Origin of the sequence: Streptomyces sp. URMC 126, from assembly GCF_051386555.1 — a bacterium.
Taxonomy (GTDB): Bacteria; Actinomycetota; Actinomycetes; order Streptomycetales; family Streptomycetaceae; genus Streptomyces.
In genome coordinates, this window is record NZ_JBPQTX010000020.1 from 1 (window position 1) to 42173 (window position 42173).

Below are 42173 nucleotides of genomic sequence, written 5' to 3' on the forward strand. Positions count from 1 at the left end.
GCACCGGGCGCCACCCCGCCCGGCCCCGCGCCGGGCACCCCGCTCCCCGTCCGTCCGCTCCCTGGAGCCGTCCATGGTCACCTCGCGCTACCACACCCGGATCACCCACCCTGGGCTCACCGCGCTCAGGGGGGAGATCGAACCCGCCCGCAAGAGCGTCCTCGCCCACCCGCTGTACCAGAGCGTCACCGGCCCGGACGCGCTGCGGGTCTTCATGGAGCACCACGTCTTCGCCGTCTGGGACTTCATGTCCCTGCTCACCTCGCTCCAGCGGCGGCTCACCTGTGTGGAGGTGCCGTGGGTGCCGACCGGCCCGGTGGCCAGCCGGCGGCTGATCAACGAGATCACGCTGGTGGAGGAGAGCGACGCGTACGGGGACGGCTTCATCAGCCACTTCGAGCTCTACCGGGCCGCGATGGACGACATGGGGGCGGACACCGGGCCCGTCGACGCGTTCGTCCGGGAGCTGCGGGCCGGGACGCCGGTGTCCGCGGCGCTGCGCACGGCCCGGGTGCCGGAGCCGGCGGCGCGGTTCGTCGACGCCACCTGGACCGTGCTGGAGACGGCGCCGACGCACTGCCAGGCGGCGGTGTTCGCGTTCGGCCGCGAGGACCTGATCCCGGAGATGTTCGAGCAGGTGGTGCGGACCGAGGACGCGGACGGCCGGACGGCCCGGTTCCGGGACTACCTGGAGCGGCACATCGAGGTCGACGCGGACGAGCACACGCCGATGGCGATGCACATGCTGGTCGATCTGTGCGGGGACGACACGGAGAAGTGGAAGCGGTGCGCGGACGCGGTCCGGACGGCGCTGCACGCGCGGGCCGATCTGTGGACGGCGATCACGGACGCCATCGCGGCGGGCTGACCCCGCCCCCGACGGAGAGGAGACCGGTGTGCTCACCGACCCCCGCACCGGCCGGGCCCGTCCGCACCCCGCCGCGTCCGGCGGCGGGCGGGGCGTGGCGGAGTCCGCCGGCGCCGCCGTGGCGGCCGCCCGGCGGGCGCTCCCCGGCTGGTCCGGGCTGACCGCGCGGGAGCGGGCCCGGCGGCTGCTGCGGTTCGCGGCGGTGCTGGAGGACGCGGCCGGGGAGTACGCGGCGGCCGAACGGGCGGGCACCGGCAAGCCGTTCGCCGAGGCCGCCGCCGAGGTGGCGCAGTGCGTCGACGTCATCCGGTTCTCCGCCGGCGCGGCCCGCGCGGACCTCGCGCCCGCCGCGGGCCGGCGGCTGCCGGGCCGGGAGAGCTGGGTCCGCTGGGAGCCGCTGGGGGTGGTCGCGGCCGTCGTGCCGTGGAACTACCCGCTGCTGATCGCGGTGTGGCGGTTCGCCCCGGCGCTGGCGGCCGGCAACACCGTCGTCCTCAAGCCGGCGGAGACGACGCCGGACAGCGCGCTGCTGGCCGCCCGGCACGCGCACGAGGAGCTGGGGCCGGGCGTGCTGACCACGCTGCCGGGCGGCCGGGAGACCGGGCGGCGGCTGGTCGGGCACGAGGGGGTGGACGCGATCGCGTTCACCGGCGGCCGGGCCGGCGGACTGGACGTGGCGGCCCGGGCCGGGGTACGCCGGGTGAGCCTCGAACTGGGCGGCAACTGCCCGGCGTTGGTGCTGCCGGACGCCCCGGCGTACACCTGGGAGCGGCTGGCCGCCGCCTGTGTGTACAACGCGGGCCAGAGCTGCGCGGCCCCGGCCCGGGTGCTCACCCCGCGCTCCTGCTACGAGCGGACGGTGGCCGGGCTGGCCGGGGCGCTGGCCGGCCGGCGGGCCGGCGCCGACTTCGGCCCCCTGAACAGCCCCGAGCAGCTGAAGCGGTTCGACGGGCTGCTGGCGGCGAGCCGGGCCGGCGTCCGGCACGTGGCGCCCGTCGCGCCCGCCGAGGACGAGCGGGACGGCTACTGGCGGCCCGCCACGGTCCTCGCCGACCTGCCGGACGACGACCCGGCCGTGTGCGAGGAGGTGTTCGGACCGGTGCTCACCGTCCAGGCGGTGCCGGACACCGACGCGCTGGTCCGGGCCGCCAACGGCGTGCCGCACGCGCTGGCGGCGAGCGTGTGGGGCGAGACGGTGCCCGAGGTCCTGCGGCTGGCGGGCGCGCTGGACGCGGGCGAGGTGTGGGTCAACTGCCACCTGGAGCAGACGGCGGAACTCCCGCACGGCGGACGGCGGCAGTCCGGCCAGGGCACGGACCTGAGCGTGCTGGCCCTCGCCGAGTACCAGCGGCCCAAGACCGTCACCGTCGCCCTGGACTGACACCGCGGCGTCCCGGTGTGCCGGCCCGGTGTGCCACTCCGGCGGCCCGGAGTGGCACCCGAGCGCACGGAAGGGGCAGCGAAGCGCCCGCAGGCGGCATCGGAGCGCCCGGAAACGGCACCGGAGCTCCCTCTTCCAACCATGCGTTTCACACGGCCCGTTGGTGACACGTGTGACTGGCCCGGCTCCCCCCGGCGTGGAAATCTCGACGCATCACAGCCGAGGGGGAGCACATGGACAAGCGGTACGAGGTCTACTGCCTGGCCGACCGGCACTTCTACGAGACCCCGGACCGTCTGCCCGCCCTCGCCGGGACCGCCACCGAGGACGGTCTGTTCGAGACCGCGCGGCGGCCGGTGCCGGACGGCTGGGCCACCGCCCGCAACGGCGACTGGCTGAACCTCTTCCCCGCCGGTCCGGACGGCGGACCGCTGCCGGGGCAGCCGCTCCAGGGCTGGAAGATCCACGTCTCCGCGACCGCCGGCACGGCGGACAAGACGGCGGCCGACGTGTGGGACTACTGCGTCCCCCGGGGCATCCCGTTCAAGTTCGTGCCCGGGCCGCACCTGCTGCACCTGCGCAACACCAAGTACGCGGGCCGCGACCACAGCGGAAAGTTCGTCACCGTCTACCCTGCGGACGAGGAGCAGCTGCGCACGGTGCTGGAGGAGCTGGACGCGATCCTCGGCGGCCGGCCCGGTCCGTACATCCTCACCGACCTCCGCTGGAACGCGGGCCCGCTCTACGTCCGGTACGGCGCCTTCGCCCGCCGCTTCTGCGTAGACGAGCGCGGCTCGCTCGTCCCGGCGATCGAGGACGGCACGGGCCGGCTCGTCCCCGACCCCCGCGACCCGGCCTTCCGGGTGCCGTCCTGGGTGACCCTCCCGGCGTTCCTCGCCCCCCACCTCGCGGCACGCAACGCGACCACGGTCGCCGACCTGCCGTACCGCATCGAGAAGGCGCTGCACTTCTCCAACGGCGGCGGCGTCTACCGGGGCACCGACACCCGCGACGGGCGGAAGGTCGTCCTCAAGGAGGGCCGGCCGCACGCCGGGCTCGCGGCCGACGGCGCCGACGCCGTCGCCCGGCTGGAGCGGGAGCGCGACGCGCTGGACCGGCTCTCCGGCCTCGACGCGGCGCCCGAGTTGCGCGACTGGTTCACGCTCGGCGAGCACAGCTTCCTGGTGATGGACTTCGTCGAGGGCAGACCGCTCAACTCCTTCTTCGCCGAACGGCACCCGCTGCTCGCCGCCGAGCCCGACCCGGCCGCCACCGCCGCGTACACCGCGTGGGCGCTGCGGATCCACCGGGCGGTGGCGGAGGCCGTCGACGCCGTCCACTCCCGCGGGCTGGTCTTCAACGACCTGCACATGTTCAACATCATGGTGGCGCCCGACGAACGGTCGGTCACGCTCATCGACTTCGAGGCCGCCGCGCCGGCGAGCGAGCACGGCCGGCAGGTCGTCGCCCACCCCGGCTTCTTCGCCCCGCCGGACCGCCGGGGCCGGGACGTGGACCGGTACGCGCTGGCGTGCCTGCGGCTGGCCCTGTTCCTGCCGGTCACCACGCTCTTCGTGATCGACCGGGGGCATGCCGCGCACCTGGCCCGGGTGATCGCCGAACAGTTCCCCGTACCGCCGGAGTTCCTGGACGAGGCGGTCGCGGAGATCACCCGCGACACGACGGCCGGGACCGGGGCACGCACCCCGGCGGCCCGGCCGCCCCGGCCCGGCGACTGGCCGGCGAGCCGGGACTCCATGGTCCGCGCCCTCCTCGCCTCGGCCACGCCCGAGCGGGACGACCGCCTCTTCCCGGGCGACGTCGCCCAGTTCGGCGACGGCGGCGGGCTCGGCCTCGCGCACGGCGCCGCCGGGGTGCTGTACGCCCTCGCCGAAGCGGGCGCGCCCCGCTACGAGGCGGGCGAACGGTGGCTGCTCGACCACACCGACCCCCTGCCGCCCGGCACCCCGCTCGGCCTCTACGACGGCATCGCCGGCACCGCCCTCGTCCTCGACCGCCTCGGCCACACCGCACGTGCCCTCGACCTCACCGAGGCGGTGCTGCGCGAGAACTGGCGACGGCTCTCCTCCGACCTGCGCGGCGGCCTGGCCGGCCTCGGCCTCCTCTTCGACCACCTCGCCACTACCACCGGCGAGGACGCGCTCCGCGACCACGCCGTACGCGCCGCCCAGACGCTCGCCGACCGCCTCGCGGCCGACGACCCCGGCGAACCGGCGGGCGGACGCCGCGCGGGCCTGCTCCGCGGGGCGACGGGACCGGCCCTGCTCTTCCTCCGGCTGTACGAACGGACGGGCGCGCCCGACCTGCTGGACCTGGCCGGCCGGGCGCTCCACGCGGACCTGGCGCGCTGCGTCACCACCGGCAACGGGACGCTGGAGGTCGACGAGGGGTGGCGGACCATGCCGTACCTCGGCGACGGGAGCGCGGGCGTCGGCATGGTCCTCGACGACTTCCTGGCGGCGGCGGGCGGCGACGCCGCCGCGGACCCGGCGCTCGCCGCGGCCCGTGACGGCATCACCGCCGCGGCCCGAGCCCGGTTCTACGCGCAGCCCGGCCTGTTCCAGGGCCGTGCCGGCATGATCCTGCACCTCGCCCGCACCACCGCGCCGGGCGTCACGCCCGGGCAGGTGGCCGCGCAGGTCGACGCGCTGGACTGGTACGCCATGGGCTACCGGGGCGAACTCGCCTTCCCCGGCCACCAGATGATGCGGCTCTCCATGGACCTCGCCACCGGAACGGCCGGCTGCCTGCTGGCCCTGGCCGCGGCCGTCGGCGACCGCCCGGCCCACCTGCCGTTCCTGCCGCCGCTCCCCGGCCCGCGCCCGTCGTAGGGCCCCCTTTGGACCCGGCGCCGCCGCTCGGCGGAGCCGTAGCACCGACAGTCCCCGAGAAAGGACATGATCATGGCACTTCTCGACCTGCAGAGCATGGAGTCCGACGAGCTGCACGGCGGTGGCGGCGGGCAGAGCACCGTGAGCCTGCTCTCCTGCGTCAGCGCGGCGAGCGTCCTCCTGTGTCTGTGACCCGACGGGTCTGAGACCCCGGCCGGTCCCCGCCCGCGGGGGCCGGCCGGGTCCGGCCGTACACGGTGGGTCGCCCCGGTCCCTCCCTTTCACCGTTTCCCGGGGCCGCGCCCCAGACCCCGCTCGTCCTCAATCGCCGGACGGGCCGATCCAGCCCGTCCGGCGATTGAGGACAGCGCCCGAAGGGCGCTTCGGGGGTCTGGGGGCTTGCCCCCAGGAATCGGCGAATGGGGGTGCCCCCTCTGGGGGAGGGACCGGGGCAACCCTCCCCCCGACCGCGAAGGCGGTGACCGCATGGCCCGAACGAACACCGCCGCAGGCGACCGGCTCCTCCTGGCCACCACCCGCCACAGCGCGACCCGAGCCACCACCCTCACCCTCATCTCCCTCATCTCCGCCGGAGCCGCCCTCCTCCTCCCCGCCGCCCTCGGCCACGCCGTGGACAAGCTCCTGGCCCACGACGCGGGCGCCACCCGCTGGGTGGCACTGTGCGCCGCGCTCCTCGCGGCCCCCGCCGTCCTCGACGCCCTCGCCGACCTCCTGGCCGGCACCACCGCCGCCCGCTCCACCGCCTGGCTCCGCCACCGCCTGCTCCGGCACGTCCTCGCCGCCGGCCCGCGCGCCACCGCCGGCCACCCGCCCGGTGACCTCGTCACCCGCCTCGTCGGCAACACCGCCGACGCGGGCGCCGCGCCGGGCGCCCTCGCCGCCGCCGTCGCGTCGGTGGCCGCGCCGCTGGGCGGCGTCGTGGCCCTGGCCGTCATCGACCCGTGGCTGGCCGCCGCGTTCCTGGCGGGCGCGCCGCTGCTCGTCCTCCTCCTGCGGGCGTTCACCCGCGCCTCCACCGACTGCGCCGCCCGCTACCAGCGGCTGCAGGGCGATATCGCCGGGCGGCTGGCCGAGGCCCTGACCGGGGCCAGGACCATCGCCGCCGCGGGTACGGCCGACCGCGAACGCGACCGGATCCTGCGCCCGTTGGGCGGCCTGTCCCGGCAGGGGCACCGGGTCTGGCGGGTCCAGGGGCGGGCCGCCGCCCGGGCCGTCACGCTGGTGCCGCTGCTCCAGATCACCGTGCTCGCCGTCGCCGGACTGCGGCTGTCCCAGGGCCGGATCAGCGTGGGCGACGTCCTGGCGGCCTCCCGGTACGCGGTGCTCGCCACCGGCGTCGGCATGCTGGTCGGCCAGTTGAGCGGACTGGTGCGGGCCCGGGCCGCCGCCCGCCGATTGACGGAGGTGCTCGCCGTCCCCGCCCCCGGCTACGGGTCCCGGCCGGCGCCGCCCGGCGACGGCACCCTGGAACTGCGCGGGGTCGGCGCCGTACGCGGCGGCCGGACCGTCCTGCGCGACGTCGACCTCACCGTCCCGGGCGGCACCTCGGTGGCCGTCGTGGGCCGGTCCGGCACGGGCAAGTCGGTGCTCGCCGCGCTCGCCGGCCGGCTCGCCGACCCGGACGCCGGGACGGTCGCGCTCGACGGCGTCCCGCTGCCGGAGCTGAGCCACGACGCGCTGCGGCACTCCGTCGGCTACGCCTTCGAGCGGCCGGCCCTGCTGGGCGGCACGATCGGCGGCACCATCGCCTTCGGCGCGGCCGACCCGGGGCACGACGCGGTGACCGCCGCGGCCCGGGCTGCCTGCGCGGACGGCTTCGTGCGCCGCCTGCCGGAGGGGTACGCGACGCCGTGCGCGGCGGCGCCTCTCTCCGGCGGCGAGGCCCAACGCCTGGGCCTGGCACGGGCGTTCGCCCACGCGGAGCGCGTCCTCATCCTGGACGACGCCACGTCCAGCCTGGACTCCCCCACCGAGCGCGAGGTCGGCCGGGCGCTGCTGCACGACGTCGCCGCCCGCACCCGGCTGATCGTCGCCCACCGCGCGTCGACGGCCGCCCGCGCGGACCGGGTCGTCTGGCTCGACGAGGGACGGGTACGGGCGGCCGGGCCGCACGCGGAGCTGTGGCGGCTGCCGGAGTACCGGGCGGTGTTCGGTGCCTGAGCCGGTCCGCACGCCGTCCGTCACCCGGCAGGGGCTGCGGTTCCTCGCCGCCCGGCGCGCCACCCTGGCCCGGCTCGCCGGCTGGTCGGTACTGGAGGCCGGGCACACTTTCGCGCTGGGTTACGCACTGGCCCGCGCTCTGGATGAGGGGTTCCTCGCCGGCCGGGCGGCCACCGGTCTCGGCTGGCTCGGCCTGGCGGCCCTCGCCGTCCTCGCCGGGGCGTACGGCACCGGGCGCACCTACCGCGCCACGGCCGACCTCGTGGAGCCGCTGCGTGACGGCCTCGTCCGGCGGGTGGTCGGCCGGGCGCTCGTGGACGGCGACGCCGCGGCGGTCTCCCGCCTCACCCACCAGGTGGAGATCGCCCGCGATACGTTCGCGGGGCTGGTGATGGTCTCCCGCTCCTTCGTCTTCACGGCCGCCGGCGCGCTGGCGGGGCTGTGCGCCCTGGCGCCCGCTCTCCTGCTGGCGGTGGTACCGCCGTTGCTGCTGGGCCTGCTGCTGTTCCTGGCGACACTGCGGATCCTGGCGCGCCGCCAGGAGGCCGTGCTCGTGGCCGACGAGGCGCTGGCCCGCTCCCTGGACGAGGTGGCGCGCGGGCTGCGCGACATCACGGCGGGCGGCGCCGAACGGCGCGTCGCCGCCGCGACCGGCGCCCTCGTCGACGCCGAACGGGACGCCGCCCGCGCCCTGGCCCGCTGGTCGCTCGTCCGTGTCGCCGCCCTGACCCTGGCGGGCCGCCTGCCGATCGTGCTGCTGCTCACCCTGGCCCCCTGGCTCCTGGACCGCGGCGTCACGCCGGGCGCCTTCGTCGGGGCGCTGGCGTACGTGACCCAGTCCCTCCTGCCGGCAATCCAGGAGCTGGTCCACGGGCTGGGGGCGAGCGGCGCCCGGCTCGCGGTGGTGGTACGCCGGTTGACGGGGGGCCCGACGGACGCCGCCGGGCGGCCCGGCGGCCCGGGTACGGGCCCGGGCACGGGCGGAACCGTGCCGCCGGCCACCCCGGACCGGGCCGCAGCCGGCCGGACGGCGTGGACGACCCGCGACGTCCTCGCCCGTCCCTCGGCGGACGGTCCGCCGAGCGCATCCGCCATGGGCACGACGGACGCGACGGTTCCCGTCGGCCCGGCGGAACCGACCGCCGCGCACCGTCCGTCACCCGCGCCCCGGCCGACCGGCCCCGCGCCGACGGCAACCGCCGCGCCGCACGGCGCCGACGACCGGCCGGCGGCCACTCCCCAGGGACCGTCCGGGCGGGACCGAGGACACCCTCCGCACGCCGACGGAACGACAACCGCCACACCACCACCGGCACCGGCAGCCGACGCCACGCCGCACCACGCCGGAAACCGGCCCCCGACGGACATCACGCGCGGGCCGGCGGCGCCGCAGAACCCGGGGCATCCGCCGCAGGGCGCGCAGGCGGCGCAGACGACCCGGCAGGACCGAGGACACTCCCCGCACGCCGACGGAACGACAACCGCCACACCACCACCGAAGCCGACAGCCGACGCCCCACCGCACCGTGCCGGAAACCGGCCCTGGATGGCCATCCCGCCCGGGCCGGCGGCACCGCACGACCCGGGGCATTCGCCGCAGGGCGCGCAGGCGGCGCAGACGACCCGGCAGGACCGAGGAAACCCCCCGCACGCCGACGGACCGACAACCGCCACACCACCACCGGAGCCGACAGCCGGAGCCACACCGCACCACGCGGGAAACCGGCCCCCGACGGGCATCCCGCGCGGGCCGGGGGCGCCGCACGACCCGGGGCGTCCGCCCCAGGTCGGGCAGGCGAAGCCGGACGCCGTACCGGGGCACACCGAGGGCCGACCGCCGACGCACCCCGCGCGCGAACCGGCCGAACCGGCGGCGCGAGCGAGGCGGCACCGGCCTGAACACCCCGTACCGGCGGCCGTCGGGCCGGCGGCACCCGCGTCGCGTGGACGTGTGCCGGGGAACGGCGCGGACGCATCCCGCTCGCCGTCCCGCGCCGCCTCCGCCGCCGGGGTGCTGGAGTTCCGCGACGTCACCTTCGCCTACGGACCCCACGCCGCCCCCGTCGTCCGCGATCTGAACCTCCGGATCGCTCCGGGGACCCGGCTCGCCGTCGTAGGGCCCAGCGGGATCGGGAAGTCGACGCTGACCGGGCTGGCGGCCGGACTGCTGGTGCCCGGCCGGGGGGAGGTAGCCGTCGGGGGAATGCCCGCGCGGGACGCGGCGGCGCGGGCGGCGCGGGTGCTGATCCCGCAGGAGGCGTACGTGTTCTCGGGGACGCTGGCCGAGAACCTCGGCTACCTGCGGCCGCACCCGGTGCCGGAGGACGAGCTGTGGGCGGCGGCGGAGGCCGTCGGCATGGCGGGGCTCGCCGAGCGGATCGGCGGGTTCCGGGCGCCCGTGGCGCCCGCCGGGCTCTCCGCGGGCGAGCGCCAGTGGATCGCGCTGGCCCGGGCCTATCTGTCCCCCGCCCCCCTGGCCCTGCTGGACGAGGCGACCTGCCACCTCGACCAGGCCGCCGAGGCCCGCGCCGAGGACGCGTTCGCCCGGCGGCCGGGCGGCACTCTGGTCGTGGTCGCGCACCGCGCCGCGTCGGCGCTCCGCGCGGACCGGATCCTGGTCATGGACGGGCCGCACACGGTGTGCGGGGACCACGCGGAACTGCTCCGCGTGTCCCCGCTGTATCGCGACCTCATGGCGGAGGCCGGGCCGGAGTCCTCTGACGGGGCGTCAGGCGCGGGCCGGTCGGGCCCAGCCCCGTCAGGTGCGGGCCCGTCAGACCCAGCCGGCTCCCTGGGCGACTCTTATGGCGTCCACCCGGTTCCGCGCGCCGGTCTTCCGGGTGATCGCGGACATGTAGTTGCGCACGGTCCCGTTCGACAGGTGCAGACTGCGGGCGATCTCCCCGACGCCGGCGCCCTCGGCGGCGAGTGACAGCACGGTGAGTTCACGACGGGTGAGAGGGATCTCGGAGGCCTCCAGAAAGCCGAAGCCGAGGGATTCGTCGATGTAGCGCTCGCCCTTGGCGACGTATCTGATGCCCTCGACCAGCCGGTCGGGTGAAGCGTTTTTGCTCAGGTACCCCAAGGCCCGCTCCTCGTACGCCCGGCGCAGGGGCCCCGGCCGTTCCGCGCTCGCCAGCGCGAGCAGGGCCGGTCGCGTGCCCCCCTTGCCCCACCCGCCGGAGAGCTCCCGCAGGCCCGCGCCGGTCGCGTGGGGGCTGTCCATGTCGACGACACAGACTCTCGGCCGCACCGTGCGCGCGGTGACCACCGCCCGCCGCCACGGCGCCGCGTGCACCTCGAACTCCGGTTCTCTGCCGATCAGTTCCATGAGGGCGGTGCGCAGCAGCGAAGTGTCGTGCACCAGGAGAACTCGAATCACGGATTCCGTCCCACCCTTCCCGTTTCCCCCCGTTGTGCGTCTTGCTCGGGGCACGTCAACAATTCATACCGGCGTGTGCCACGGTCACGGGCGGGGATCACTGACCCGCAGGGGGCGCAAGGGCGCACAACTTTCGTCACGCGCGCCCCAAATTCACTCGAACGCGCCTGCCGGAACTCTTGAAACCGCAGTATTCCCCGTGTCCGTCAAGGCCGTGTGGTGCGCGACAGCGGTTGCCCCGAACCGGCCGCGGCAGTCGGGGCGGGCGGCACTCCCGTGGGGGCGGGCGGGGAGCCGCCGGCCGGACGGCACCGTTCCGCCGTCCACGGCGGGGCACCGGTATCAGGCGATTGTCGGTGATCCCGGCGGGTTGTCGGTGATCTGTCGGTGGTCTGTCGACGGGCGACGGGACATTGGTTGTGGCCGGCAAGCGGGAACCCCACCGCCGGCCACCGGCCGTACGTCATCCGGACCCACCGGACGGCGACGCCACGTGACCTGTCGGGCGTCCACCCGACGGTCCGCGCTCAGAGAAGGAGTCTCCCCATGACCACCGACGTCACGATCATCGGCGCCGGGCTCGGCGGCCTCACGCTCGCCCGCGTTCTGCACCTGCACGGCATACCGGCCGCGGTCTACGAGGCGGAGACCTCCCCGGAGGCGCGCTCGCAGGGCGGGATGCTCGACATCCACGACTACAACGGACAGCTCGCCCTCCAGGCTGCCGGCCTGATGGACGAGTTCCGCGAGATCGTCCTGGAGGGCCGGGAGGCGTTGCGGTTCCTCGACCCGCGGGGCAACGTCCTGTTCGACAAGGCCGACGACGGCACGGGCGGGCGTCCCGAGGTGCAGCGCGGCGAGCTGCGGCGGATGCTGCTCGACTCGCTGCCGGCCGGCACCGTCCGGTGGGGGCACAAGGTCACCGGCGCCCGCGCCCTGGGCGACGGCCGGCACGAGGTGACGTTCGCCGGCGGCGGGCGCGTCACGACCGGGCTGCTGGTCGGCGCGGACGGCGCCTGGTCGCGGGTCCGGCCGCTGGTCAGCGGCGCCGTGCCCGAGTACGTCGGCCGGTCGGTCGTCGAGACCTACCTGTTCGACGCCGACACCCGGCACCCGGTCGCCGCGAAGACGGTCGGCGGCGGGTCGCTGATCGTCCCCTCGAAGGACCGGGAGCTCTTCGCACACCGCGAGAAGGGCGACACCCTGCACGTCTACGCAGGGCTGCACAGGCCGCGGGACTGGTTCGACGCCATCGACTTCACCGACGCCGCCGCGGCAACCGCGCGGATCGCCCGGGAGTTCGAGGGCTGGGCGCCGGAGCTGGTCGCGCTGATCACCGACACCGACGTCGCGCCGGTCCTGCGTCCCCTCTACGCGCTGCCGGCCGCGCACCGGTGGGAGCGGGTGCCGGGGGTGACCCTGCTCGGCGACGCCGCCCACCTCGCCGCCCCGAACGGCGAGGGCGCCAACCTGGCCATGCTCGACGCGGCCGAGCTCGGCGAGGCCCTCGCCGCGCACCCCGGTGACGTCGAGGCCGCGCTCGCCGTGTACGAGCGGGCCCTGTTCCCCCGCAGCGCCGAGGTCGCCGCCGCGGAGGAGACCGCGGCGGACGGGGACGACCGCGACCCCATCCGCGCCCTGCTCGCCGCGTTCGGCGAACAGGAGTAGCCCCGGCGGGCCGGACGTCAGGCGCCCCTGAAACGGGCGAGGACGAACAGGGCGGGCCCGGACAGGTCGCCATCGGAGGCGTCGGTGTCGTCGTACATGCCGAGCACCCGGAAGCCGTGCTCCGTCAGGTGGTGCTCCAGCTCCATCGGGTACAGCAGCCGGAACCGGACGTGGTCCGTCACCGGCTCCCGCCCGGCCACCCGCCACAGCCGCCTGCGGGTGAGCAGCTGGCGACGCCGGTCGAGGGTGTACGTGGCCTCGGCGGTGGCGGTGAAGGCGGGGGCGGCGAGGGTGAAGTGGCGCCGGAACGCCGCGTCGTCGGGGTCGGCGAGCGGGTTGGGCACGTGGACGAAGAGCAGGGTGCCCGGCCGGGAGTGGGCGGCGAAGGTCTCCACCGCGCGGGACACGTCGTCGTTGGCGTGCAGGTTGGACAGCGCCCAGCCGAAGCAGGTGACGGCGTCGAAGGTCCGGCCCAGCCGCAGGGTCCGCATGTCGCCGAGGCGGTAGTCCGGGCCGGGACGCCGGGCGCGGGCGAAGGCGAGCATGCCCTCCTGGCAGTCGAACCCGACGCAGTCCACTCCGGCCCCGGTGAAGTGCTCGACGTGCCGGCCGGTGCCGCAGCCGGCATCGAGCAGCGTCCGGATCCCGTCCGGGGCGTGCTCGTCGAACAGCCTCGCGCACATCCGGGGGATGTCCTTCTCCGTCCCCGGATACACCTCCTCGTAGAGCTCGGGGCGGTCGTAGAGCAGGTTGCTGAGCAGAGGGTCCATCGCTGCCTCTCACAGGGCTGTCTGCGGGCCGCCGGTCCATCGGTCCGCCAGTCCGTCGGATCCGTCGGGTCCGTCGGTTCGTCACACGGCGGTGGTGCCCGGTTCGGTGTCGAAGGCGATCCGTGCCGTCAGTCCGGCCACCAGGGCGTCGACGGCGTCCGCGTCCGGGGCGCCGGCGACGAGGACCGCCGGCCGGGAGTACGAGTCGCGGGCGGGTCCGATGACGTCGCCGGGCGCGACCCGAAGGTGGGCCGCGAGCACGGCCGGGTGCCGGCGGACCTCGTCCCAGCCGTGGACGGCGCGCAGCCGGCCGGGCGGGGCGAGGGGGAACTCGGCGCGGGCCGCGCCCGACGCGGCGGGTACGGGGGCCGGGGCGCGGCCGAGCAGGTCGTCGAGGAGGGTTCCGTACAACTCCAGCCCCGGCCGGGTGTGTTCGACGAGCGCGTGGATGTAGTCGCCGCCGCCGCGGTCGTGCAGTTCGCCGAGGACGACGCCGTCGGGGGTCACCCAGAACTCGACGTGGAAGACGCCGCGGGTGACGCCGACGGCCGTGAGGGCGCGGGCGACCGCGCCGGCCGCCTCCCCGGCCGTCGCCTCGTCCAGCCCCGACGGCACCCGCTGGCTGGTCTCCACGAACCCCTCGCCGGTGCCCTTGCGGGTGAGGGCGAGGACGTGGGGGACGCCGCCGACGAGGACGCCCTCGGCGGAGTACTCGGCGCCCGCCACGAAGGTCTCCACGAGGAACCCGGGGGAGGCGGGCAGCGCCCCCATCGCGGCCGGAGGCGAACCGAACTTCCCTAGCGCTTCCGGCAGTTGTTCCGCCCGGTCGACACGGGAGACGCCGATGCCGGCCAGCCCGTCGCGCGGCTTGACGACCCACGGGCCCGGCCCGTTCTCGCGCAGGAACCGCTCGGCGTCGGCGAGGTCCGCGCAGAGCGCGGTGCGGGGCTGCGGAAAGCCGGCGTCGCGCAGCCGCTCCCGGCACAGGTCCTTGTTCCGCACCCGGCGCACCACCTCCGGATCGTTGCCCGCGATGCCCAGCTCGCGGGCGATCACCGCGGCGGGGAGGACGGACAGTTCGCGGATGGTGGCCACGGCGGCAGGGTGGAGGGCGCGTCGGCCGGCGGCCCAGGCGCGGCAGGCGTCGGCGTCGTGGACGTCGAGCGGCAGCACGGTGTCGTAGCGGGCGAGCTCGTCCGGCGTCGCCGTCCGCAGGTTGTCCGCAGTGTCGGCGCCGGCGAGGGCGAGCCCGCGGCGCCGGGCCTGCTCGCACAACCGCCGTAGCTGGTCACGGCCCCAGGGCGTCAGGGCGGTACAGCCCAGGACGAGGAGCGTCTCCTCCGTCACGCCAACCGACTCCCTCCCCAGCGAAGGTGCCGACGGACGGGCCGCCGTACGGGTCACCGGACGCGCCGTCGGACAGGGCTCTACGAGTATGCGCACCCGCCGGGGGCCTGCCAACCACAGGCGGTCGCCGGGCGCGTCGGAGCGGCGGGAAGCGGCCAGGGGGTGGCGTGGCTCGGAAGGGTACGACGCGGTCGCGGCTCTTCCGCGGCGCGGCCGGGTGTCGCCGGCCTTTCCCCGGCGCGGCCGGGTCGCCGCCGGCCCTTCCCCGGCGTGGCCGGGTCATGGCTCGCTCTTTCGCGACGTGGCCGGGTCGTGGCCCGCTCTGTCACGACGTGGCCGGGTCACCGCCGACCGGGCCCGCGCCTCGGCCGGGCGGTGGGTTAGGGACGGACCGAGAGCGGGGGAGGGTGCCGACGACGACCGCCCGTGCGGGCGTCCGCGCCTCCTCCGCCTGGCCCCGCCCCTGCCTCTCCCCACCGCCGTATCACGGCCGTTCGGCGGCGGGAAGCCGCGGGCACCCTTGCCGTGCGCCGCCCCGCCCGCCTGCCCTCCCCGTGCCCGCGCCCGTGCCGCGCCCGAGCGACCCTCAGGACGCCGGGCCGCGCGCCGGCTCCGCCTGCGGATCCGGTTCGGCCGCCGCCTCCGCGTCCCGCCTCGCCCGGCCCGGCAGGACGGCCGTCAGCAGCGCGGCCGACACCAGCAGTCCGGCGCCCGTCAGCAGGGCCAGACCGTAGCCGTCGTTCAGTGCGACCAGCGGCGCGTCGCCGCGGCCGGTCAGCGTCGTCGTCCGGCTCGTCGCCACGCTCACCGTGATCGCCAGGCCCAGGGAACCTCCCACCTGCTGGGCGCTGTTGAGGATGCCGGAGGCCATTCCGGCGTCGGCCGGCGGCACGCCGGCGGTCGCGGCGGAGGCCAGCGGCACCACGCACGCGCCGATGCCCAGGCTGGTGACCAGCGACGGGCCGAGGACGTCCGTGAAGAAGCCGCCGTCGGCGCTGACGCGGCTGAACCAGAACAGTCCCAGCGCGCCGACCAGCGCGCCGGCCGCCGCGGGCAGCCGCAGGCCGGTCCCGGCGGAGAGTCTCCCGACGAGCAGGGCGCTGGTGACGAAGCCGAGGCAGAAGGGGATGAACGCCAGACCCGCGACGGCCGGGCTGTAGTCCAGGACGCGCTGGAGGTAGAGCGAGACGAAGTAGAAGCTCGCGAACTGCCCCGCAGCCAGCAGCAGCATCGTCACGTTCGCCCCGCTGACCGTCCGGTTGCCGAACAGCCCCAGCCGCACCAGGGGGTTGCGCGCGGCCCGGGACTCGTACCGGACGAAGCCCGCCAGCAGCACCACCGCGGCACCGAGCATGCCCAGGGTGAGCGGGGAGGAGAGCGGATGGTCGCCGGTGCGCCCCACCCCGAACACCAGGGCGGTCAGGCCCGTGGTGGCGAGCAGGGCGCCGCCCACGTCGAGCCGGCCGCGGAGCTCGGGGCGGCCGTCGGGGACCATCCGGCCGGCCGCCGCGGCGAGCACCACGACCGGCACGTTGATCAGCAGCACCCAGCGCCAGTCCAGGTACTCGGTGAGCACTCCGCCGATGAGCACCCCGGCCGCGCCGCCCGCCGAGCCCGCCGCGCTCCACCAGCCCAGCGCCCGGCCGCGTGCCGGTCCCTCGGGGCAGCAGGTGGTGACGATGGTCAGCGCGGCGGGGGCCAGGACGGCCGCGCCCAGCCCCTGTACGGCACGGGCGGCGACCAGTTGGCCCGGCGTCTGGGCGATCCCGCCGGCCAGGCCGGCCAGACCGAACAGCCCGAGCCCCCACCAGAGCACCAGCCGGCGCCCGTAGAGGTCGGCGATCCGGCCGCCGAGCAGTAGGCAGCCGCCGAAGACCAGCGTGTAGGCGTTGACCACCCACAACAGCCCCGATTCGGTGAAACCGAGGTCCTCCCGCATCGCCGCCAGGGCCACGTTCACCACGGAGGCGTCCAGGGTCACCATGAACTGGACGGCCACCACCACCGCCAGCACCCAGCCGTACCGGATGCGTTCCCCGGCCTCCGCCGGCGTCTTGTCCCGCACGTCGCGCTCCTGTCAGACCCTCGTCCGGACGGTTTCCGGGGCGGCACTCCGGGATCCGCCACCGGGAGCGGCGGCACCGTTGTCGTCCACCACCGCCGGCGTGTCGGCCGCGCCCGGCGCGTTGTCGGCGTCCTCCGCGTTCACGTCGTCGCCCTCGGTGGCGACCCACTGCTCGACCGTCATGCCGTGCCGCCAGTAGCCGGACGCGTCGAGGGCCCTCCGGTCCAGACCGCGCTCCCTGAGCAGGTGGCGCCGGACGGCGCGGACCGTGCTCGCCTCGCCGGCGACCCAGGCATGCACCACGCCCTCGGGCCAGGCCAGTTCGCGGACCGCGCGCTCCAGCGGCGTCGGTGCGCGCCACCCGGCCGGATCGCTCCGGACCCAACGGATCTCGGTCCCGGCGGGCGCCTCCAGGTAGTGCTCCTCGTCCGCGTCCGCCACTTCGCAGATCACGAGGGCCCGGCCGCCGGCGGGTATGCGCTCCAGCATGGTGGCGATGGCGGGCAGGGCGGTCGCGTCGCCGACCACGAGGTGGACGTCGGCCTCCTGGGCGGGGATCCAGCCGCCCGTCGGCCCGGCGATGCCGAGCATGTCGCCCGGGCGGGCCCGGCGGGCCCAGTCGACGGCGCGGCCGTCGCCGTGTAGGACGAAGTCGACGTCCAGTTCCAGGGTGGCCGGGTCGAAGGAGCGCACCGTGTACGTGCGAGCGTGCGGGATGGCGGCTCCCTCGGGATACCGCATCCCGGTGGGGCCGATTTCGGGCAGGGCCGGGGCCCGCTCCCCGGGCGCGGGGAAGAACAGCTTGATCCGCTCGTCGGCGGCGCGACCGGCGGTGAAACCGCGCAGGGTCTCGCCGCCGACCCGCAGCCGCAGCATGCGGGGGGTGAGCGCGGTGGCCCGCAGCAGGGGGGCCAGGTAGGTCTCGATCCGGGCTCGCGGGCGCCGTTCCCGCGTGCTTCCCTCGGCTCGCCTCATCGGCGGCACCTCGTTTCCGTGGGTCTCGTTCGTCGGGCCGCGTCGCGCGCCTCGGACTTCATCGGGCTGCGCCGAACTTCGGCGAACCTCGCGGGACTTCGTAGGACTTCGTCGGGCGGCCGTTATCTTACGCGTATAAAAAGGTTAGGCTCAAGGTCTCGCGGCGACCGGGGCTCCCACGGGCGCGAGCGAGTACGGAGAAAGGGCAGAACACTGGCCGGCAACAGCACTTCCAACGGCAGGCGGGGCCGTCCGCCCCGGCTCTCCCGCGAGCACATCGTGGCGGCGGCCTACGAGATCATCCTCAAGGAGGGAGCCGAGCACCTGACGATGCGCCGGCTGGCGGCGACGCTGGGCAGCACCGCCATGGCCGTCTACCACCACGTGCGGGACAAGGACGAGCTCCTCTCGCTCGTCCTGGAGCACGTCGCCCACACCCTCCCCCGGCCCCCGCTGCCCGACGATCCGAGGGAACGGGTCGTGGTCGTCTGCGGGTTGATGCACCAGGCGTTCGCCGAGCATCCGTGGGTGGTGCCGATCCTGGCCCGCGGCGAGCTCGTCGGCATGTCGGCGGTCTGGATGACCGAGGAGATCCTCGGCGCCCTCACCACCTACGGGCTGGACCGCGAGGAGGCGTTCTGGGCGCACCAGACCCTCTGGTACTACACGGCGGGCCGCGCCCTCGCCACCCCGCCGCGCCTCCGCCCCGAGCCGGACGACGCGTCGGGCCGCCACTACCCCGAGACCACCGCCGCCCAGGACACCGCGGCCCGGTACCCGCACGTCACCTCGTACGCCGAGGACTCGCGGGAGCTGGAGGACCGGTACACCTACGAGCAGGGGATCCGGCACATCCTCGACGGGGTGCTGGGCGACTGACGGCGCGGGGCGCCGGGCGGACCGCGGCACGGGGAGGGCCGCCTCCTCCCGGACGCCCCCTTCCCGCACGCCCCCTTCCCGAAGGCCCTCCTCCCGGACGCCCTCGTCCCGAACGGCCTCCTCCCGAACGCCCTCCTCCGGCATCACCCGACCCGCTTCCCCTTCTCCAGCGCCTCGGCGAGCCGTTCCATGAGCGGGGCGTAGCCCGCGTAGCTGAACTGCGCCTCGTTGTTCCAGGGGACGACCTGCCCGGCCTTGACCGCCGGCAGGTCGTTCCAGGTGGGCTTGGACCGCACGGCCTCGTCCAGCGGCATGTTGATGGACCGCTGGTCGTAGAAGAGGATGTCGGGGCGGTACGTGTCCGCGTTCTCCCAACTGTGTTTCTCCCAGTAGCCGGGCGGCCCGGGGCGCTCGGGGACGATCAGCCGGACGCCGAGCTCCCGGTAGTAGCGCAGGTCGGGCAGTTTGCCGGGGACGGCGGCGGAGAGCGCGTCGGGCTGGGCGGCGACGGCGAGCACCCGCAGCCCGCCGTTGGCCTTGGCCGCGCGGCGCAGCCGGTCCGCGGCCCGCTCGAACCGGGCCTTGGCGTCGACGACGGCCTTGGCCCGGAGGTCCGCGCCCAGGGACGCGGCGAGTTCGGCGTACCGCTCGACGGCCCGTACCAGCGTGACGTCGGAGGTGCGGATGCCGACGCTGGGCGCGAAGCCGAGGATCTTCTTCTCGCTCTGCTCGGGCACCTGCCACAGGTGCTGCCCCACATTGACGTTGGAGACGAGGAGTTGGGGCCGCAGCGCCGCGTACTTCTCGATGGAGAACTGGCCGATGTCGCCCACGGAGGTGAGCCGGTCCACGTCCAGGTTCCCGGCCTGCGGGGCGGGCTTGCCGCCTTTCAGCCTGGCCGGGCCGTAGACGGCGACGCAGTCGACGCCGTAGTCGTGCAGGGCGGCGGCGGAGGCGACGTACGCGACGATCCGCTTGGGGGTGGAGCCCGCCTTCGCCGTCTCGCCACGGTCGTCGCGGAAGCTCCAGCCGCCTCCGGAGCCGTCGCCGCCCGAGCCCTTGTCGGAGCCGTCGGAGCCGCCGCCGCAGGCCGTCAGCAGCGCGCCGACGGTCCATGCCCCGCCGGCGGCGAGCAGGCCGCGGCGGGACGGAGCAGGGGGGCGCCACGGGACTTTCTGACGGTTCGTCAGCTCGATGGGTGCGCGATCGGGGGCAGTCAAGGCGCCTCGCTCTCAACACGGTTCACGGAATACGGGTCACTGATGACGGGGTCACGGTCGCTGATGACGCGTTACGTGCCGCGCGGTGCACGGGCCGACGTGTCACACGCCCCGCCTCCGGCATGCCGCACACGCACGGCAGGCCGGAAGACGGAATGCCCGCGGGATCGCGACGCCGCTTTACATGTATAGCTATAACAGGTGAGGTTAGGCTAACCTATCTGAATGCTGTTGAACAGGCCGGTGCCCGGCACGGCGGCACCCCCTCCCCCGACCCCGAGACGACGCCAACTCCCGCACCGCATCCTGCTGCTGACGTCCTGCGCGCTCCTGCTGCTGCTCGTCGCCCTCAGCCTGGTGGTCGGTGCCCGGGCGGTGCCGCCCGACCACGTCTGGCACGGCCTGTTCGACTTCTCCGGCACCACGGACGACATCGTCGTCCGCCGCGTCCGGCTCCCCCGCACCCTGCTGGGCCTGCTGGCCGGCGCCTCGCTCGGCCTCGCCGGGGCGGTCATGCAAGGCCTGACCCGCAATCCGCTGGCCGACCCGGGGCTGCTCGGCATCAACGCCGGCGCCTCGGCGGCGGTCGTCACGGCGATCAGCTTCCTCGGTGTCGCCTCGCCGGCCAGCTACGTGTGGTTCGCCTTCCTGGGCGCCGGAGTCTGCGCGGTCCTCGTCTACCTCGTGGGCGGCAGCCGCTCGGCCACCCCGGTACGGCTCGCGCTGGGCGGTACGGCCGTCTCGGCCGCACTGCACGGATACATCAACTCGGTGCAGCTGATGGACTCCGCGGCGCTGGACCGGCTGCGCTTCTGGACCGTCGGATCCCTCGCCTCCGCCACCTCCGGCATCGTCCTGCGGGTCGCCCCCTTCCTGCTCGCCGGCATGGTCCTCGCCCTGGCCCTCGCCCGCCCGCTGAACTCCGTCGCCCTCGGCGACGACGCCGCCCGCGCCCTGGGCACGAACCTCACCCGCACCCGCGCCGGCGCCTTCCTGGCCATCACCCTCCTCTGCGGGGGCGCCACCGCCGCATGCGGCCCGATCGCCTTCGTCGGGCTGATGGTGCCGCACATCGCCCGCGCCTTCACCGGCCCCGACCTGCGCCGGCTCCTCCCCCAGTCGGCGGTGCTCGCCGCCGTGCTGCTGCTCGGCGCGGACATCGCCGGCCGCGTCGTCGTACGGCCCGCCGAACTCCAGGCCGGCATCGTCACGGCCCTGGCGGGCGGCGCCGTCTTCCTCCACCTGGTCCGGCGCGGGAAGGTGGCCCAACTGTGAACTCCCCTACGTCCCAGGGCGCGCGGGGCCCCCGCGTCCCCGTCCGAGGCCGGGTCCTCCGCCCCGGCGGCCTGTCCATCCGCTTCGACCCCCGCTCCCTGCTCGTCTGCGCGGCACTGACCGCCCTGGCCCTGCTCGCCGCCCTGGCCCTGCTCGGCAGCGGCGACTACCCGCTGTCCATCGCGGACGTCGCCCGCACCCTCGCGGGCGGCGGCAGCCCGGCCGACGAGGCCATCGTCAACGAACTCCGCCTCCCGCGCGGCCTCGCCGCCCTCCTCGTCGGCGCGGCCCTCGGCCTGGCCGGCGCGGTCTTCCAGAGCATCACCCGCAACCCGCTCGGCAGCCCGGACGTCGTCGGCTTCGGCCAAGGCTCGGCCACCGGCGCGCTCTGTGTCATCGTCGTCCTGCACGGCGACAGCACCGCCGTCGCCGCCGGCGCCGTGGCCGGCGGCCTGCTCACCGGCCTGCTGGTGTACGCGCTCGCCTGGCGCCGCGGCGTCCACGGCTACCGGCTCGTCCTGGTCGGCATCGGCACGGCCGCGGTACTCACCGCCGTCAACGGATACCTGCTCACGGAGGCGGAGTTCAGCGACGCCCAGCGCGCCGTCATGTGGCTGACCGGCTCCCTCGACGGACGGAGCTGGGACGACGTGGGCCCGCTCGCGGCGGCCTGCGCGGTCCTGCTGCCCGTGGTCGCCGTGTCCGCGCGCCGGCTCTCGACGATGGAGCTCGGCGACGACGCGGCGCACGCGCTCGGGGTGCCCGTGGAACGCACCCGCCTGTCCCTCATGGCCGCCGCGACCCTCCTCACCGCCGCCGCCACCGCGGCCGCCGGCCCGGTCGGCTTCGTCGCCCTCTCCGCCCCGCAACTGGCCCGCCGCCTCACCCGCTCCCCCGGCCCCCAACTCGCCCCCGCCACCTGCATGGGAGCCACCCTGCTGATCGGCGCCGACTGGCTCTCCCAACGCACCTTCGGCACCGACCGCCTGCCGGTGGGCGCGGTGACGGGCGTCCTGGGCGGCGCGTACCTCGTCTGGCTCCTCGTCACGGAACGGCGGGCTGGCCGGGTGTGAGCGGCTCAACGCGGCCCGGGGCGCGCCGTTCGGCCCGTCCCCACCTTGGCGTCTGCGGTCAGCGTGCGCGCGCACCCTTCACTGTCGAACAGTGCCCGTTCGCCGCGCCGGCGTTCCCACACACCAGGCCTCGACGAGACCGGCATGCGTCGGTACGGGCTCGGCCGTCGGCGTACCGTGGGCCGGCCTGTCCGGCTCGCAAAAGCCCGCGGCCGACCAGCGGCACGTTCTGCACAACACGGACCTCATCACGCTTCTGCCGGACCTCACGACGGACAAGCGCCAGGTAGCGGCGGAGGAGCTGTGCGTACTGCCGGACGAGGAGTTCGGCGTCGCACTCGATGACGAGGACTCGGCCGCGCTCATCGCGCGCTACGCGTGACGTGCCGCGCCACTGTCGCGGACAACAACCCGGATGTCTCGCACAGGACATGCGGCCGCATCGAGGACGAGGCCCTGCAGTTCATCGCCACGGCGGCGCGGTTCCCCGAACGGTCCGTCGTACCGTCCGGGGTCGTCGACGAGGGCCGGCACGCGCTGATCCCCCACACCCGCGCCTACCGCGATCTCGGCGCGAAGCCGGAAGGGCTCCGCCCATGGAGTGGACCGCTCCCCGGTACGCCGAGCTTGTCGAAGCGATGAGGGAGGCCCGGCTCGTTCCCCGCGAGCGCGACGGCGGGCGCCCGGTCAGGGGATTCGTCGTAGCCTCTGACGGTCGCGACGACCGGCGCTGAGCTGGGGCTGGCCCCCGGTCGGCCGCCGCCCCGCGGGGGCCGACCGGGGTGGCTGTGCGCGGTGGTGGGCCGGGCGCCATGTCCGGGGAGCGCAGGCCGCGGGGGCGCCTCAGCCCACCGCCAGCGACCGCGCGATCCCCGTCACCGCCTCGCCCGCCGCCGCGTACGGCGTGCCGGTCGGGTGGAGGGTCAGGACGGCGACGATCCAGCGGTCGTCCGGTCCCACCACCCCTGTCGTGTGCAGGGCGGGACGGCCGAGATCCACCCCCTCGACCTCGCCTCGTCCCGGGGCGGCCCGCGGGTAGCCGGACCAGCCCTGCTTCACCGCCCAGGGGCGGGGGAAGGCGGACGGTATGCCGAAGGACTGGTCGAATCCGTCGGCGCCGAGCCGGGTCGCCCGCCGCAACGGCCCCAGCATGGCCGTGCGGACGGGCGGCGGCGCCGCGTCCAGCAGGTAGCGGTAGACGCGGACGGTGTCGGCCGCCGTGATGGCCGAATATCCCCAGTAGCCCGGGAATCCGGCCGGCGGTCCGGCGGTGTGCGTGAGCCCGAGACGGGAGACCATGCGCGTGATCACGCCGGATCCCCCGTTCCGCTCCCAGAAGTGGCCGGCCGCGTCGTCGTCGCTGCGCGCGAGCATCGCGTCCAGCCGGGAGCGGTCCTCCGGCGGCAGGCCGTCCACCGGGCCGCGGTCCCACAGATGGTCGAGCGCGATCAGCAGCTTCACCACTGACGCCGACCGGAACCGCGTGTCCGGGGCGAGCCGTTCGGCGCAGGTGCCCGAGTCGCGGTCGTATACGACGACTCCCGCGCTCACCCCCGTCGGCACCCGCGGACCGGTGGAACGTGCCCCGCTCATCGCACGCACGCCCCTCCGGCACCGAACGGCTCACGTCCTGTCACGTCGGGCCCCCCGTCTCTCCCCCGCATCCCCCTGGTTCATGAGTGTCCGGCAGGGCGGACGGACCGGCCACCACATTCGAGGGGGTTCGAAACCGCCTGGTCAGACGGTTGACCTGATCACGCCACCCGGCGTCCGTTGAGCAGTTGGACGCCGAGCGGGGTCAGGGTGTGGTGAGCCGCGCCGCCCACCCGACGGGTGATCAGCAGGCCCGCCTCGCGGAGGACGGACACGTGGTGGCTCGCGGTCGCGGCGGCGATGTCGGCGGTACGGGCCAGTTCGGTGGTGGTACGGCCCTCGGCGGCGGCCTCCAGCAGCGTCGCCCGCGTCCGGCCCAGCAGCGCCACCAGCCCCTGCCGGCGCCCGGGCGCCTCCCGTACGACGGTCAGTTGGGACGGGGTGTGTTCGATCGGATAGACCACGACCGGCGGCAGGTCGCGGCTTCGCAGCACGGTCGGCTTCCGCCAGCAGAAGAAGGACGGGAGCAGCAACAGCCCCCGTCCATCGAGGTACAAGTCCCCCTCCACATGCGGGCCGTGCATGATCAGCACCGGCGGGGACCACTCCAGGGTAGGGTGCAGCGTCCGCAGCAAGTGGTCGAACGCGCCGGACGGCAGGTCCGCCACGGTCCGTGTCATACGGGCGCGCGCGGCGAGATCGGCGGTGACTTCGGCGCGCACCCGTGACCAGTGGGGCGCGAGCGCCACCCGGTAGTACGACCGGACGGCCTCCCCCAGCCCCTTCACCGCGTCGAGGTCGCCGTCGGCGAGCCCGCGCATCCAGGACGCCGTCTGCCCGTGGGAGACGGCGAACTGCGTGAGGTCGTCGCGGAACCGGCCGCGCGGGGTGGCCATCAGCGCGCTGACCCCCAGGTCGAGGCCGCCCGCGCCGGCCGCCGGGGTGAGGAAGTCCGGCGAGTAGCCGCGCGGCGGGGCCAGCGCCAGCAGCCGCCGCGCCCCGGCGTCCAGCCGGCCCCGGACGTCACGGCGCCACTGGTCGAACACCAGCGGCCCGTCGGTGGTCTGGAGCATGTGCAGGCTCAGCAGCACCTCCCACATCGGGTCGGGCGTCTGCGCCAGCCGCGTGCGGACGACGTCGTCGCTGCCGAAATGGATACGCAGTCCCACAGACCTTGCCTCCCGCCCGGTTCCCCGGGCACTTGTGCCCGTCACCGGTCCCCTCCATGGTCCAGGCCCTCACAGGGGCGTTTCAATCACCCCGACGGTGGGTTCCGGCCATCCTGCCGTGGACGGGCGGCCGTTGACGTCCGGCCGGGGTCGGGGAGGGAGGGGCGCCCTTATGCTCCTGCGCCACACGACACGTGTTACCGACGGTAGGGGGTTGTGAGCTCCATGATCTCAGCGGAGACGGCAGGCGTGACGGGTGACGCGGACTCAGCGGAATCAGCGGACTCAGCAGAAGCGGCGGGGGTGCCGCGCGCGTCGCGGGAGGCAGAGGTGACGGGCTCGACGATCTCGACGACGTCGACAAGTGCGGCGGCCGCGCCGCAATCCACGAACCCCCCAGCGGCAACGACAACAGCGGCAGCGGCCCCGGCCGCCGGCAGCACCCGCAGAGTGTTCGTCGGCGGCGTCACAGCCGCCGTCGCGGCCTCCGCGCTCGGCGGAACGGCGCACGCCGCCGCCCGCGGGACGGCGCCGCGGGCCGGCTCGGCCGGGCGGGCCGGCGGCCGGACGGTCGCGGTGCTCGGCGGCGGTGTCGCCGGCCTCACCGCCGCGCACGAACTGGCCGAGCGCGGCTACCGGGTGACGGTGTACGAACGCAAGGACACGCTCGGCGGCAAGGCGCGCAGCATGGACGTGCCGGGCAGCGCGCGCGGCGGCCGGAGACCCCTCCCCGGTGAGCACGGCTTCCGTTTCATCCCCGGGATCTACCACAACCTGCCCGACACCCTGCGCCGCATCCCTTTCCCCGGCAACCGCAACGGCTGTCACGACAACCTCCTCTCCCCCGGCGAGATGCTGATCGCCCGCACCGGCCGGGAGGACATACGGCTTCCGTTCGCCAACCCCGGCACCCCGCCGCCGGTCCTCACCCCGGACGAGCTGCGGCGGGCGCTGACGGCCCTGCTGGAGACCTTTACCAGCGTCCCGCCCCGCGAGATCGCCTACTTCGCGGGACGGTTGCTGGTCTGGTTCACCAGTTGCGAACGGCGACGGCGTACGGAGTGGGAGCGCACGCCGTGGTGGGAGTTCACGCGCGCGGCGCGCATGTCGGCGGACTACCAGCGGCTGCTGTGCATCGGCCTGACCCGGAACATCGTCGCCACCAAGGCCGAGGTGGCGAGCGCCAAGACGGTGGCCACCTGCGCCGAGGCATTCCTCTTCAACCTGCTCGGCCGGGGCGCGGACGGCCCGCCCGACCGGCTGCTCAACGCCCCGACCAACGAGGCGTGGATCACCCCCTGGGTGACCCATCTGACGTCCCTCGGGGTGGAGTTCCGTACCGGCTGGGAGGTACGCGACCTGCGGCCGGCCGGCGGGCGGATCGCCGAGGCGGTGCTCGCGGACGCGCGGGGCGGACGGCAGGCCGTCGCGGCCGACCACTTCGTCTCCGCCATGCCCGTCGAGCACGCCCGTACCACCTGGAACGCGGAGGTACGGGCCGCGGATCCGCGGCTGGCACGGTGCGACGCGCTCCGGACGGACTGGATGACGGGCATCCAGTTCTACCTCACCGAGCCCACCCCGGTGATCCACGGCCACATCAACCACATCGACTCGCCGTGGTCGATCACCTCCGTGTCGCAGGCGCAGTTCTGGCCCGGGCGGGACGTCCGGCGGGACTACGGGGACGGCACGGTCGCCGACTGCCTGTCCTGCGACGTCTCCGAGTGGGACAAACCCGGCATCCTCTACGGCAAGACCGCCAAGCAGTGCACCCGTGAAGAGGTGGCCCGTGAGGTGTGGGCGCAGCTCAAGGCGAGTCTCAACGACACCGGGCGGACGGTGCTCAGAGACTCGGTGCTGCACTCCTGGTTCCTGGACCCCGCGGTCCGCCTCGGCGGACCGGAGGCCACCAACGACGAGCAGCTCCTCATCCACCCCGTAGGCACCTGGGGCAACCGCCCGGAGGCCCGGACGGCGATCCCCAACCTCTTCCTCGCCGGGGACTACGTGGCCACGGACATCGACCTGGCGACGATGGAGGGCGCCAACGCGTCGGCGCGGGCGGCGGTCAACGCGCTGCTGGAGGAGGACGGCTCGGCGGCGGAGCGCTGCGCCGTCACGCCGCTCTACCGGGCGCCGGAGTTGGAGCCCGTGAAGCGGCGGGACGAGGTACGGCTGCGGCTGGGGCTGCCCAACGCGTTCGACTTGGGCTAGAGGGCACGGGAAGGCGCCGCCACGGGCGCCGGCGGGAACGTCAGGACGTTGACTTGACGCGCCCCTGTCAATCCGAGCGAGCCCGTGGCACGCTTTCCGACACGCACCCCACCGCACGACGCGGACCGGGCACCGCGCGCACCGCACCACGCGCCGCGAAACCGGAACACCCGCGCACCGCCCGCACCATCCGCACGTCGCACCGCACCGCTCGTCTGCCCGGGCCCGACATCCCCGGCCCGGCCCCCACACGGCCCGCGCGCGTCGCGCGCCGGCCACGGCAGAGGGAGTACGCGTGAGACGACACCCCCGCACGACCGCCATCGCCACCGGCGCGCTGCTGGCCGCCTGTTCCCTGGCCGTACCCGGCCTGGGGGCCGGCGCCGCAGGGGCCGCGCCCCCGCCGGACACCGAGCACACCCTGGCCGCCTCGGCGGAGGCCCGGCAGCGGGTCGCCGCCTTCTGGACGCCCGAACGGATGAGGTCGGCCACTCCGCTCGACATCACCGCCGACCGCGCGGCCGGCCACGCCGCACGGCCGTCCGTCACCGCGCCGGGCGGCGGCCGGCACACCACCGTCGCCCCCACCCCGGTCGCCTCGCCCCGCGCCACGGCCGCCGTCCGCTCCTTCCCGCAGGCCGGCGGCCCCTGGACGGGCGGCGGCGCGGTGGTCAAGACGTCCGGCCGGGTGTTCTTCACCATGCAGGGCCGGACGGCGTCCTGCTCCGGCGACGCGGTCACCAGCGGCAACAAGAGCACCGTCATCACCGCCGGGCACTGCGTGAAGTACCAGGGCAACTGGCACACCAACTGGACGTTCGTCCCCGGCTATCACGACGGCCAGACCCCCTACGGCACCTGGGCGGCGACGAAGACGCTCTCCACCCCGCAGTGGACGGCGAGCGAGGACATGAACAACGACATCGGCGCCGCCGTCGTCGGCCCGCTCGACGGCAAACGCCTCACGGACGTCGTCGGCGGCCAGGGGCTGGACTTCAACGGCGGCTACAACAAGCGCATGTACTCCTTCGGCTTCCCGGCCGCCTCGCCGTACGACGGGACGAAGCTCGTCTATTGCAGCGGGAACACCACGAAGGACTTCCTCCTCACCAAGGACCACGGCCTCGCCTGCAATATGACCGGCGGCTCCAGCGGCGGCCCCTGGTTCACCTCGTTCGACGAGGCCACCGGCACCGGGCTGCAGGCGTCGGTGAACAGCTTCGGCTACACGTTCCTGGCGAACACGATGTTCGGCCCGTACTTCGGCGACGTGGCCAAGGCGCTGTACGACCAGGCCCAGGCGACCTGAGGCCGCCGGCCGGCGAGGCGGCGGTGCCGTCCGTGACGCGGTGAGCACACCGCGGTGCGCGGCGGCACCGCCGCCACGACGCCCCGGGGCCGGATTTCCCGGGCCGACTAGGCTCTCGATCATGTGGAAACGAACGGTCAGGGAAAGCTGTCGCGAGGCGGGCTTCGGAGAACCGGCGCGGGAAGCCGAGATCGTCGCAGCCGAGCGCCGGCTCGGGCAGGCACTGCCCGGGGAACTCAGGCACCTGCTCCTCGAATGCGACGGGGTGACCGGACACCACCTCGTCGACACCGTCTGGCCCCTGGAACGGATCGTCGAGCAGAACCTGTTCTTCCGGTCCGACGCGTCCCTCGCCCGGCTGTACATGCCGTTCGACGCCCTCCTGTTCTTCGGGGACAACGGGGGCGGCGACCAGTTCGCCTTCGTGCGGACGCCCGAACGGCCCGACGTGTTCGTCTGGGAGCACGAGAACGACAGCCGCAGGTGGGTCGCCAACGGCCTGCGGGACTACCTCAGCCGCTCGCTCGGCACCGACGAAGACGACTGGTACCGGCGGTAAGGCACGGCCCGCCGGAATCGGGGCGCCACGCACGCGGCACAGGCCCCTGCGGACACCCCGTACGGCAGAGTCCGGCGGTCGGCGCCGGCCCTCATGACCGGCATGTGGCGATCTTGTGTCGGAAGCCGGCGAGACCTCCCGCGCGCCACGCGGATGTCCTTAAGGTCCGTACCAGTACCAGCGGTTCCACCGTCCGGACAACGTGCCGTACCGCCCTGAGAAAGGACCTCACCCCCGTGCGTCTCCCCCTCCGCAACCGTCGCGGCAAAGCACTGGCCGCCCTCATATCCACCGCCGTCGCGGCCCCCGTGCTGCTCTCCGCCGCCCCGGCCGACGCCCGGCCCGCCGACGGGCCGGCCCGGCAGCACCGCAAGGCCGAACGGCTCGCGAGACAGCTGGAGCGGGACGCGTCGGCGAAGGGCGCGTACCGCCACCTCCGCGCGCTGCAGCGCATCGCGGACGCCAACGGCGGGAACCGGGCCGCGGGCACGCCCGGGCACGAGGCGTCGGCGGCGTACGTCCACCGGCTGCTGCGGCAGGCCGGTTACCGCGTCTCGTACCAGTGGTTCGACGTCTGGGAGGCGAAGACGCTCACCGAGAAGCTGTCGGTCGTCTCCCCGGACGCGCGCGAGGTGAAGGTGTCCGCGGCGAGGTTCTCGCCGTCGACGCCGGAGTCGGGTCTGCGCGCGGCGCTGGCGGCCGCCCGGGTGGACGCCACCCCCGGCTGCACGCCCGACGACTACGCCTCGGGGGCGTTCACCGGCCGGATCGCCCTGGTCAAGCGCGGCGGCTGCACGTTCGCCGAGAAGCAGAAAGCCGCCGCGCAGGCGGGCGCCGTCGGCACGATCATCTACAACAACGCGGCGACCGGCGTGGCGAAGCCGTCGTTCGGCAGCCCGTCCGAGGGGAAGGTGCCCACCGCGGGCATCTCGCTGGCCGACGGCGAGGCGCTGGCCGCGGCGGTGGCCAAGGGGGAGGTCAAGGTCGACCTGAACATCCGGCAGGAGCACATCAAGCACCGCACCCCCAACGTGATCGCCGAGACTCGCGGCGGCGATCCGCGGCACGTCGTCGCCCTCGGCAGCCACCTCGACTCCGTTCCGGAGGGTCCGGGCATCAACGACAACGGCTCCGGCTCGGCCGGCCTGCTGGAGGTCGCCCTCAAGCTCGCCGACCGCACCCGCCACGGCGGCCAGCAGCCCACCAACAAGGTCCGCTTCGCCTGGTGGTCGGGTGAGGAGCTGGGTCTGCTGGGCTCCGAGCACTACGTGGCCCAGCTCTCCGAGGCCGACCGCAAGAAGATCGCCCTCTACCTCAACTTCGACATGATCGCCTCGCCCAACCCGGCGCAGCTCGTCTACGACGGCGACGACTCCGACCACAAGGGCTCCGGCGCCGGCCCCAAGGGCTCGGCGGAGATCGAGAAGCTGATCAACGGCTACCTCGACCGCAAGGGCAAGCCGCACGAGGGCACCGACTTCGACGGGCGCTCGGACTACGGCCCGTTCATCGCCACCGGCATCCCGGCCGGCGGTACGTTCACCGGCGCCGAGGGCATCAAGACCGCCGAGCAGGCGGCCAAGTTCGGCGGCAAGGCCGGCGCTCCGTACGACCCCAACTACCACGCCAAGGGCGACAACCTGTCCAACCTCGACCTCAAGGCGTTCGACACCAACATCGACGTCATCGCCCACGCGGTGGGGATCTACGCCCACGACCTGAGCTCGCTGGGCGGCGGCACGCGCGGCTGACACGCTTCCGGACGCGGGGGGGCCGGCCTGACAGGGGGCCGGCCCACCCCCTTCGGCCCTGAGGCCTCGGGGCCCGTCGGCCTTGCGCCGGGTGGCGGCCCGCCGCCGCTACCTTTCCCCCATGTACCCGATCACCGTCACCGGCTCCCGGCTCCGCCTCCGTGAAATCCGTCGTCCCGACCTGGACGCGCTGCACGCCGTCCAGGGCCACGCCGACGTCGCACGTCACATGAGGGGCCGGGCGCAGACGCGGGACGAGGTCGCGGGATCCGTCTCCCGCGCGGCGGTTCACGCGAGCGTGGTGCCGCGCGCCGTCTACATGCTCGGTGTGGTCCGTTCGGCCGACGGGCGACTGATCGGACGGGCCGACCTCGACCTGGACCCGTTCTCCGAGAAGGCCGCCACCATCGGCTTCATGCTCCACCCGGACACCTGGGGCGCCGGTCTGGGCACCGAAACGGTTCACCTGCTCTGCGCGCTCGGCTTCCGGCACTTGGGCCTGCACCGGATCTGGGCCACCCGCTCCCCGTCCAACACCGCGTCCGGAAGGACGCTGGTGAAGGCGGGGCTGGCGGAGGAGGGCCTGATCCGGGAGCAGTTCTTCGTGGACGGCGCGTGGCGCGACTCCGTCGTCCACGCGGTCCTGGAACACGAGTGGCGGCCCCCGGCGGGGTTCCCCGGCGCGTGAGCGGCGAAGGGCACAGTTCGGACGCGCCCAGGGCGCCCGAACCCGTCGGAACCGCGACGGCGGCAGGCCGCCCCACACGGGCACGGCCTGCCGCCGTCGCGTCGCGTTTCCGGGGGCGGCCCGGGGAGCTACAGCCCCACCGCCCGGAGGGTCTCCTCAAGGGAGTACGCGTAGAGCCTGGCTCCCGCGATCTTCGGGTGGAAGGACTGGGCCGACACCGGCTGGTCCGTGAGATCGGGGTCGTCACCGGGGGTCTTGTCCGTCACGATGCCGTGGATCGTTTCCGGATTACCGCAGATCCCCTTCCCCTGGAAGAACTTCGCGGGGTTGGAGAAGTAAACCGGAGCACCCGACTGCTGGAAGGCGTCCTTGGCGGCGCCGTCCATCTGCTCGGCGAGGTCGACGGCCACCTCGTTGAGCCACTTCGCCTCGTCGGCGTTGATGTCGAACTCACCGCCCAGGGGACCCGTCGGCGGGGTCCAGTGCAGACACTTGGAGTCCCCGCTGATGAGCGGCGGATACCCCATGAGGACGATCCGGGCATTGGGCGCCAGTTCGTGGATCTTCTTCAGGGTGGTGGCGATGGCCGGTCGGACCGTGTCGTGAATCAGCTCCCTTTCCGCGGCCCGGTTGGTCTTCCCGTCAGACCGGGTGTTGTCCGCGCAGTTGACCGGGGTCCCGATCAGACAGGTCTTGAAGACCTTGCTGAAGTCGGCGTCGTTGCCGCCGATGGACATGGTCACCAGCGTGGTGCTGTCGTCGAGGTATCCCTGGTCCAGTTGCGGGAGTTCGCCGTACTGCGGCTTCCCACCGGGAAGGACGTTCGAGGTCTTGGCACCCGAACACGCGAGCAGGTGGTAGTCCATGCTCTGGTCCAGTTCGTCGGCGCGCTCGCCGATGGACTTCCCGGAGTCGGCGAAGGACGCCTGACGGGACCACGCGTACCGCGAGCGGTGACAGGCGTCGCGCCAGGGGCTGCCCTTTTTGCCGTCGACATCGGTTTCCGGGTAGTAGTCACCGCCGCCGGAGACCGACGCTCCCTCACCCGAGGAGTACGAGTCGCCGAGGGCGACGACCACATTCCGTGGCTTGCCCGGCAGCGGCTCGATGGCCACGGCGTCGAAGGCGATGTCCTCCTCGCCCGCGCCGTCCAGGGTTTCCGAGTCGAGGGAAATCCTGGGGGTGCCCACGAATTCGAAGACGCCGAGGGACACCCAGGCGTTCTTCTGTGTACGCTGCGGCATCACCCGGGACTTCTTCGCCTTGCCGGTGTAGATGTCGTAACGCGCCTGCCGGGTGTGCGCACCGTGGTCCGGGGTGTGCACCAGCACACGGCCCCACTGGTTGAGCGAGTCGTCGAACTTCCAGGTGCCGGTGACCTTCATCCGGCCGCCTTCATCGCCGGCCTTCCGGGTGTGGGCGAACCAGAAGTGACCGCCGTACCCTCCTCCGATCTGCTGGAAGTCGACTTTCGCGGAGTCGGACGCGAAGTCGAGGTCGAAGGAGCCGTTCTGCTTCATCGGATAGCAGCCGGGCCGCACGATAGGAGTGCCGTCCGGGACGTCGTCGACGACGAGTGCGCCCTTGGGCAGGTGCGCGGTGCCGCATTCGGGCTGGTAGGCGGTACCGTCGGCCTCTTCCTTGTAGGAGGAGTCGAAACGCAGGAGTTCGTTCCCGCACATCTCGGCACACGGCTTGTGCCACTCGACGGAGTCGTGCCACCAGCACTTGAAATCGTCCCGCGTGCAGGCGCCCGGGCCGTCCTGCCCCTCGCTGGAGGCGATCCTGCCGGGGTCGCAGTCGTTCTTGTCCTTCTTGCAGAAGTCACTGACCAGGGGCTTGAGGCCGTTGCGCGCGGAGTCCGACATCCACCAGGCGGCCCGGAAGGCGGCCACGAGCTTGCCCGGTGCCTCCAGGGCGTCCGGCGGGTAGGCGGCGAAGCCGAGGACCTTCTCCTGGTACGGCCAGTCCTGCGGATGGGCCGCGTCCCGCGCGCCGGAGGCCATGAACGGCATGCGGTTGACCTTGTAGACGGGGTTGGCCGGGTTGTTGGCCCAGCCCAGGCCCCAGGCGCCGGCGTTCTTGCCCTTGTCGCTCTCGGGATAGAAACCGGAGTTGTAGGCCCACAGCGCGTAGAACCAGCTCTCCGGCCGCTTGGGGTCGCCGTTGTTGGCGGTCATGCCCGCCCGGCGTATCTGGTTCCACTTGTCGCTGACGATCCGCAGGCCCGCGGCGATGTTGGTGGCGTAGTCCAGGGCGACGGCGCGCTGGGTCTGGTACGGGAGGGCCGTCTCCCCCGGCTTCTCCTTCCCGGCGAGCCGCATGCCGTCGGTGACCTGTGTGACGCCGTATCCGCAGTCGGCCTTGTCCCAGTGGATGTCCCAGACGCTTTCACCCTTGCCGGGCTTGAACTTCTGCCCGTAGAAGCTGCCCACCAGCGGGTTGCCCGTCGCGCCGGGGACCACGACGCGGGACGCCTGCCACAGGTTGGACTCCTGGGCGGTGATGCCCAGCATCACCTGGGCCGGCACATGGCCGCCACCGTCCAGCTCGACCTTCGGGAAAAGCTTCTGCGGCGAGTACGCCGGCATCCCCAGGTTCTTCCAGTTGGCCGGGCGGCTGATGTTCTGGTCCAGGGTGCCCATGACCGCCTGGTCGACGGCCCATTCCACCTGCCGTGGCTTGGGCTGCATGGCCTGGTTGGCGGGGTCGTTGCGCGGGACCGCGCAGTACCGCTGGTCCGGTCCCTCGGCGACCGCGGAGGAACGGGCCGCCGCCTTCCGCGACCGCTTCGGGGCCGGCGCGGCCGGCGTGCCCAGGGCGGGGGAGGCGGCGAGTCCTTCCGCCGCCTTGGCGCCGTTCCTGTTCGCCGGATCGACGGTGAAGGACACCTGCCGGCGCGTGTCACGCACCGTCATGTCGATGGCGGCCGGGCGCGCCGTCGTGGCGGTGTTCACCCGCGGATCCTTGCCGTCGGCGAAGACGGTCCTGGTCAGCACCGCCTTGCCCCGCGTGGAGACCCGGGCGTCCGCCGGGACGCCCCGCAGCGGCTCGACGGAGGCCGGCAGCTTCGCCGCGAGCTTGTCGAGCTTGCCGGTGAGGTATACCTTGCCGCCCGCGCCCCTGGCGAGGTCGACGCCGGTCAGCGGGCCTTCGGCCAGCACGTTGGGCCGCGTGCCCCGCGCACCGGGTGTGCGGACGTCGACCGCCGGCAGGCGGTTGAAGCGCGCGGTGTCCTTTCCGGTCCGGTCCATGTAGACCACGCCGCCGTCGGCGTCCGGCGCGAGCTGGAACGGGAAGCCGTCGGCGGCGGCGAGCCGGGTGCGCTTGCCGTGCTGGTCCACCTTCACCACGCCGTCGCGGTGTGCGGCGACCACGCCTCCGCCGGCCACCGGTACGGCCGACGTCACCTGGCCGGGCGTCTCGACCGGGGTGGCGAGCCTGCCGGTCGCGGCGTCCAGGCGCACCAGCCGGGTACGGGGGAGCTTCTCGTCGCCGCTCTGGGTCAGGACGGCGGTCTCGTCGGCACCGCAGCCCGGGTTGAAGTAGGCGAGGGTGGACTGGAGGTTCAGCTTGTCGACGGCGCCGGTCTCCAGGTCGACCACCGCCGTGAACGCGCCCCGCGCGAACAGCTCGGCCTTGTTGGTGAACGTACGCGGCGCGTACACCACGACGGCCCTGCGGCCCGAGCCGGTCACGCAGGCGTTGCCGATCCACGCGTCGGTGTCGAAGCCGGGCTCGCGCAGCGTGGCGGCCGTGCGCCAGGAGTAGCCCTGACGGGCGTCGGCGACGAGCAGGTGGAAGCCGTCCGCGTCCGAGGTGGTGGTCCACGCCCGGTCGCCGGTCTTCTTCCAGTCCTTGCCCAGCACCCGTTCGCGCTGGGCGGGGGCCACCTCGTCCGGGTGGTCCGCCTCGGCGGCGGCCGAGCGGGCGGGGAGGTCGTCCTCGGGCCGGCCGTCCGCCCACGCGGGGGCCTGCACGAGAGAGAGCAGCATGCCCGAGGCCGCGAGGAGAGTGGACGCGGCCCATGGTTTTCTTCTGTGCCTGTGTTTCAAGACGTTCCCTGCGTTCCCTTTTGAAAGCGTTGTCCGATCGGGTCGGCGCAGGGGGCGCGAAAGGCGTGTCCGGTGCCCGGAACGCGGGAGCCCCGGCCGACCCGAGTTCGATGTGCGAACTCGACGCCGGCCGGAGGCCGGTGAGCCGTGCCGGAAACGCGTCAGACGTTGGTCTGGGCGTAGCTGCACGCCGTGACGGCGTCGGAGTAGCGCACTCCCGAGCCCTCCAGCGAGAACCGGCAGGACTGGTAGCGGATGCCCTTGTCCCGCATGTCGATGAAGTGCCCGGCCGTGTAACAGGCGTCGACCCGCTGGTTCGTGGGCACGTAGTTCTTGCTCTGCAGGTAGCTGACGCACTGGTCCGTCGTAGCCGAGGCGGGAGCCGCCGTGACGACGGACACCGTGGACGCCGCCGCGAAGACGACGCCGACAGAAGCCACCGCACTCGCTATCTTGCGTTTCATTGTTTTCCCTCTGGCCGATTCGGGCTCGTACCGTCGCATGCGAGGCGACGAGCCTTCTGTGGATTTCCGGGCAGGGGGCGTAACAGCACTCCGTTCACGCGCCGGAATGGGCAACGGAATGCCGTCGATCCGCAGTCGTGCGCGTATATGACGCGTCGCCGCGGCCCGATTCGCCGCCGCGAATCCCCCCTGGTCCTCCACTCTTCCCGTCTGCCCGACCATGATCAACAGCGAGCTCGCCTACGATCGGTGCGTCACGCTCACCAATTGAGGACACTGGGGGGACGGCCGTGGAACGGCACGAGATGGAAGCCTTTTTGACGCTGGCCGAGGAGCTCCATTTCCGGCGTACTACGGAGCGGCTCGGACTGGCTCAGGGCAGGGTCAGCCAGACCATCCGGAGGCTGGAACGCCGCATCGGGGCTCCGTTGTTCGAGCGCACGAGCCGAAAAGTGGCCCTGACTCCGGTGGGTGAGCAGCTACGCGACGACCTGCTGCCCGCCTACCGGCAGATACAGCGGGCCGTCGCCCGTGCCACGGCCGCCGCACGGGGGGCGCGTGAAGCGCTGCGGGTGGGCTACTCCAGCCCGATGGCGGCCGATTTCGTCCTCGGCGCCGCCGACCGGTTCGCCGCCCACCGTCCCGACGTGGAGGTCCGAATCCAGGAGATCCAGCTCTCCGATCCCCTGGGGCCGATCCGCAGCGGCCAGGTGCACCTCCAGGTCACCGAACTGCCCGTCGTGGAGGACGACCTGGCCGTCGGTCCCGCCCTCATCGCCGAGGACCGCCGGCTGCTGGCCCACCACGAGCACCCGTTCACCCGCTGCCCGGCGGTGACATTGGAGGACCTGGCCGCCGCCACCCTCATCACCTTCACCGCGGCCACGCCCCCGTACTGGCAGGAGTACCACTTTCCCCGCCGGACGCCCTCGGGCCTGCCCGTCCCCCATTTCGCGGCCCGGCACTGGCAGGAGGCGCTGGCCATGGTAGGCGCGGGCAAGGGCGTCACCTTCGCGTCCGCGCGGGCCGAGCAGTACCACGGCCGCCCCGACATCGTCTGGCTGCCCTTCCCCCACCTGCCCCGTATCGAGTACGCCCCGATCTGGCCCCGCGCCGGCAGTTCCTCCCTCGTCCGGGCCTTCCTCCGCACCCTCGTCGAGGGCGCTCCGCGGCCCGCCGCGTAGGGCGCGTCTCCGGGCGAAAGGCCCCGGCGCGCGGCATTCCGCGCACACTCCGCACGTCCGCGAGCACACAGCGGCTTCCCCGTCGGGCCGCCGGGCACGGACGGCCGCCGCCCGGGCGTCCCCCTTCGTCAGGCTCCCCGGGCCAGTGCCGCCAAGTCGGCGATCTCGTACCCCCGTGCCCGCACCAAGTCGATGATCCGCGGCAGCGCTTCGGCGTCCAGGACCTCGCCGGAGCCGTCGGCCGAGCCGACGTGCATCTGGATGATCGCGCCGGGACGCAGGACGTCGGCGACGCGCCGCACCGCCTGCCGGACGGTCATTCCGCCCGCGGTGCCGACGTAACCCTTGGTGTCGGTCGTCCACTCGATGTCGGCGAAGCCGAGGGAGTTGACGTGGGCGATCGCCTGGGGAGTGGTCTCGCCGTAGGGGAAGCGGAAGAAGGGGAGCGGGTCGGCGCCCGTGGCGCGGAGGGCTCGGTCGGCGGCGGTCACCTCCTCCTCGACCTGCGCGCGGGTGAGGCCGGAGAAGTGCGGGTGGGTGTGCGAGTGGCTGCCGATGCCGTGCTGCCGGGCCATCGCCCGCACGGCGGCGGGGTGGCGCTCGGCGAACCGGCCGGTGGGGAAGAAGGTGGCGGGTGCCCGGTTCCGGTCGAGTGTGCGCAGGACGTCCGCCAGGCCCGCCTCGTCCCAGGCGGCGTTGAAGGTGAGGGCCACCTCGCGGCGCGTCGTCGGGAAGGTGCGGTTCTCGGAACCGTAGAGCCACTCGGCCGAGCCGGAACCGGAGGTGAAGCCGGGGCCGGAAGCGGGCGCCGCCGGTGTCTCCGTGCCGCTCCTCCCCGCCACGGGAGCGTCGGCCCCCGACCCGGCCGCGGCGCTCGCGGCAGGTGCTCTCGGCACCGGCGTGACGATCAGAGCGGCGAGGACGAGCAACACAGCGACACGCGTCACAGCGGCACGCGGTACGGCGGCGCGCCTCAAGGCGCGGTGGCTTCGCATACGCCGAGCATGGCGGATTCCGCCCCCTCCCCCGCCCACCGGCGCGCGGACCCGCGCCGACGCGGAACCCCGCACGTCAACGGCGTCCCGCCGCACGTTTGCCGTCCGGCCCGCCGGGTACCCGGCGGCGGTGAGTATCCGCAGGAGGCCGAAAGTCGTCGTGGTGACCGGAGCGAGCGGCGGGGTCGGGCGGGCGACCGCCCGGGCGTTCGCCGCTCGCGGGGACAGTGTCGCCTTGTTGGCACGGGGACGGAAGGGGCTCGACGCCGCCGTCCAGGAGGTCGAGAAGGCCGGCGGGAGGGCCCTCGCCATCCCCGTGGACATGGCGGACGCGCACGCCGTACGGGAGGCGGCGAGCCGGGTGGAGGAGGAGTTCGGGCCGGTCGACGTCTGGGTGAACAACGCCTTCGCCACCGTCTTCGCGCCCTTCGTCGAGATCCAGCCCGACGAGTTCCGGCGGACGACGGAAGTCACCTATCTGGGGTACGTGTACGGCACCCAGGCCGCCCTCTCCCGCATGCTGCCCCGCGACCACGGGACGATCGTGCAGGTCGGTTCGGCCCTCGCCTACCGCGGCATCCCTCTCCAGTCCGCCTACTGCGGGGCCAAGCACGCCATCCAGGGAATGAACGAGTCGCTGCGCTGCGAGCTGCTGCACGAGGGCAGCGGGGTGCGGACGACGATGGTCCAGCTGCCGGCCGTGAACACGCCGCAGTTCCGCTGGGCGCTCTCCCGGATGCCGCGCCGGCCCCAGCCCGTACCGCCCATCTACCAGCCGGAAGTCGCCGCCCGGGCCATCGTGTACGCGGCCGACCACCCGCGCCGGCGCGAGTACTGGGTCGGCGGCAGCACCGTCGGCACCCTGCTCGCGAACGCGGTGGCCCCGGGGCTGCTGGACCGCTACCTCGCCCGGACCGGCTTCTCCTCCCAGCAGACGTGCATGCCGACGGAGGAGGGCCAGCCCGTCAACCTCTGGCATCCGGAAGACGACGAGGGCGGCCACGACTTCGGCGCCCACGGCGTCTTCGACGACCGGACGGTCGTCCGGGCCGCCCAGCCGTGGGCCTCCCGGCACCGCGGCGCCCTGGCCCTGACCGTACTGGCGGCCGGGGTGGGCGTGGCCGGGCGGCTGCGGCGCGGGCGGCGCTGAGCCCCTGAGAGCGGGAGAGCCCCGGAAGGGCGAGACGGCGAGCTGGGCTCCCGCGTCCCTCGCCACGCCTCCCGTATCACCCGTTCGGGGGTATTGCGCGGGTCCGCGCGCGCCCTCACCATGGCCAGTGGCGGCGCCGGGCAATCGTCGGAGGCACCGCCGGGGCGTGGGCGGTGCGCGGGCCGGGTGCGGGCCGTGCGACGCGGCCGGTTCCCCGTCCCCCGTTCTCCCGCTCGTGGTCCGCCTGCCCCGCCCTCCGCCCGTCCGCCCGTGGACGGGCCCGTGCCCTCCGAAGGGCCGACGGTCTCCGTCCGGCTTCCGTCCCTTCCCCAGGGCTCCCCCACCGTCGGCGCCCGCCGGGCCGCTCGCCGGGTCACCGGCTCGAACGCGCCCCCTGGACTCCGTTCGACCAGCGCGGCAGGACACCTCCGGACCTCATCCTTCCCGGCAACCTTGAGAACCCTGGAAATGGGGATGGACGACCGTGACATCCGAACAGCACACCGGTTCCGGACCGGACGGCCCGGCCGCCGTCCGGCTCATCTTCGAGTACGAGGGGCCGGACATCCGGCTCGTCTCCCGGCAGCGGGTGGACGCGGCCCCTCCGCCCAGTGAGGACCTGGCCGGCACGGAGGCCACCGACGAGGGGCCCGACGTCAAGGGCTTCTGGGTGGAGCTCCGCGACGCACAGCGGCAGCCGCTCTACCGGCGCGTCATGCACCCGCCCGTGCGGTACGACGCCGAGGTGTTCTCCGACGATCCGGACCGTTCGCTGGCCCGGGTGCCGGTGGAGGAGCCCAAGGGGGCCTTCGCGGTGCTGGTCCCCGAGATCGCGGAGGCCGATCACGTCGCGCTGGTGAGCAGCCCGCTCGCCCCGGGGCCGACCGTGGCCCCCGCGGCCGAGGTGGCGCGCTTCGCCCTGCGGCCGGACGCGGCCGAGCCGGACCGGAGGGATGAGCCGGACCGGGGGGACGAGACGGACCAGAGGGATGAGCCGGACGAGGGGGGCCATTGAGATGGGTACGGGGGACGGTGCCGTCGTCGGCACCACCAAGATCGTCGACAATGGTCCGGCGAACGCCCGCTGGAACCTGGTCATCATGGGCGACGGCTACCGCAGCAATGAGCTGGGCCAGTTCGCCACGCACGCCCGGAGCTTCGTCGACACCCTCTTCGCCACCGCGCCGTTCACCGCGCTGCGAGCCGCGATCAACGTGTACCGGGTGGACGTCCGCTCGAACGACAGCGGCGCGGACGACCCGACGACCTGCGGCGGTACGGGGGCGGCGCCCAACACGTACTTCGACGCGGCGTTCTGCAACAACGGAACCCGCCGGCTGCTGACGGTCAACACGAGCACCGCGCTCACGGTGGCGGGTCAGCAGGTGCCGCAGTGGAGCATGGTGATGGTGATCGTCAACTCCACCGTGTACGGCGGCTCGGGCGGATCGGTCGCGGTGTTCTCCCTCGCGCCGAACGCCAACGAGATCGGGCTGCACGAGATGGGCCACACCGCGTTCGGTCTTGCCGACGAGTACGAGTACTACCTCGGCTGCGGCATCGACACCGACCGCAACACCCACCCGGCGGTGGAGCCGGCGGAACCGAACGTCACCATCGACCCCAACCGGGCGACGAACAAGTGGCGGGACCTGGTCGCGCCCGCCACCGTCATGCCGACGACGCGGAACGCCGACTGCGCGGTGTGCGACCCGCAGCCCAACCCGGTCGGCGCGGCGACGGTCGGCGCGTTCGAGGGTGCCCACTACTACCACTGCAAGGCGTTCCGGCCGCAGTACAACTGCCGGATGAGGGTGCTGGGGCAGCCGTTCTGCGCGGTGTGCCAGCGCCGGATCCGGCAGACCCTGCTGCCGCGGCTGCCCGCCAACCGGGTCTCCTCCGTCTCCCGCACCTCGGGTCATCTGGACGTCTTCTGGGTGAACACCGACGGCAGGGTGTGGTCCAACTGGTGGGACCAGCAGGCCGGGATGGGCTGGGGCGATCACGGCGCCTTCCCCATCGCCCGTGACTGGCCGGTGCGGGCGGCCCACGACACCGGGGTCACGTCCATCGCCCGCACCTCCGGGCACCTGGACGTCTTCTGGGCGGGCGCCGACGGGAAGATCTGGAGCAACTGGTGGGACCAGCAGGCGGGATACGGCTGGTACGACCACGGCGCGTTCCCCATCGCCCGCGAGTTCCCGGCCCCCGCCGCCCCCGGTACGGGCATCGCGTCGACCGCCCGCACCTCGGGTCACCTGGACGTCTTCTGGGCGGGCACGGACGGCAAGATCTGGAGCAACTGGTGGGACCAGCAGGCGGGATACGGCTGGTACGACCACGGCGCGTTCCCCATCGCGCGTGACTTCCCGGCCGCCGCCGCCTCCGGCACCGCCGTGACCTCGGTCGCCCGGACCTCCGGACATCTGGACGTCTTCTGGGCCGGTGCCGACGGGAAGGTCTGGAGCAACTGGTGGGACCAGCAGACCGGGTACGGATGGTACGACCACGGCGCGTTCCCCATCGCCGCCCAGTGGCCCGTACCCGCCGCTCCCGGCACCGGCGTCGCCGCCGTCGCCCGCACCTCAGGACACCTCGACGTCTTCTGGGTCGGCACGGACGGGAAGATCTGGAGCAACTGGTGGGATCAGCAGACCGGGTACGGGTGGTACGACCACGGCGCGTTCCCCATCGCCGCCCAGTGGCCCGTACCCGCCGCCCCCGGCACCGGCGTCGCCGCCGTCGCCCGCACCTCAGGACACCTCGACGTCTTCTGGACCGGCGCGGACGGCAAGATCTGGAGTGCCTGGTGGGACCAGATCCCCGGCATGGGCTGGTACGACCACGGGGCCTTCCCCATCGCCGCCCAGTGGCCCGTTCTCGCGGTCCCGGGCAGCGGCGTCACGGCGGTGGCCCGGACCTCCGGGCACCTCGACGTCTTCTGGACGGGGGCCGACGGGCGGGTGTGGTCCAACTGGTGGGACCAGCAGGCCGGGATGGGCTGGTACGACCACGGCGCGTTCACTATCTAAGGCCCGTCGGAGCCCGTCGGAACCCGCCCGGAGCCAAGCCCCCCGGGCGGCGCCCCGACGCCGTCACGCCC

General features: G+C 74.1%; 31 protein-coding genes and 1 pseudogene. 21 read left to right on the forward strand and 11 right to left on the reverse strand.

The annotated features are described in order from the left end of the window. From ACSNOK_RS04425 to ACSNOK_RS04450, 6 genes are all read left to right on the forward strand, one after another. The coding region (locus ACSNOK_RS04425) for a DUF3050 domain-containing protein (RefSeq protein ID WP_436779223.1) at window positions 1-868 on the forward strand (868 nt) is incomplete at its 5' end. Between the two features lie 28 nt (window positions 869-896). After that, entirely contained in the window at window positions 897-2249 is a 1353-nt protein-coding gene (locus tag ACSNOK_RS04430; RefSeq protein WP_436779224.1) for an aldehyde dehydrogenase family protein, read from the forward strand. 233 nt (window positions 2250-2482) lie between these two features. Further along, the gene (gene lanKC / locus ACSNOK_RS04435) at window positions 2483-5101 is read left to right on the forward strand and encodes a class III lanthionine synthetase LanKC (RefSeq protein ID WP_436779225.1); all 2619 of its coding nucleotides are present in this window, start codon (window positions 2483-2485) and stop codon (window positions 5099-5101) included. A gap of 72 nt (window positions 5102-5173) precedes the next feature. Next, a complete protein-coding gene (locus tag ACSNOK_RS04440; RefSeq protein ID WP_436779226.1) occupies window positions 5174-5293 on the forward strand; it encodes a SapB/AmfS family lanthipeptide in 120 nt (39 codons plus the stop codon). Window positions 5294-5587: 294 nt separating this feature from the next. Continuing rightward, window positions 5588-7282, forward strand: coding sequence for an ABC transporter ATP-binding protein (locus ACSNOK_RS04445; protein ID WP_436779227.1), 1695 nt, complete (start codon window positions 5588-5590; stop codon window positions 7280-7282). Continuing rightward, the gene (locus tag ACSNOK_RS04450; protein ID WP_436779228.1) at window positions 7275-10214 is read left to right on the forward strand and encodes an ATP-binding cassette domain-containing protein; all 2940 of its coding nucleotides are present in this window, start codon (window positions 7275-7277) and stop codon (window positions 10212-10214) included. The genes ACSNOK_RS04445 and ACSNOK_RS04450 overlap by 8 nt, the downstream gene beginning before the upstream one ends. Here ACSNOK_RS04450 and ACSNOK_RS04455 read toward each other — a convergent pair. Then, window positions 10137-10613, reverse strand: a pseudogene (locus ACSNOK_RS04455) (LuxR C-terminal-related transcriptional regulator); the annotation flags it as partial. The gene ACSNOK_RS04450 and the pseudogene ACSNOK_RS04455 sit on opposite strands and share 78 nt — an antisense overlap. Before the next feature lie 597 nt (window positions 10614-11210). On the opposite strand from ACSNOK_RS04455, the gene ACSNOK_RS04460 reads away from it, so the two are divergent. Further along, the gene (locus ACSNOK_RS04460; RefSeq protein WP_436779229.1) at window positions 11211-12332 is read left to right on the forward strand and encodes an FAD-dependent oxidoreductase; all 1122 of its coding nucleotides are present in this window, start codon (window positions 11211-11213) and stop codon (window positions 12330-12332) included. 17 nt (window positions 12333-12349) lie between these two features. Here ACSNOK_RS04460 and ACSNOK_RS04465 read toward each other — a convergent pair whose 3' ends face one another. The 4 genes from ACSNOK_RS04465 to ACSNOK_RS04480 all read right to left on the reverse strand — a co-directional run bounded on the left by ACSNOK_RS04465 (window position 12350) and on the right by ACSNOK_RS04480 (window position 17489). Continuing rightward, entirely contained in the window at window positions 12350-13102 is a 753-nt protein-coding gene (locus tag ACSNOK_RS04465; RefSeq protein ID WP_436779230.1) for a class I SAM-dependent methyltransferase, read from the reverse strand. An 81-nt stretch (window positions 13103-13183) separates the two neighbouring features. Further along, a complete protein-coding gene (locus ACSNOK_RS04470) occupies window positions 13184-14449 on the reverse strand; it encodes an ATP-grasp domain-containing protein (RefSeq protein ID WP_436779231.1) in 1266 nt (421 codons plus the stop codon). Window positions 14450-15035: 586 nt separating this feature from the next. Then, complete coding sequence (locus ACSNOK_RS04475; protein ID WP_436779232.1) at window positions 15036-16514, reverse strand: MFS transporter; 1479 nt, start codon at window positions 16512-16514, stop codon at window positions 15036-15038. Between the two features lie 12 nt (window positions 16515-16526). Further along, the gene (locus ACSNOK_RS04480; RefSeq protein WP_436779233.1) at window positions 16527-17489 is read right to left on the reverse strand and encodes a siderophore-interacting protein; all 963 of its coding nucleotides are present in this window, start codon (window positions 17487-17489) and stop codon (window positions 16527-16529) included. 279 nt (window positions 17490-17768) lie between these two features. Here ACSNOK_RS04480 and ACSNOK_RS04485 point away from each other — a divergent pair, with 279 nt between their 5' ends. After that, window positions 17769-18368: a TetR/AcrR family transcriptional regulator gene (locus ACSNOK_RS04485; RefSeq protein WP_436779234.1), complete on the forward strand. Its 600-nt coding sequence runs from the start codon at window positions 17769-17771 to the stop codon at window positions 18366-18368. Window positions 18369-18511: 143 nt separating this feature from the next. Here ACSNOK_RS04485 and ACSNOK_RS04490 read toward each other — a convergent pair whose 3' ends face one another. Continuing rightward, complete coding sequence (locus tag ACSNOK_RS04490; RefSeq protein ID WP_436779235.1) at window positions 18512-19588, reverse strand: ABC transporter substrate-binding protein; 1077 nt, start codon at window positions 19586-19588, stop codon at window positions 18512-18514. A 225-nt stretch (window positions 19589-19813) separates the two neighbouring features. Here ACSNOK_RS04490 and ACSNOK_RS04495 point away from each other — a divergent pair, with 225 nt between their 5' ends. From ACSNOK_RS04495 to ACSNOK_RS04510, 4 genes are all read left to right on the forward strand, one after another. Beyond that, window positions 19814-20863: a FecCD family ABC transporter permease gene (locus tag ACSNOK_RS04495; protein WP_436779236.1), complete on the forward strand. Its 1050-nt coding sequence runs from the start codon at window positions 19814-19816 to the stop codon at window positions 20861-20863. Then, window positions 20860-21936, forward strand: coding sequence for a FecCD family ABC transporter permease (locus ACSNOK_RS04500; RefSeq protein WP_436779237.1), 1077 nt, complete (start codon window positions 20860-20862; stop codon window positions 21934-21936). Before ACSNOK_RS04495 ends, ACSNOK_RS04500 begins: the two co-directional genes overlap by 4 nt. A 91-nt stretch (window positions 21937-22027) precedes the next feature. Further along, a complete protein-coding gene (locus ACSNOK_RS04505; RefSeq protein WP_436779238.1) occupies window positions 22028-22318 on the forward strand; it encodes a hypothetical protein in 291 nt (96 codons plus the stop codon). Continuing rightward, entirely contained in the window at window positions 22315-22578 is a 264-nt protein-coding gene (locus ACSNOK_RS04510; RefSeq protein ID WP_436779239.1) for a hypothetical protein, read from the forward strand. The genes ACSNOK_RS04505 and ACSNOK_RS04510 overlap by 4 nt, the downstream gene beginning before the upstream one ends. Before the next feature lie 201 nt (window positions 22579-22779). On the opposite strand, the gene ACSNOK_RS04515 is transcribed toward ACSNOK_RS04510, so the two are convergent. Next, entirely contained in the window at window positions 22780-23529 is a 750-nt protein-coding gene (locus tag ACSNOK_RS04515; RefSeq protein ID WP_436779240.1) for a hypothetical protein, read from the reverse strand. 161 nt (window positions 23530-23690) lie between these two features. Next, complete coding sequence (locus ACSNOK_RS04520; protein ID WP_436779241.1) at window positions 23691-24698, reverse strand: ArsR/SmtB family transcription factor; 1008 nt, start codon at window positions 24696-24698, stop codon at window positions 23691-23693. Window positions 24699-25148: 450 nt separating this feature from the next. Between ACSNOK_RS04520 and ACSNOK_RS04525 the strand changes: the two genes are divergently transcribed. From ACSNOK_RS04525 to ACSNOK_RS04545, 5 genes are all read left to right on the forward strand, one after another. Then, entirely contained in the window at window positions 25149-26915 is a 1767-nt protein-coding gene (locus tag ACSNOK_RS04525) for an FAD-dependent oxidoreductase (RefSeq protein ID WP_436779242.1), read from the forward strand. Window positions 26916-27210: 295 nt separating this feature from the next. Further along, entirely contained in the window at window positions 27211-28224 is a 1014-nt protein-coding gene (locus ACSNOK_RS04530; protein WP_436779243.1) for a peptidase, read from the forward strand. A gap of 121 nt (window positions 28225-28345) precedes the next feature. Then, the gene (locus ACSNOK_RS04535) at window positions 28346-28783 is read left to right on the forward strand and encodes an SMI1/KNR4 family protein (protein ID WP_436779244.1); all 438 of its coding nucleotides are present in this window, start codon (window positions 28346-28348) and stop codon (window positions 28781-28783) included. A gap of 236 nt (window positions 28784-29019) precedes the next feature. Next, window positions 29020-30534, forward strand: a complete 1515-nt coding sequence (locus tag ACSNOK_RS04540) for a M28 family metallopeptidase (RefSeq protein ID WP_436779245.1) — start codon at window positions 29020-29022, stop codon at window positions 30532-30534. A 121-nt stretch (window positions 30535-30655) separates the two neighbouring features. Continuing rightward, window positions 30656-31222, forward strand: coding sequence for a GNAT family N-acetyltransferase (locus tag ACSNOK_RS04545; RefSeq protein WP_436779246.1), 567 nt, complete (start codon window positions 30656-30658; stop codon window positions 31220-31222). Between the two features lie 128 nt (window positions 31223-31350). Here the strand turns inward: ACSNOK_RS04545 and ACSNOK_RS04550 are convergent, their stop codons facing one another. Both ACSNOK_RS04550 and ACSNOK_RS04555 read right to left on the reverse strand, forming a co-directional pair. Further along, window positions 31351-35217: a GDSL-type esterase/lipase family protein gene (locus ACSNOK_RS04550; RefSeq protein WP_436779247.1), complete on the reverse strand. Its 3867-nt coding sequence runs from the start codon at window positions 35215-35217 to the stop codon at window positions 31351-31353. 221 nt (window positions 35218-35438) lie between these two features. Then, complete coding sequence (locus tag ACSNOK_RS04555; RefSeq protein ID WP_436779248.1) at window positions 35439-35741, reverse strand: hypothetical protein; 303 nt, start codon at window positions 35739-35741, stop codon at window positions 35439-35441. Window positions 35742-36046: 305 nt separating this feature from the next. Here ACSNOK_RS04555 and ACSNOK_RS04560 point away from each other — a divergent pair, with 305 nt between their 5' ends. After that, complete coding sequence (locus tag ACSNOK_RS04560) at window positions 36047-36925, forward strand: LysR family transcriptional regulator (protein ID WP_436779249.1); 879 nt, start codon at window positions 36047-36049, stop codon at window positions 36923-36925. Window positions 36926-37053: 128 nt separating this feature from the next. Here ACSNOK_RS04560 and ACSNOK_RS04565 read toward each other — a convergent pair whose 3' ends face one another. Beyond that, window positions 37054-37872: a polysaccharide deacetylase family protein gene (locus ACSNOK_RS04565; protein WP_436779250.1), complete on the reverse strand. Its 819-nt coding sequence runs from the start codon at window positions 37870-37872 to the stop codon at window positions 37054-37056. 178 nt (window positions 37873-38050) lie between these two features. Between ACSNOK_RS04565 and ACSNOK_RS04570 the strand changes: the two genes are divergently transcribed. The 3 genes from ACSNOK_RS04570 (at window position 38051) to ACSNOK_RS04580 (ending at window position 42102) form a co-directional block, all read left to right on the forward strand. After that, a complete protein-coding gene (locus tag ACSNOK_RS04570; RefSeq protein ID WP_436779251.1) occupies window positions 38051-39070 on the forward strand; it encodes an SDR family oxidoreductase in 1020 nt (339 codons plus the stop codon). Window positions 39071-39554: 484 nt separating this feature from the next. After that, complete coding sequence (locus tag ACSNOK_RS04575) at window positions 39555-40085, forward strand: hypothetical protein (RefSeq protein WP_436779252.1); 531 nt, start codon at window positions 39555-39557, stop codon at window positions 40083-40085. Window position 40086: 1 nt separating this feature from the next. After that, window positions 40087-42102: a M64 family metallopeptidase gene (locus tag ACSNOK_RS04580; protein WP_436779253.1), complete on the forward strand. Its 2016-nt coding sequence runs from the start codon at window positions 40087-40089 to the stop codon at window positions 42100-42102. Window positions 42103-42173 lie beyond the last annotated feature (71 nt).

Bases quoted from the DNA above. Each gene is read 5' to 3' on its own strand.
- ACSNOK_RS04535 (WP_436779244.1), top strand. From the start codon at position 28,346: ATGTGGAAACGAACGGTCAGGGAAAGCTGTCGCGAGGCGGGCTTCGGA.
- lanKC (WP_436779225.1), top strand. From the start codon at position 2,483: ATGGACAAGCGGTACGAGGTCTACTGCCTGGCCGACCGGCACTTCTAC.
- ACSNOK_RS04545 (WP_436779246.1), top strand. From the start codon at position 30,656: ATGTACCCGATCACCGTCACCGGCTCCCGGCTCCGCCTCCGTGAAATC.
- ACSNOK_RS04515 (WP_436779240.1), bottom strand. From the start codon at position 23,529: ATGAGCGGGGCACGTTCCACCGGTCCGCGGGTGCCGACGGGGGTGAGC.
- ACSNOK_RS04560 (WP_436779249.1), top strand. From the start codon at position 36,047: ATGGAAGCCTTTTTGACGCTGGCCGAGGAGCTCCATTTCCGGCGTACT.
- ACSNOK_RS04440 (WP_436779226.1), top strand. From the start codon at position 5,174: ATGGCACTTCTCGACCTGCAGAGCATGGAGTCCGACGAGCTGCACGGC.
- ACSNOK_RS04550 (WP_436779247.1), bottom strand. From the start codon at position 35,217: ATGCTGCTCTCTCTCGTGCAGGCCCCCGCGTGGGCGGACGGCCGGCCC.
- ACSNOK_RS04555 (WP_436779248.1), bottom strand. From the start codon at position 35,741: ATGAAACGCAAGATAGCGAGTGCGGTGGCTTCTGTCGGCGTCGTCTTC.
- ACSNOK_RS04465 (WP_436779230.1), bottom strand. From the start codon at position 13,102: ATGGACCCTCTGCTCAGCAACCTGCTCTACGACCGCCCCGAGCTCTAC.
- ACSNOK_RS04495 (WP_436779236.1), top strand. From the start codon at position 19,814: ATGCTGTTGAACAGGCCGGTGCCCGGCACGGCGGCACCCCCTCCCCCG.
- ACSNOK_RS04445 (WP_436779227.1), top strand. From the start codon at position 5,588: ATGGCCCGAACGAACACCGCCGCAGGCGACCGGCTCCTCCTGGCCACC.
- ACSNOK_RS04460 (WP_436779229.1), top strand. From the start codon at position 11,211: ATGACCACCGACGTCACGATCATCGGCGCCGGGCTCGGCGGCCTCACG.
- ACSNOK_RS04580 (WP_436779253.1), top strand. From the start codon at position 40,087: ATGGGTACGGGGGACGGTGCCGTCGTCGGCACCACCAAGATCGTCGAC.
- ACSNOK_RS04480 (WP_436779233.1), bottom strand. From the start codon at position 17,489: ATGAGGCGAGCCGAGGGAAGCACGCGGGAACGGCGCCCGCGAGCCCGG.